The sequence below is a fragment of the Streptomyces sp. NPDC052036 genome (assembly GCF_040680495.1).
Lineage (GTDB): Bacteria > Actinomycetota > Actinomycetes > Streptomycetales > Streptomycetaceae > Streptomyces.
In genome coordinates, this window is sequence record NZ_JBFAWW010000012.1 from 66,386 (window position 1) to 123,418 (window position 57,033).

Here is a 57,033-nt window from a genome sequence, read left to right on the forward strand (position 1 = left end):
CTCCGGCAGCAGTCCCATCAGCTGGGCCGGGTCGGCCGTCGTGCTGATCAGCGCCTCGATGGCGAGCTGGTAGCGCGGCCGGGTCCGGCCGCCGGTCATCGCGTACGGACGTACCAGCGGCTGGTCGCCCTCGTCCCCGTACGGCTCGGCGTACGGATCATGATGGGCGGTGGGCGGGGTCATGAATCCTCCGGGCGGGACAGCAAGTCGGTCAGTCGTGCCGTCTGACGGGGCCGGTGGGGGGATTGTGGCGGCCGGACGGTGATTTGGTGAGGTGAGTGGTGCCGGTTCCTATCAGTGGAGCAGACTGCCCTGGAGCTCGGCGCGAAGGTCGGGCGTGAGGACCGCACCTGCGCGGTCCACCAGGAGCGCCATCTCGTAGCCGACGAGGCCGATGTCGCACTCGGGGTGGGCGAGCACGGCGAGCGACGAGCCGTCCGAGACGGACATGAGGAAGAGGAACCCTCGTTCCATCTCGACGACCGTCTGTGCCACGGTGCCGCCCTCGAAGATCCGGGATGCCCCGGCCGTCAGCGAGGTGAGCCCGGAGGCGACGGCCGCCAGCTGGTCGGCGCGATCGCGCGGGAAGCCTTCCGACAGCGCCAGAAGGAGTCCGTCGGCGGACACGACGACGGTGTGGGACACCCCGGGGGTGTTGTCCACGAAGTTGGTGATCAACCAGTTGAGGTTCTGTGCCGCCTGGCTCATCGGGCTCAACTAACGCTCCTGCTGGTGAGTGGGGCTGGGGAAGCTGCCGGTCTGGCCGGTACCGGCCTGGCGACCCTGAGCGATGCCCCGTCGGAGATTGGTCAGCCGGCCGCGTACGTCGTCAGGCGAACGCGAGACCTGCGGACCGGTTTGGTGCTGTTGCTGCTGAGCGGTACCCGGCACGAGGTTCGCACGCGGGACCCGGCGCGGCAGGCCGGAGGTGGTGATGCCGCCCGCGGCGGGCTGCCGCACGCGCTCGGCCTGACGGACGAGCTCGTCGTTCGGCGAGGTGCGCCAGGACGCGTTGGCGGCGGCCGGACGCTGAGGTGCCGCGGGGGACTGCTGCTGTTGCTGCGGGGCCTGCGGCGCGGAGCCGTTGCTCTGCTGCTGCTGGCCCTGCCCCTGCCCCTGTCCGCGGAACCAGTTGGTCTCCAGTGTGTCGTACAGCGGCGTGCGCCCGTCACCGGGGCCCGGCGCCGGCGGGAGCGCCTCGGGCTCCTGGCGGCGCGGCGGCTGCTGCTGCGGACGGTGCTGGGCCGGCGGCAGGGACGCGCCGTAGCCGTCGCCCGCCGGCTGCGGCCGCTCGAACTGGCCGGAGCTGGAGGAGTCCTGGCGGTTTCCGTAACCCGGGGCGGCGTACTGGCCGGTGCCGGAGGCGTCGTAGCCCTGGGCCGGGTACTGGCCGGTGGCGGCCGGGTCCTGGGCGCGGCCGCCGGGCGCCGGGTACTGGCCCGTGCCCTGGCCACGGCCCTGGGCCGGGAACTGCCCGGTGTCCTGGCCACGGCCGGGCATCGGGAACTGCCCGGTGTCCTGCTGGCCACGGCCCTGAGCCGGGAACTGCCCGGTGTCCTGACCACGGCCCGGCATCGGGTACTGGCCCGTGTCCTGGCCACGGCCCTGGGCCGGGAACTGGCCCGTCGCACCGCCCGGGTTCCCGCCGCCGAAGACGTCCCCGCGGACGAACTGGCCGCCGTTCTGCCCGGCGTTGGCGTCCGGTCGCGGGAACTCGGGAGCGGCCGGGAGTCCCTGGCGGTCGTCGACGCGCGGGATCTCGGCGGTCGCGCCCGGACCCTGCCGGTCGTCGATCCGCGGCATGGGGGACGTCGAGGTCAGGGCGTCCGGCTCCTCGTGGCCGCGCGGGGCGTCCAGCGAGGCACGCGGCACCGGCGGCTGAGCGTTCTCGTCGCTCCAGCTCGGGGTGCGCTGCTGCTGGCTGCCACCGGGCAGCTCGGCGCGGGAACCGCCGCGGCCGGGCAGCTGCGGACGGCGCCGTCCGCCGCGCTCCTTGGGCTGCTTCTGCTGAGACTGCTTCTGCTGCGGCTGCTGAGACTGCTGCGGAGCGCCCGCCGGGGCGCTGTCCCCGAAGCCGGCCGGGCGCGTACCCGGGCCGTCGCCGAGGCCGCCGTCGCCGAAACCACCCTGACGGGAGCCGGAGTCCTGGAAGGAGCCGCCCTGGCCGAAGGCGCCCGAGCCCGCCGAGCCCGGTCGGCCCTGCTGCGGGGAGCCGGGACGGCCGCCGGGGGTGTTGCCGGGGAGCGCGGCCCGCGGGCCCGCTCCGGGACCCACCTGCCCGCGCTGCGGGGCGGCACCCAGTGCGGAACCGCCGGCCGAACCGGTACCGAAGGACGAACCGCTCTGCTGGGCCTGGCGACGGGCCGCGGCCGCGCCCGCGGCGGCCTGCGCGGCGGCCGGACCGCCCGCGGAGGGCGCACCCGGCTTGCCGGGAGCGGGCTTCTTGCCGCCCTGGGCGACGTCGACCGGGAGCATGACCAGCGCGGTCGTACCACCGGAGTCGGAGGGCCGCAGCTGGATGCGGATGCCGTGGCGCTGCGACAGACGACCGACCACGAACAGACCCATGCGCCGGGACACCGACACGTCCACGGTGGGCGGCGAGGCGAGGCGTTCGTTGATCTGGGCGAGGTCCTCGGGGGACAGACCGATACCCGTGTCGTGGATCTCGATCAGGACGCGGCCGTCGGGCAGCGCGTGACCGGTGACCTTCACCTTGGTCTGCGGCGAGGAGAAGGAGGTGGCGTTCTCGAGCAGCTCGGCGAGCAGGTGTACGAGGTCGTTGACGACGCGGCCGGCGACCTCGGTGGTCGGCACCGCGGCCAGCTCGATGCGCTCGTACTGCTCCACCTCGGACGCGGCGGCGCGGAGCACGTCGACGAGCGGGACCGGGCGGGTCCAGCGTCGGCCGGGCTCCTCACCCGCGAGGACGAGGAGGTTCTCACCGTTACGGCGCATACGCGTCGCGAGGTGGTCGAGCTTGAACAGCGAGGACAGCTGGTCCGGGTCGGCCTCGCGGGACTCCAGTTCGGAGATCAGCGACAGCTGGCGCTGGATCAGACCCTGGGAGCGACGCGAGAGGTTGGTGAACATCGCGTTGACGTTGCCCCGGAGGAGGGCCTGCTCGGCGGCGAGGCGGACCGCCTCGCGGTGCACGTCGTCGAAGGCCGCGGCCACCTGGCCGATCTCGTCCCGGGAGTGCACACCGACCGACTCCACGGACGTGTCGACGTCCTGCGGGTCGGACTCGGACAGATGCTTGACCAGCTCGGGCAGACGGTCCTGGGCGACCTTGGTGGCGGTCTCCTGCAGACGGCGCAGCGAGCGGATCATGGAGCGGGCGACGACGAAGGCGCCGACGAGGGAGACACCGAGCACGAGCAGGACCAGCGCACCGGAGATGATCGCCTCGTTCTGGGAGGCGCTCTTCAGCTCGCGGGCCTTCTGCTCCATCTGCTCGAGCAGCGTGCCCTCGATCTTCTTCATCTGCTCGAGCTTGGTCGAGTCGTCGTCGACCCAGTCCTTGTACGAGCGCTTGTCCTGGTTGCGCATACCGGACGAGCTCTTCAGGACACGGCTGGCGTACTGGTCGGCGGCCTCGATCGTCGGGCTGCCCTGGTCGATCGGCTTCGTCAGGTCCTCGGCGCCGTCGCCGTAGATGCTGCGGAAGCTGTCCAGTTCGGAGTCCTGGCTCTCCAGGGCCGACAGGGCGTACTGCCGGTCGTTCTCGGAGAGGTTGCCGAACGTGTCGATGTTCGCGGGCAGGGCGGCAGCGATCACCGCACGCTGCATGGAGGCGTACTCCTTGGCGGTGGAGAAGGCCGCCAGGGCACGGGTGCGCTGGATCATCTCCGGGTTGCTGGTGGCCTCCGCCATGTCCTGGGAGAGGCTGAGCAACTGCGTGATCAGACGGTGGTACGCCTCGACCGTCTGCGTGGAGTTCTTCGGGTCCTTGTAGGCGGTGGCCCGGATCGCGCTGAGGTTGTTCAGCTCGCTCGCGATGCCGACGACGCTGTCGCGGACACCGGAGAGCTGGCCGCTGTCGGAGGCGTCACCGATCTCCTGGGTGCCCTCCAGGAAGGAGGAGCGGGCGTTGTTGGTCTTGTCGCGGACACCCTTGACCGTGTAGTCGGACGCCGTGGCGCCGTGGGCGAGCGGACCGGCGGACTGGTCGCGCTCCTCCTGGAGCGCGGCGGCCAGCTGGGTCGCCTGCCTGGTCATGTCCGTCAGCAGCTTCATGTTGTCGAGCTGCTGGATCTGGTCCATGTTGTCGCTGATGCGCAGGGCACCGAGCGAGGTGGCGGCGACCACGGGGAGCGCGAGCAGCGACACCAGGCGCGTGGAGATGCGCCAGTTGCGCAGTGCTATGCGCGATCCGGGGTCGAGTGATGTCGTTGTCTTCGGCGGGGCCGGCGGCGTGGGTGCCGTGGAGCCCGTGGGTGCGCCAGGTCGCCCTGGCCGCTCGGGACCACTGCCGGCCGCGGCCGGTCCTGGGTTCTGGGCGTGCTGGGGCGAGGAACCGCGGTCGGTCCCGCCGTGCGGCTCCGGCTCGGCCGAAGCGCTGCCATCCCTCTTGAAACGTCCCTGCACTAGCGTCGCAACCTCTGGACCAGGCGTCCCCCCGCGTGAACGGACGGGACGGTGTCGGCGTCTTGGGGGGCGTCCTGAATACGCCCCCCGGGTGGTCGTGAGTGACCGGCGCTGGCTCCCCCTCCCCGTCGCTGCCCGGCGCTGCGTTGCGCCCCCTGCGCGCCGGTGCGATCCCGCGGCGGTCCGTGGAATTCCAGCACAGTGCCGGATCTCCAACAAGGCCAACGGGCGAGGCTGTGACCTCCGTGACACCCTGTGAGGGGTGTGTCACCAGCCGTAGAAAGTGATCTCGCATATAACGGACGTATGCCTACGAGTCATTGAGGTGGGTCAGGTGTCCTAGTCGCGATGATCAGGAGCGGAATGCAGGGTTCAATCAAGCAATGTCTGTTTTGTCGCGACGTGAAGGTGGAGTGAATTGACCCTTTTATCCGCGACCCAGTGAGGAAACTCACACGGCGGTCACGGCCTCTTCACGGCTTCGGTGGGGAATTGCATGTTTAGCCTGACGCTTTACAGGGATGGCGAATCCGACAACTCGCGCCCCGGTGGCGGCCCGTGCCGCCCGCCCGGCGCCCCTCACGACAAGGTCAACGACAACAGTGAAGACCACGATGATGTTCCGCACCATAGCCAACCCGCAGCGCACGACACTGGCGCACCTCGCCGACGCCGACGAGCTGCAGGCCCCGGCGGCTCCGGAGCACTCCGTCGACCTTCCCACCCAGACCGCCAATCCCAAGCGCACCATCCTCATGAAGGTCCCGGTCCAGGCCTCCGCCGCGGAGTAACCGGTCCCGGGCCGCGGAGCGACCGATCGCGGCCTCCGCCACCGCTTAATACGTGCGCCGGGCGCGGCTTGCTCAGCGCCCCCGCGACGCCGGCGCAGGTGACCGCGGGGGAGTGCGGGGAGCGCCCTCGCGAGCGCGCCGCGGCCCCGGGCGACCGCCCTCCGAAGCCGATCGGGCGACCGCTCCCCGAAGCCGTCGGACGACCGCCCTCCACGGCCGATCGCCCGCGCGCCCCGGACCCGCGGCCGAGGAGCGCGCGGGGTCCGTCTCCTCCCACGCCCCGGTGGCATCGGCGGTAAATGCGCGAGGTCCCCGCTTGCTGCCGCGTTAGCCTGGAGCGTCAGACTCCAGCCAGCTCAGTTAAGGGGCGCAAGGATCCCGTGCGCATCGCCAGATTCTCCATCGACGGGAACGTCGCCTTCGGCGTGGTCGAGGGTGACAAGCCGGACGAGCTCGTTCTCGACATCATCAAGGGCATCCCGTTCGCGGAATTCGAGCTCTCCGGCACGAAGGTGCCGCTGAGCAAGGTCAGGCTGCTGCCGCCGGTGCTCCCCAACAAGGTCGTGGCCTTCGGCCGCAACTACGCGGAGCACGCGCGCGAACTCGGCAACGAGGTCCCCGAGGCCCCGTTCGCCTTCTTCAAGCCGTCCACCTCGGTGATCGGCCCCGGCGACGAGATCGCCTACCCGTCCTTCTCCCAGGAGCTGCACCACGAGGCCGAGCTGGCCGTGGTGATCGGCCGCATGTGCCGCGAGGTGCCGCGCGAGCGCGTCAAGGACGTGATCCTCGGCTACACCTGCGCCAACGACGTCACGGCGCGTGACGTCCAGCGGCGCGAGAAGCAGTGGGCCCGGGCCAAGGGCTTCGACACCGCCTGCCCCCTCGGCCCCTGGGTGGAGACCGACCTCGACCCGAGCGACCTCACCCTCCAGCTCACGGTCAACGGCGAACAGCGCCAGCTCGGCCGTACGAGCGAGATGATCCACTCGATCGAGGATCTGATCGTCAACATCACCGAGGCCATGACGCTGCTCCCCGGCGACGTGATCCTCACGGGCACCCCCGCGGGGGTCGGCCCCCTCAACGTCGGCGACGAGGTCGCCGTCACCATCGAAGGCATCGGCACTCTCACCAACAAGGTGATCAAGCGTGGCTAACGCGAACGTCCGCGTACGTTTCTGTCCGTCCCCGACCGGCAACCCCCACGTGGGCCTGGTCCGCACCGCCCTGTTCAACTGGGCGTACGCCCGTCACACCGGCGGCACGTTCGTCTTCCGTATCGAGGACACGGACGCGGCCCGGGACTCGGAGGAGTCCTACCTCCAGCTCCTGGACTCGCTGCGCTGGCTGGGCTTCGACTGGGACGAGGGCCCCGAGGTCGGCGGCCCCCACGCGCCGTACCGCCAGTCCCAGCGGATGGACATCTACCAGGACATCGCCCGCAAGCTCCTGGACGGCGGACACGCCTACCACTGCTACTGCACCACCGAGGAACTGGACGCCCGCCGTGACGCCGCCCGCGCCGCCGGGAAGCCGTCCGGCTACGACGGACACTGCCGCGACCTGACCGCCGAGCAGGTGGCGGCGTACGAGGCCGAGGGCCGTACCGCCATCGTCCGCTTCCGCATGCCCGACGAGACGATCACCTTCACGGACCTGGTCCGCGGGGAGCTGACCTTCACGCCGGAGAACGTGCCGGACTACGGGATCGTACGAGCCAACGGCGCGCCCCTGTACACGCTCGTGAACCCGGTCGACGACGCCCTGATGGAGATCACCCACGTCCTGCGCGGCGAGGACCTGCTCTCCTCCACCCCCCGCCAGATCGCCCTCTACAAGGCGCTGATCGAGCTGGGCGTCGCGAAGTCCGTGCCCGCCTTCGGCCATCTGCCGTATGTGATGGGCGAGGGCAACAAGAAGCTGTCCAAGCGCGACCCGCAGTCGTCGCTGAACCTCTACCGGGAGCGCGGCTTCCTGCCGGAGGGCCTGCTCAACTACCTCTCCCTGCTGGGCTGGTCGCTGGCGCCGGACCGCGACATCTTCTCGGTCGACGAGATGGTCGCCGCCTTCGACATCGCCGACGTGAACCCGAACCCGGCCCGCTTCGACCTGAAGAAGGCCGAGGCGATCAACGCCGACCACATCCGCCTCCTGGAGGTCAAGGACTTCACGGAGCGCTGCCGGCCGTGGCTGAAGGCCCCGTTCGCGTCCTGGGCTCCCGAGGACTTCGACGAGGCACAGTGGCAGGCGATCGCCCCGCACGCCCAGACCCGGGTCAAGGTCCTCTCCGAGATCACGGAGAACGTCGACTTCCTGTTCCTGCCGGAGCCGGTCCTCGACGAGGCCTCCTGGACCAAGGCGATGAAGGAGGGCAGCGACGCGCTGCTGCGCACCGCGCGGGAGAAGCTGGAGACGGCCGACTGGACGTCCCCGGAGTCCCTGAAGCAGGCCGTCCTGGCCGCCGGCGAGGCCCACGGCCTCAAGCTCGGCAAGGCCCAGGCGCCGATCCGTGTCGCCGTCACCGGCCGCACGGTCGGCCTGCCCCTGTTCGAGTCCCTGGAGGTCCTCGGCAAGGAGAAGACGCTCGCGCGCGTCGACGCGGCGCTGGCGAGGCTGACGGCGTAGGCGCTCACGGAACGGGCGCCGGCACCGGCGGACGCCGACCCACAGGGCGGCAGCCATCACGGCTGCCGCCCTGCCGTTTCCCCGTCTTCGCCCTTCCGCCTTCCCCGCAGAGCCGCGTGTGTCAGTCCCGGGTACTACCGTTCGGGCATCGCAGACGCGCGGCCACCGCGGAGCCGAAGCCCCCGGGCCGCCTGCGGATCCACTCCTGCACGGCCCCGATGGAAAGGCGCCCTCATGCCGATGCCCGCCCGTGACTACACGTGGCTCTTCACCCCCGGCAGCACGTTCCGCTACGAGTCCGGAACGGTCGGCACGATCGGTGTGGCCGACGGCGGCGAGCTGTGGCTGCCCACCGGCCGGGTCGTGGCCTGTGACCCGTTCGTCTACCTCGGTCAGGAGGACATGGAGCCTTTCACCGTCTCCGTCCCGCCCGGCCGCTACCGCGTCGACGCCGCCGTGGCGACGCTCACCCAGCCCGACGAGCCGCCGTCCGACAGCCCCCACCTGCGGGTCGCCGCGGCGCGCCTCGTCATCCGCGACGAGCCCACCGCCGCGTGGGAGCCCGCCCTGCTGCCGGGCCAGGACGCCGACGAGCTCGGCGAGGACGAGTTCTACGGCTACGGCGTCGACGCCGGCACCGGCTGCTTCTACGACGCCGCGGCCGACGGCTCCTTCCAGGGAGCGGCGGGCGACGAGGGGCCGCTGTGGGACGCCTTCGAGGACAGCGACTGGGCCCCCGGCCCCCATATCGTCACCGCGCCGGACACCGGTCACGCCGTGGCCGCCTTCGGCTCCGGATGGGGGGACGGCGCCTACCCCACCTGGATCGGCCGTACGGCGGCCGGCGAGGTCACCTGCTTCGTCACCGACTTCTTCGTCGCCCCCGACCCGTCCGAGGCCGAGGAACCGAGCGGGACTGCCGCCGCCACAGGCTGACCGGCTACTGTCGTCAGGGGCCTCTCAGAGCCCTGAGCCGGAGGTGAACCGCGTGCCGATCAAGGCCGTCGTCTGGGACGTCGACGACACCCTCTTCGACTACACCACCGCCGACCGCGCCGGGATGCGCGGGCATCTGGCCGCCGAGGGACTGCTCGCCGGGTTCGGGAGTGTGGAGCAGGCCCTCGACCGGTGGCGGCGGATCACCGACCTGCAGTGGGCCCGGTACGCGGCCGGGGAGGCCTCCTTCGAGGGACAGCGCCGGGACCGCGTGCGGGTCTTCCTCGACCGGCCGCTGACCGACGACGAGGCGGACGCCTGGTTCCGGCGCTATCTGGACCACTACGAGGCCGCCTGGGCGCTCTTCCCGGACGTCCTGCCCGTCCTGGACGTCCTCGCCGCCGGCTATCGGCACGCGGTGCTGTCCAACTCCAGCGTCCACGTCCAGGAGTACAAGCTGCGCACCCTGGGCGTCCGCGACCGCTTCGAGGCCGTGCTGTGCGCCGCCGAGCTGGGCTTCTCCAAGCCGGACACCCGGGCCTTCGGCGCGGCCTGCGGCACGCTCGGGCTCGCCCCGCACCAGGTCGCCTACGTCGGCGACCACCCGGAGATCGACGGCCGTGGCGCGGCCGAGGCCGGGCTGCTGTCCGTGTTGATCGACCGCGCGGGTGTACGTGTCGTCACGAACGCGGAGCCCGCCGCGCGGTGCGAAGGGCCCGCCGGCCTGCACCGGATCGCCTCCCTCGACGAACTCCCCGCGGTCCTCGGCGCGGATACCCGTTTTGGAGCGCCGTCCACCTTCGGGTAATGTTCTTCCTGCGCCGCCGGGGAGCGGGCCGAAAGGCCGGAAACCGGAGGCGCGAGCTAGAACAAGAACCCCTCAGGGGCTTGCGTTCCAGTGGCCTATGGTGTAATTGGCAGCACGACTGATTCTGGTTCAGTTAGTCTTGGTTCGAGTCCAGGTAGGCCAGCTCGCAGAGCTCATCTGCACACGCGGATCTCATCCGCAAGCCCCCGTTGTGTAGCGGCCTAGCACGCTGCCCTCTCAAGGCAGTAGCGCCGGTTCGAATCCGGTCGGGGGTACAGATCCTTCCCGCGAGGGCAGCCGGGTCGCTCCCGCTGCCCTCGATGCAGGATCGCTAGGGCCCCCGTTGTGTAGCGGCCTAGCACGCCGCCCTCTCAAGGCGGTAGCGCCGGTTCGAATCCGGTCGGGGGTACGGTCTGGTCTAAACCACATTGGTCTATGGTGTAATTGGCAGCACGACTGATTCTGGTTCAGTTAGTCTTGGTTCGAGTCCAGGTAGACCAGCTCGGATCTGCGGAAACGTAAGATCCTGGCCCCCGTTGTGTAGCGGCCTAGCACGCCGCCCTCTCAAGGCGGTAGCGCCGGTTCGAATCCGGTCGGGGGTACACAGTCAGCAGGGCCTTCACTTCGGTGGAGGCCCTGCGGCGTTTCCGGGCCCGGCGCGCCCCGGTGTGGTGCGGGGCGCGCCGTCGGCCGAGTCGGCGGACCAACTCCGTGTACGGAACCAGGACTTCGGTGTCCTGGCCGTGGCTGCTGTTGCTTCTGTGGCTGCTGTTCCTCGTGTGGCGAGGTGCCCGGGCCCGGGCGTTCCGCCCGTGTCTCCCGGAAGAGGGCCTGCCGCGGCGTTGAGGCCGGCCCTCCTTCCTGTTCGGTGGGCCGGAGGGTCAGCCGGAGCGGCGCAGCGCCTCGGACAGCCGGGCGGCCGCGTCGATGACCGCCTGGGCGTGCATACGGCCCGGGTGGCGCGTCAGACGCTCGATGGGACCGGAGACGGACACCGCGGCCACCACTCGGTTGGAGGGGCCGCGTACGGGCGCGGAGACGGACGCCACGCCCGGCTCGCGCTCCCCGATGGACTGGGCCCAGCCCCGGCGCCGTACACCCGACAGGGCCGTCGCCGTGAAGCGGGCGCCCTGCAGGCCGCGGTGCAGCCGCTCGGGCTCCTCCCAGGCCATCAGGATCTGCGCCGAGGAGCCGGCCTTCATCGTGAGCGTGGATCCCACCGGCACCGTGTCCCGCAGACCGGACAGTCGCTCCGCGGCGGCGACGCAGATGCGCATGTCCCCCTGGCGCCGATAGAGCTGCGCGCTCTCGCCCGTGACGTCGCGCAGGTGGGTCAGCACCGGACCCGCCGTCGCCAGCAGGCGGTCCTCGCCCGCCGCCGCGGCCAGCTCCGCCAGCCGGGGGCCGAGGATGAAACGGCCCTGCATGTCGCGCGCCACCATGCGGTGGTGCTCCAGTGCCACGGCCAGGCGGTGGGCCGTGGGTCGTGCCAGTCCGGTGGCGCCGACCAGACCCGCGAGGGTGGCCGGACCGGACTCCAGAGCGCTCAGGACGAGGGCCGCCTTGTCCAGAACGCCGACGCCGCTACTGTTGTCCATGCAACGATACTCACGTCTCACTCTGTGAAACGCAAGTTCAATTTTCCGTGGAACCCGCCACCCTGGAAGACAGGGCGGCCCGCGTACCAACGGGCCCGGCGGCACACGCCCGGTAACCAGGGGTACGGGCGCTGCCACCTCAAGATCTCTAGTTGGGTCGGCGCACTCTCTGCCGGCCGGAGGGAAAGCGATGGGTAGGACACTCGCGGAGAAGGTCTGGGACGACCACGTCGTCCGGCGCGCCGAGGGCGAGCCCGACCTCCTCTACATCGATCTGCACCTGCTGCACGAGGTGACCAGCCCGCAGGCCTTCGACGGGCTGCGCAAGACCGGCCGCCAGGTGCGCAGGCTCGACCTCACCATCGCGACCGAGGACCACAACACCCCGACCCTCGACATCGACAAGCCCATCGCGGACCCGGTCTCCCGCGCCCAGCTGGAGACGCTGCGCAAGAACTGCGCCGAGTTCGGCGTCCGGCTGCACCCGCTGGGCGACGTCGAGCAGGGTGTCGTGCACGTCGTCGGCCCCCAGCTCGGCCTGACCCAGCCCGGCACGACCGTCGTCTGCGGCGACTCCCACACCTCCACGCACGGCGCCTTCGGCGCGCTGGCGTTCGGCATCGGCACCTCCCAGGTCGAGCATGTGCTCGCCACCCAGACACTGCCGATGGCCCGCCCGAAGACCATGGCCATCACGGTCGACGGCGAGCTGCCCGAGGGCGTCACCGCCAAGGACCTGATCCTGGCGATCATCGCCAGGATCGGTACCGGCGGCGGCCAGGGCTACATCCTCGAGTACCGCGGCTCGGCCATCGAGAAGCTCTCGATGGAGGCCCGGATGACCATCTGCAACATGTCCATCGAGGCCGGTGCCCGCGCGGGCATGATCGCCCCCGACGAGACCACCTTCGCCTACCTCGAGGGCCGCCCGCACGCCCCCGAGGGCGCCGACTGGGACGCCGCGGTCGAGTACTGGAAGACCCTGCGCACCGACGACGACGCGGAATTCGACGCCGAGGTCCGGATCGACGCCGCCGCGCTCTCGCCGTTCGTCACCTGGGGCACCAACCCGGGCCAGGGCGCTCCGCTTTCGGCCTCCGTCCCCGACCCGGCTTCGTACGAGGACGCCTCGGAGCGCCTGGCCGCCGAAAAGGCCCTGGAGTACATGGGATTGGCGGCCGGACAGCCGTTGCGCTCCATCAACGTGGACACCGTCTTCGTAGGCTCCTGCACCAACGGCCGTATCGAGGACCTGCGCGCCGCGGCCGAGATCCTCAAGGAGCGCAAAGTCGCCGACGGGGTGCGGATGCTGGTCGTCCCGGGCTCCGCGCGCGTGGGCCTGCAGGCCGTCTCCGAGGGCCTGGACGTGATCTTCAAGGAGGCCGGCGCCGAATGGCGGCACGCGGGCTGTTCGATGTGCCTCGGCATGAACCCCGACCAGCTGGCTCCGGGTGAGCGCTCCGCGTCCACCTCCAACCGCAACTTCGAGGGCAGGCAGGGCAAGGGCGGCCGTACGCACCTGGTCTCGCCGCAGGTCGCCGCCGCGACGGCGGTCCTGGGCCACCTGGCGTCCCCCGCCGACCTGTCCGACGCCGACACTCGTACGCCCGCTGGAGTCTGAGAAGTCATGGAAGCATTCACCACGCACACCGGCCGGGCCGTCCCGCTGCGGCGCAGCAACGTCGACACCGACCAGATCATCCCCGCCCACTGGCTCAAGAAGGTGACCCGCGACGGGTTCGAGGACGGGCTGTTCGAGGCCTGGCGCAAGGACCCCGAGTTCGTGCTGAACCGTCCCGAGCGGCAGGGTGCGACCGTCCTGGTCGCCGGGCCCGACTTCGGCACCGGCTCCTCCCGTGAGCACGCCGTCTGGGCGCTGCAGAACTACGGCTTCAAGGCCGTCATCTCCTCCCGCTACGCCGACATCTTCCGCGGTAACTCGCTCAAGAACGGCCTGCTCACGGTCGTGCTGGAGCAGAAGATCGTGGACGCGCTGTGGGAGCTCACGGAGCGGGACCCGCAGGCCGAGGTCACGGTCGACCTCGAGGCCCGCGAGGTGCGCGCCGAGGGCATCACCGCCGCCTTCGAGCTGGACGAGAACTCCCGCTGGCGGCTGCTGAACGGCCTGGACGACATCTCCATCACCCTCCAGAACGAGGCCGACATCGCCGCGTACGAGGCGGGGCGCCCCGCGTTCAAGCCGCGGACGCTCCAGGTCTGATCCCGGGCCCGGCCGCAAGGGCTGGTTTCGGCCACCGCAACACCTGTCTGTACCCCCAATCGTGGACGGTTGGGGGTACAGCCGTTTCCGCCCCCGGACACCCCCGGCGCGCCGCCTTCGCGAATGCCAACACCGCTGGTTACAAAGGTCATTGCGGGGGTACCCGCGGTGGTGACGCACCGCGTGCCCCGGTTCCGGGAAGGCTCCCGGGAGGCGGCAGTTGCCCCCAGCGGGGGCGACAACTCGCCCCAGATGGCACAATCTGTGCATGGACAACGACGGCCAACTCGAGCTCTATACGGCGGTCGCGGCCCAACTCAAGGAAGCGCACTCCAAGGTGCGCGCACTGCAAGTCCCGGAGGGCGTACGGATGGCGCTGACCCGGAAGCTGCTGGTCATTACGGCCGCGGCCAAGCACGATCCCGCCGAAGCCGCCAGGCGTCTCAAGCGGTTCACGGCCGACCTCGACGAGGGGCGAATCCCCGAAGAGGAACTCTGAGGCGGTCGAGTCGGTTGCGGCACAAGGGTGATTAGCCCGTTTCGTGTTTGATTTGCGGTATATATCTGCCTAACGTGCGAAAAAGCTTGAACACTTTCGTTCTGGCGATGTCTCCGAAGGGGAAGACGTGAACAAGGCGCAGCTCGTAGAAGCGATTGCCGACAAGATGGGCGGTCGCCAGCAGGCCGCCGATGCTGTCGACGCGGTCCTGGACGCCATCGTCCGCGCGGTCGTCGGAGGCGACCGGGTTTCGGTCACCGGCTTCGGTTCGTTCGAGAAGGTGGAGCGTCCTGCCCGGTACGCCCGCAACCCCCAGACGGGCGAGCGGGTTCGGGTCAAGAAGACCTCCGTGCCTCGCTTCCGCGCAGGTCAGGGCTTTAAGGACCTGGTCAGCGGCACCAAGAAGCTGCCGCGCGGTGGTGAGGTCGCCGTGAAGAAGGCGCCCAAGGGCAGCCTGACCGGCGGTGCCGCCGCCACGGTCAAGAAGGCCGCGGCCAAGAAGGTCACCGCGAAGAAGGCGGCTCCCGCGAAGAAGGTGACCGCCAAGAAGGCGGCCCCCGCGAAGAAGACCACGGCGGCGGCGAAGAAGACCACCGCGAAGAAGACGACCGCGAAGAAGACCACGGCGGCCGCGAAGAAGACCACGGCCAAGAAGACCACCGCGAAGAAGGCGGCGGCCAAGAAGGCCCCGGCGAAGAAGGCCCCGGCCAAGAAGTCGACGGCCCGCAAGACCACTGCCAAGAAGACCACCGCCCGCAGGTAACGGGGCGCACGGGCACTCACGCGCCGGGCCGGGCTCCCAGGGGGAGCCCGGCCCGCGGTGTGTTCGGGGTGCGGTGTGTTCGGGGTGCGCCGGAACTACCCGGGGCCGCGCTCAGAACGTCCCCAGCGTCACCAGCGTGATCCGCCGGGCCTCGCCCTCGCCCTCCGCCTCGATCCGCACGCGCTGCCCCGGGCGCAGCAGCCTGAGCCCGCCCGCGTCGAACGCGGGCGCGTCGAAGGGGACGGGGGTGCCGTCGTCGAGCAGCACCTGGCCGGTGCGGGTCTCGGGGTCGTAGGTGTACGCGGTGGCCTGCATGACCGCAGCCTATCTACCGTCCCGCGCCCGGGCTCCGGGTCAGTCCGCCGGCAGGTCCGCCGGCTGCTCCGGGATCAGCAGCCGGGCCGCCGCCGCTGCCGTGCGCGGCCCCACGCCCAGCGCCAGCGCCGCGCGCAGATCGTTCCCGGTGTCCACGTCCTGCCGTACGGAGTCGACCTCGTCGAGGGCGATTTCCACGGCGCCCGAGGCGCGGTGCCGCGCCCGTGAATCCGTACCGAAAGCGGGCAGCAATTCCCGGCCGGGACCCGCCGCCAGCAGCGTCGTACCGATTCCGGCGGCGTCGGGCAGAAAAGCGCGCGGGAATTCGGCGGCCGCGTCCAGGACCCGGGCCAATTCCAGCGGACGCAGTGACGGCAGATCGGCGTTCAGCGCTGCCACGGCGGCGCCGGACCTGGCCCCCCGTACGACCGCCGCCCCATGGGCGAGCGCGGCGTTCAGGCCGCCGGCCGGCTCGTCCGCGACGACCCGGGCCCCCAGGGCCGCCAGCTCCCGCGCGGCCAGCGGGTCGTCCGTGACGACCGCCACATCACGCACCGCGGCGCAGGACAGCACCGCGGCCACCGTGTCCTGCGCGAAGGCGAGGGCGAGCCCCGGACGCAGACCGTCGGCCGCGGTGTCCGAGAGTCTGCTCTTGGCCCGCGCCAAGGCTTTCAGAGGTACGACCACAGTCCACTGCACGAGCGCTCCGTCCCTGTCCTGACGCGTCCATTGTCACCCGGACCCTCGGAGTGACCGACGGCCCGCCCGGTGCTCGGCGCGTGGAAAAGGTGTGCGAAGCCCCACGCAAGGGCCGTCGTGGGAGACAGGCGGGCGTACCGTGTTCTCGACAGACGGGCGGCCCGGGGCGACACTTGTGCGGCCCACAGCCCCAGCCCGAGGCCCGGGCCTGACGTCCAGGTCCCAAGGTCCCTAGAGGAAGGTGTCCGCGTGCCCCGCCGCAGAATCGGCTTCTGGTACCGCTTCGCAGCGGTCCTCTGCAAACCGCCGCTGGTGGTTCTGCTCAAGCGGGACTGGCGCGGAATGGAGAACATTCCGGCCGAAGGCGGGTTTATCACGGCGGTGAACCACAATTCACATGTGGACCCGTTCGCCTACGCGCACTACCAGTACAACACCGGGCGCGTTCCTCGTTTCCTCGCCAAGAGCGGTCTTTTCAAGAAGGGATTCATCGGAGCCACGATGCGCGGCACCGGGCAGATCCCCGTCTACCGCGAGACCACGGACGCCCTCAGCGCCTTCCGGGCCGCGATCGACGCCGTGGAGCGCGGTGAGTGCGTCGCCTTCTACCCCGAGGGCACCCTCACCCGGGACCCGGACGGCTGGCCGATGACCGGCAAGACCGGTGCCGCCCGCGTCGCGCTGCAGACCAAGTGCCCGGTCATCCCCGTCGCCCAGTGGGGGGCCAACGAGCTGCTGCCGCCCTACGCGAAGAAGCCGAACCTCTTCCCGCGCAAGACCCACCATGTGCTCGCGGGCCCGCCCGTGGACCTCACGCGCTTCTACGACAAGGAGATGTCCCCCGACCTCCTGAAGGAGGCGACGGAGGTCATCATGGAGGCCATCACCCGCCAGCTGGAGGAGATCCGCGGCGAGAAGGCGCCCGAGAAGCGCTACGACCCGCGCGAGGTGCGCATCCAGCAGCGCCGCCGCAGTGCCGCACAGGAGAAGGCGCGCCAGAAGGAGGGGCAGGGCAAGTGAGCAAGCCGGTCAAGGCGGCCGTGTTCGGGACGGGATCGTGGGGGACGGCCTTCGGCATGGTGCTCGCCGACGCCGGGTGCGAGGTCACCCTGTGGGCACGTCGCACCGAACTCGTCGAGGCCGTCAACTCCACCCGTACGAACCCGGACTACCTGCCGGGCGTCGAACTGCCCGAGAACCTCAGGGCCACCACGGATCCGGCCGAGGCCGCGCACGAGGCCGACTTCACGATACTCGCGATCCCCTCGCAGACCCTGCGCGGGAACCTCGCCGAGTGGACGCCGCTGCTGGCGCCCCACACGATCCTCGTCTCCCTGATGAAGGGCGTCGAACTCGGCTCCGCCATGCGGATGAGCGAGGTCGTCGAGGACGTCGCCAAGGTCGCCCCGGAACGCGTCGCCGTCGTCACCGGCCCCAACCTGGCCCGGGAGATCGCCGCCCGGATGCCGGCCGCCGCCGTGGTCGCCTGCACCGACGAGGGGGTCGCCCAGCGCCTCCAGGCCGTCTGCCACACGCCGTACTTCCGGCCGTACACCAACACCGACGTGGTCGGCTGCGAACTCGGCGGCGCGGTCAAGAACGTCATCGGCCTCGCCGTCGGCATCGCGGACGGCATGGGCCTCGGCGACAACGCCAAGGGGTCGCTCATCACGCGCGGGCTCGCCGAGACCACCCGGCTCGGGCTCGCCATGGGCGCCGACCCGCTGACCTTCTCCGGGCTCGCCGGTCTCGGCGACCTGGTGGCGACCTGCTCCTCGCCGCTGTCGCGCAACCACACCTTCGGCACCAACCTCGGCAAGGGCATGACGCTGGAGGAGACCATCGCGGTCACCCGGCAGACCGCCGAGGGCGTCAAGTCCTGTGAGTCCGTGCTTGATCTGGCCCGCAGGCACGGCGTCGACATGCCCATCACGGAGACGGTCGTCGGCATCGTGCACGAGGGCAAGCCGCCGGTCGTCGCTCTCAAGGAGCTGATGTCGCGCAGCGCGAAGCCCGAACGACGCTGAGCGACCCAGGCCGACGGACGCTGTGTCAGGGCCCTACCTCCGGGTACGCTCATCGCGATATGAGCACCGAGAACCTCCCCCAGAGCCCTGGGCAGCCCCCTCGTAAGCCGCGCATCGCGGTCGTCTGCGGCGGGCGCAGCTCCGAACACGGCATCTCCGTGGTCACGGCCGGTGCCGTGCTGCGTGCCATCGACCGGACCAAGTACGACGTCCTGCCGATCGGCATCACCCGGGACGGCCGTTGGGCGCTCACCGCCGACGAACCCGAGCGGATGGCGATCACCGACCGCCGTACGCCCAGCGTCGAGGAGCTCGCCGAGTCGCACGAGGGGGGCGTCGTCCTGCCGGTCGACCCCACCAACCGCGAAGTCGTCTACAGCGAGCCCGGTTCGGTCCCCAAGGCGCTGGGCGAGGTCGACGTCGTCTTCCCGGTGCTGCACGGCCCCTACGGCGAGGACGGCACCCTTCAGGGCCTGCTGGAGCTGTCCGGCGTGCCCTATGTCGGCTCGGGCGTCCTCGCCTCTGCCGTCGGCCAGGACAAGGAGTACATGAAGCGCGTGTTCACCTCGTTCGGGCTGGAGGTCGGCCCGTATGTGGTGATCCGTCCGCGCGAGTGGGAGCGTGACCAGGCCGTCGCCCGCAAGAAGATCGTGGACTTCGCCGGTGAGCACGGCTGGCCGCTTTTCGTGAAACCCGCGCGCGCGGGTTCCTCGATCGGCATCACCAAGGTCGACGACCTCGCCGGGCTCGACGAGGCGATCGCCGAGGCCCAGCGGCACGACCCCAAGATCCTCGTGGAGGCCGCGGTCCGCGGGCGCGAGATCGAATGCGGCGTCCTGGAGTTCGAGGACGGCCCCCGCGCCTCGGCGCCGGCCGAGATCCCGCCGCCGGACACGCACGCGTACTACGACTTCGAGGCCAAGTACATCGACTCGACCCCCGGCATCGTGCCCGCGCCGCTGACGGACGAGCAGACCGCGGAGGTCCAGCGGCTCGCCGTGCAGGCGTTCGAGGCCGCGTCCTGCGAGGGCCTGGTCCGCGCGGACTTCTTCCTCGCCGAGGACGGGAAGTTCGTGATCAACGAGATCAACACCATGCCCGGCTTCACGCCGATCTCCATGTACCCGCAGATGTGGCAGGCGAGCGGCATCAGCTACCCCGAACTGGTGGACCGTCTCATCCAGGCGGCGCTGAACCGTTCCACCGGCCTGCGCTAGGGCGCCGGCCCCAGGGTCCGCGCCCGCCGGAATCTCTCAGTCGGCGATCCCCTCGGGGATCGCCTTCTTCACAGCGGGCGCCAGGTTGACGAGCGGCGCCACCCCGTCGCCGGTGCGCGCCTTGGGCAGGCTCACCTCGACATATGCCCGGCGCAGCGTGGTGGTGAAACGGAACGAGCCGTCGTTCTGCTTCTGCAGCAGCCAGCCGACACCGTCGACCTCCATGCCGTCGGCCTCCGGGTCGTCCATCTCCGCGGGCCTCACGACACCGCAGCGCAGTATGATCGCCGGGCTTCCCCAGCCCGCCGTCAGTGCGGACCGGGGCTCGGGATCGTTCTGTTCGAGGCCGTCGACCTTCCGCGGCAGCACCTTGTCCAGGTTCCGGCACAGCGTTGCGACCTTCGCGTCCGGGCTGGGAACCGCCGCCGAGGGGCTGCTGTGATCTGAGGAACAGCCCGCCGCGGCGATCAGCAGGGCGAGAGCGGGCAGTCCGAGAAGCCGGCGGCGGAAGAACGTCACCGGCCAAGGGTAGACGGGGGCTACAGGTGCACCACTGGGCAGGTCAGGGTGCGGGTGATGCCTTCCACTTGCTGGACCCTCGCGACCACCATGCGGCCCAGCTCGTCGACGGTGTCGGCCTGGGCGCGCACGATGACGTCATAGGGACCCGTCACGTCCTCGGCCTGGATGACTCCAGGGATCTGCCCGATCGTCTCGGCGACGGTCGACGCCTTGCCGACCTCCGTCTGGATCAGGATGTACGCCTGTACCACGGAACCTCCAGGGCGGCCACGAGGATCATGGGGGGAGAAGGGACGCCACGGTATCGCGTCGCCGCTCGCCGCGGGGAGACCTGCGGAGGCTGTGGCGTGAGTGCCGAGGAACACCCGCCACAAAAGTTGACGGTCGACTCGACCGTACCGGCGACGATGACGGCTCGCGACCGGGGGCGGCAGGCGAGAGAAGGGGATGTACGACGATGAAGGGCACCGTGGGCGAGCTGGGCGAGTTCGGGCTCATCAGAGAGCTCACCGCACGGCTCACCACCACCCCGGCGGTCCGGATCGGCCCCGGCGACGACGCCGCGGTGGTGGCCGCTCCCGACCGCCGGGTGGTGGCGAGCACCGACATCCTCCTGGAGGGCCGGCACTTCCGCCGGGACTGGTCGACGGCGTACGACGTCGGACGCAAGGCGGCCGCGCAGAACCTCGCGGACATCGCCGCGATGGGCGCCGTGCCGACAGCGCTGCTGCTCGGTCTCGTCGTCCCCGCCGAACTGCCCGTCACCTGGCCCACCGAGCTGATGGACGGACTGCGCGACGAGTGCCAGGTCGCGGGCGCGGCCGTGGTGGGCGGCGATGTCGTACGCGGCGACACCATCATGATCTCGATCACCGCGCTCGGTGATCTGCGCAACCACGAGCCGGTCACCCGGGCCGGTGCCCAGCCCGGCGACGTGGTCGCCGTCACCGGCTGGCTCGGCTGGTCAGCGGCCGGGCACGCGGTCCTCTCCCGCGGCTTCCGCTCGCCGCGCGCGTTCGTCGAGGCGCACCGGCGCCCCGAGCCGCCGTACCACGCGGGACCGGCCGCCGCCGGGCTCGGCGCCACCGCGATGTGCGACGTGAGCGACGGTCTCATCGCCGACCTCGGGCATATCGCGGAGGCGAGCAAGGTGCGCATCGACATCCGCTCCGGCGCCATCGACATCCCCTCCCAGATGAACGACATCGGGCAGGCCGTGGGCGTCGACCCCATCCAGTGGGTGCTCACGGGCGGCGAGGACCACGCGATCGTGGCGACCTTCCCGCCGGATGTGAAGCTGCCCGCGCGCTGGAAGGTGATCGGCGAGGTGCTCAACCCCTCCGCGCTGCCCCAGGTGACGGTCGACGGAGCCCCGTGGACCAGCAAGGGCGGCTGGGACCACTTCGGGGACATCGAGGCCTGACCACTTGGCGCGGGTGGCCTCAGGCGGGATACGCCGGGAGGTCGATGTCCGTCGCCGCCTTCTCCGCCAGCCGTTTGAAGACCCCGGCGAGAAGACGCGAGGCCAGCAGCCGGTACATCCGGTCCCGGCTGCGGATCCGCCGCTCGGTCGCGGGGGCGAAGAACGGGCCCGCGTTGCCGGAGATCTTCTGGCAGCCCCTGGCGAAGTCCCGGATCCGCGCCTCGTACGCGGCCAGGGCGGTGCCGTGGTCGCCGTGCGCGAGCGCGAGTTCGCCCGCCAGGACGTACGCGGCGACGACCGCCACCCCCGTGCCCATCCCGCCCATGGTGGCGCCGTACCCGGCGTCCCCGAGGAGCACCACGCGACCCTTGGCCAGACGGTCGACGTGGATCTGGGCGATCGCGTCGAAGTACAGGTCGTCGGCCCCCTCCAGGGCCTTCAGTACCGTGGGCGCCTCCCAGCCCATCCCCGCGAACCGCTCGGCGAGGATCCTCTTCTGCGCGGCGACGTCCCGGCGGTCGTGGGCGAGCCGCTCCGACCGGAAGACCAGCAGGGCGCCCGCGCGGTCCGGGTCGCCGTCGTAGTTGCCGATGACCAGCGCGCGGCCCGGCTCGCTGTACAGGCGTCCGGTGCGGTTCAGACCCAGGTGGTTGGGGATGCCGAAGCCGGCCGCATAGTGGTCGAGGAAGCGCAGGTGGCGGGACTCGTCGCCGAAGACCAGGCGGCGGGTGTGCGAGTGCAGCCCGTCCGCGGCGACGACCAGGTCGAAGCGGCGGAGCGCGCCCCGCTCGAAGGTGACGTCGACGCCGTCGGGGGTGTCGGTGAGCGTCGCGATCGAGTCGCCGAACACATACTCCACCCGGTCCCTGGTGCGCTCGTACATGATCCGTGCGAGGTCGCCGCGGAAGATCTCCACGTCGCCGCTCATCATCTGGGCCGGCAGGTCCACCCGCGGGGAGCCGTCGGCGCCCACCACGGTCTGCCGGCCCATACGGGTCCGGTGGGCGTGGACGGCGTCCCAGATGCCCATCGCGGTCAGCACCCTGCGGTGCACATGGCCGCGGAAGTCGACCGCGAAGCCGCCCCCGCGCAGGGCGGGCGCCTTCTCCACGACGGTGACGCGGGCGCCGTAGCGGGCGAGATTCAGGGCGGCGGCGGGTCCGGCGACACTCGCGCCGGAGACGAGGACGGTGAGGTGGCCGAGGTCGGGTGTGTTCGTCATGGACAAGAGCCTCGGCGGCGGCGCTGACCGTGCTCCTACCGTGCGCCGACCGCCGCTGACCGCAGACGTCGTCCCTGGTCGAAGGCCTCTTCGTACGCTTTGGGGGACAGCCTTGCGCGTGTGGCCCTCTCGGTGCGTACGACATCGGGGTCGCCCGGGAGCGGCGCGCTCCGCAGGGCTGTGGCGGCGCCGAGCAACTCGGCCGCGCGCTCGGGGGACTCGGCGACCGATGCCAACGCCTCGGCGGTCGCGGCCAGTTCCAGCACCCCCGGACTCTCCGCGGCCAGACCGGCGGCCTGCCCGAACCACTCGCGGGCCTCCTCCACCCGCCCCTCGGCGGCCGCGTTGCGGCCGAGACCGATCAGGATCCGGACGCTCTCGCCGGCGCTGAACCAGTTGGCGGCGCACGCCCCCAAGGCCTTTTCGTACTCCACGCGCGCGTGGGCGGTGTTCCCGGTGAGCCGGGCCAGATCGCCGAGGCCCCGGTGGGCGCTCGCTTCCTTGTCCGGGACACCGGCGGCGCGGGCCAGGGCCGCCGACTGCTCGAAGTGCGCGGCCGCCTCCTCGACGTCGCCCCGGTGCAGCAGCGCGATGGCCCGGGAGCGCAGCAGGTCCGCGGTCTCCTCGGGCGCCTGAAGCTCCCGGACGTGCCCGAGGCCCTCCGCGAACAGCTCCAGCGCCCGCCCGTGGTCGCCACGCCCGTCGGCGAAGCCGCCCAGCGGATCGAGGCAGTTGGCCATGCCCCAGCGGTCACCGGTCGTGCGGAACCCGGCCAGGGCTCGGGCGAAGGCGGCCTCGGAGTCGGCGGGGCGGCCCTCGAACTGCGCCTGGTAGGCGAGGCCCAGATGCCTCAGGGCGCGGCCCCATGGGTCGTGGGTGAGCCGGACGGCCGGCAGTTCCGTGTCCGAGGAGTCCAACGGGCCTCGCCACAGCGTCCACAGGACCAGTGCGAACGGCAGCCGCAGCGGCCGGTCCACGGCGCGCATGATCTCCGACGCGCGCGCGATGAGGCCGGGTTCGGCCGGGTCGTCGCCGCGTCCGGTGACCGTGTTCATCGCGCACAGGGCGTACTCCTCGGCGAGCCCCTCGGGCGGCTCGTCGCCCGCCGCTGCCAGCAGCGCACGGGCGACCTGCACCTGTTCGCCGTGCGGACCGCGCAGCCGCCAGAACCAGGACAGGGCGGCCATCAGGCGCAGGCCGTCCCGGGGAGCCGTGGCCACGAGGTGCCGCAGGGCCGCGTCCAGGTTGCCGCGCTCGGCGGTCAGCCGCTCCAGCCAGGTCAGCTGCTCCCCGCCGCGCAGACACGGCTCCGCCCGCTCGGCCAGCCGCAGGAAGTACGCCGCGTGCGCGTCCCGCAGCCCGTCCCGCTCCCCGGCTGCGACAAGATGCTCGGCGGCGAACGCCCTGATGGTCTCCAGCATCCGGTAGCGCCCGTCGGCCACCTCCAGGAGGGACTTCTCGGCCAGCGACGCCAGGAGGTCCTCCGGGTACGGCACCCCGCACACCTCCTCGACCGCGCAAAGCGTGGCACCGGCCGCGAACACGGACAGCCGCCGGGCGAGCTCCCGTTCCTCGTCGTCCAGCAGCTCCCAGCTCCACTCCACGACCGCGCGCAGGGTGCGGTGCCGGGGCGCCTTGGTGCGGTCGCCCCGGGACAGCAGCCGGAACCGGTCGTCCAGGCGGTCGGCCAGTTCCTCGGGGGTCAGCGTGCGCAGCCGGGCCGCGGCCAGCTCGATGGCCAGCGGCAGCCCGTCGAGCGCGGCGCAGACGTCCGCCACGCGCGTGTGCCCGTCGAAGCCGGGGCGTACGGCGCGGGCCCGGTCCAGGAACAGCCGCGACGCGTGCTCCGGGGGCAGCGGCGGCACCGGGCACAGCACCTCACCGGTGATGCCGAGGGCCTCGCGTCCGGTCGCGAGGATCCGTACGCCGGGGCAGGAGGCGAGGACGAGAGCGGCCCATCGTGCCGCGTCCCGGACGAGATGCTCGCAGTTGTCGAGCACCAGCAGCAGCTTCCGGTCCTCCAGGACCGCCAGCAGCCGTTCGGCGGGGTCGGCGGCGGGACCGCGGAACCCCTCGCGGGTCCCGAGCGCGGCCAGCACCGCGTACGGGATGCGGGAGCCGTCGGTCAGGGTCGCGAGTTCGACGAACCGGACCTCGGGACCGGTGGCGTACTCCTTCGCGCCGGGGGGTGCGGGAGTGCCGTCCCGGCCCTCGGCATGGGCGCGTGCCGCCTCGGTCGCCAGGCGGGTCTTGCCCGCGCCGCCCGGACCGGTGAGCGTGACCAGGCGGGTGTCGGACGAGGCGAGAAGGGCGTGGATACGGGCGAGTTCCGGGGCCCGGCCGATGAAACGGGTCAGCTGGGCGGGCAGTCGCGCGCCGTGGGCGGGTCTGTGCCCCGCAGCAGTTCCTGGTGCAGACCGGACAGCTCGGGCGAGGGATCGGTGCCGAGTTCCTCGGCGAGCGTGCGCCGGGCCTCCTCGTAGACCGTGAGCGCCTCGGCGGACCGCCCGCTCGCATGCAGGGCCCGCATCAGCAGTGCGTACAGCCGCTCGCTCAGCGGATGGGCGGCGAGCAGCTCACGCAGCTCGGGGACGAGTCGGGGGCCGGCACCGAGGGCGAGGTCGGCCTCGGCACGGTCCTGCTCGGCGGACCACCGCAGCTCTTCGAGGCGGACCCGTCCGCCGGGCGTGCCGGGCAGATCGGCGAGGGCGGGGCCGCGCCACAGGCCGAGCGCCTCCCGCAGCACCGCGGCGGCCCCGTGGTGGTCGCCGCCCGCCAGGGCCGCGGAGCCCTGGCGGGCGAGCCGCTCGAAGCGGTGGGCGTCCACGGTCTCGGGGGTGACGGCGAGCCGGTATCCGGTGGCGGTCGCCTCGATGCGCGTGTGCGGGGCGAGCCGCCTGCGCAGGCGGGAGATCTGCGATTGGAGGGCGTTGGCCCGGCCCGCGGGCGGTTCGTCGCCGTACAGGCCGTCGGTGAGACGCTCCGTGGACACGGCTCGGCCGGCGTCGAGGAGCAGCAGCGTCAGCAGTGCGCGGGGGCGGGGGCCGCCCGGGTCGAGGGGGGTGCCGTCCTCGGTGCGGACGTCGAGGGAGCCGAGGATGCCGAAGCGCATGCGGGGGATTCTGGCAGGCCGTGGCCGTGCGGGCACAGCAGAAAGCCGGCCCACGTCAGTGGGCCGGCTTCCTCCAGCGAACCAGCGGTGGCCGCGCGCTTAACAGGACGTCAGCGCGAGACCTTGCCGGCCTTGATGCACGAGGTGCAAGCGTTCACGCGCTTCGGCGTCCCGCCCACCACGGTACGCACACGCTGGATGTTCGGGTTCCAGCGGCGGGGCGTACGGCGGTGCGAGTGCGAGATGTTGTTGCCGAAGCCCGGCCCCTTGCCACAGACGTCGCAGTTGGCAGCCACGGGTCACTCCAAAGACTTCAGATGCACTTACGGTTGATCCCGGCATGCCGGGATCGAGATCGTAGGATCTGAGTGGCTCTGCCAGGGGAAAGCCCGACCTGGATCGGGCAACCGGAGCAGCATACAACGGCTGCTCCCGTGCAACGAAACTACCACGGCCTTCCCGCCCTCTGACGCGCCCCCCGCTCGGGCCCCGAGCGGCTGTCGGCTCCGGGATCCGGCCGCGCCGAGGGTTCCCGGTGCCGGCGTGCGCCCGGCCCTCTTCCGGGCCGCACGGGCGCTGGGTCTACGCTGCGTCCCACGTCCAGCAGCTCAAGGAGGCGCAGGTGGCGCAGGTGCCGCAGCCATTGGATGCTCTCGCGGTGCGCACCTGGTGCGGTCTCGCGCTCAAGGCGCTGGGACAGGCGCGCGAGGAGATCGACGCGATCAACGTCTATCCCGTGGCCGACGGGGACACCGGCACCAACCTCTATCTGACCGTGGAGTCGGCCGCCGCGGCCGTCGAGGCGGTCTTCGCCGGGTACGAGGCGGGCGGCACCCAGCGTCCGACGCTCGCCGACGCGGTGCGGGCCATGGCGCACGGCGCGCTCATCGGGGCCCGTGGCAACTCGGGGACGATCCTCGCGCAGCTGCTGCGCGGCATGGCCCAGGTGCTCGCCGCCGACAGTTCGCCGGCTCACACCGACGCCCAGGGGCTGCGGCTCGCGCTCCGGCGGGCGGCCGACTCCGCCCGGGAGGCCGTCGCCCACCCGGTGGAGGGCACCGTGCTGACCGTCGCCTCGGCCGCCGCCGACGCGGCCACCGACGCGGCCACCGGCGCGGCCACCGGCGCGGAGGAGAACTGCGCCGGCGTCGCCCGGGCCGCGTACGAGGGCGCCCGGACCGCCCTCGCGGCGACCCCCGGTCAGCTGGCCGTCCTGGAGCGCGCCGGTGTGGTCGACGCGGGCGGCCGGGGTCTGGTGGCGGTGCTCGCGGCACTGGTGGAGACGTTCACGGGGGAGAGCCCGCGCGTGGCCGAGGGGCCGGGGCGCGGCACCCACACGCGCGGGGACGCCCACTCCGGCATGTCCGTCGACGACGCCCACGCGCGCGTGCACGGTGACGACATCTACGCGCGCGTGCACGACGATTCCCGGCATGTCTCCGAGGAGTGCGCCGGAGCCCCGGCGGACGAGGGCGGACCCGCCTACGAGGTGATCTACCTCCTGGAGGCCGACGACACGGCCGTGGCACGGCTGCGCCACCGCCTCGACGCGCTCGGCGACTCCCTGGTCGTGGTCGGCGGTGACGGGCTGTGGAACGTCCATGTGCACGTCGACGACGCGGGCGCCGCCGTCGAGGCGGGGGTCGAGGCCGGGCGGCCGTACCGGATCCGGATCACGCACTTCGCCGCCGGGGATGTGCACACCACCCGTGCCGGGCGCCCGCCGCGCGAGCCGGTCCAGCGTGCGGTGGTGGCGGTCGTGCCGGGCGAGGGACTGGCCGGGCTGTACCAGGAGGCCGGCGCGACCACCGTGCTCGCTCGCCCCGGGGAACCGCCGGCGAGCGGGGAGCTGGTGCAGGCGGTGCGGCGGGCGCACGCGCGCGAGGTGGTGCTGCTGCCCAACGACGCCGATCTGCGCCACACCGCGGCCGCGGCGGCCGAGCAGGCCCGTACGGAGGGCGTCCGCGTGGCGCTCATTCCGACCCGGTCCGCCGTGCAGGGCATAGCGGCGCTGGCGGTCCACGAGCCGGAACGGCGCTTCGACGAGGACGTCGTGGCGATGACGTCGGCGGCGGGGGCCACCCGGTACGCCGAGGTCACCGTCGCCGAACGGCAGTCCTGGACGATGGCGGGCATCTGCCAGGCCGGAGACGTCCTCGGCCTGATCGACGGCGATGTCGCGGTCATCGGCTCGGACGTCACGGTGACCGCCGAGACGGTCCTTGACCGCATGCTCGCGGCGGGCGGCGAGATGGTCACCCTGGTCCTGGGCGACGAGACCCCCGAGTCGGTCGCGACGCGCCTGGAGTCCCGGGTGCGCGAGACGTACCTGGCGGTCGACACCGTGGTCTACCGGGGCGGCCGCCAGGGGCCGCTGCTGCTCATCGGCGTGGAGTGACACCGCCCGGGGCCGCGCCGGCGCATCCGCCCACGCGGTGTTTCCGATAGCGGCAGGCGGTGCGCGTCTGCGCATCCGCCCACGCGGCGTCCCCGACAGCCGCAAACGGTGCGCGCCGGGTGCCCGTCCGTGACGACGGGCACCCGGCGCGGGCGTCACCGCTCCCGGTGCGCCTCGACGAACTCCAGCAGCCGTTCCGCCTCCGCCCGCCGAGCCCGGACCGTTTCGGCGTCGCCGTCCGCCGCCTCGGATCCCTCGTACGCCGACAGCACCGCACGCGCGCGTGCCGCCGCCGCGTCGGGACGGCGCAGGTCGGCCTCCAGCCGGCCCGCGGCCAGCTCGGCGCCGGTCCGGGCGTCGAGGGCGCCCGGACCGAGGGCCGCGAAGACCGCGACGGCCTCCGCGATGTGCCCGAGCGCCTCCGCGAAGGCCGCCCGCTGCGCCTCCCCGTCCGCATCCTCCCCGTCCGCGTCCTCCCCGGCAGAGCGGGCGATCAGCTCGCCGAACTGGCGGTGGGTGTGGCCGAGTTCGGTGGCCAGCCGGACCCGCGCCTCGTCGTCCTCGGGCGAGCCGGACTCACCCGCCCGGGCCGCCTGCGCCATCAGCTCCCGGGCCGCGTCCAGACCCGCCGGCTCGCGCGCGGCGAGCCAGGCGCGGGCGCGCAGGGCGCGCACCAGGCCATGGGTGTTGCCGAGGTCGCGCCACAGCTCGGCCGCGCGGGCGTAGGCCCGGTCCGCCTCCGCGGGCAGTTCCGCGTGCCCCAGCGCCTCCGCGGCCAGGTGCGCCAGCATGGCGTGGTCGCGCTGCTCCGGCCAGTGCCGGGCTGTCTCCGCGGCCTGCAGCCACCGTTCGGCGGCGGCGCGGTGCTCGCCCAGCTCCGTGTGGCAGTCGCCGAGCCACCACTGCGTCTGCACCAGCGCCCCGTCGCCATGTCTCTCGGCGGTCAGATCGGGCAGTGCCGACTCCAGCACCTCGGCCGCCTCCGCGAACCGGCCCTGCCGCAGCAGCAGACCGCCCAGCTGGTGCCGCGCCCACGCGCCCAGCGTCGGGCCCTCGCCCGCCTCGTCGGCCCAGTGCGCGGCCTGAAGGGCGTGCTCGGCGGCCTCCGCGAACCGCCCCGACGCGTCCAGCGCCTCCGCCAGCCCGAGGTGCAGCTGCGCCTGCCCGAACGGCTCCAGCTGCCCCTGGCCGTGCTCCAGGGCCGCGCGGGCCGCCCGCTCGGCGATCTCCGCGTCGCCGATCTGCCGGGCGAGGTGGGCCAGCCGTACCTCGTGCTCCACCGCGAACCACGGCAGGCCCGCCGCCACGTACTCCTCGGCCGCCCGTGCCAGCAGCTCCGCCGCCCTCTCCGCGTCCCCGGCGCGCCCCGCCAGCTCGGCGAGCATGCCCGTGGCCTCCGCGGCCCGGGACGCGAGACGCACCTCGGCCGTGTGCGGCTCGGCGAACACCAGCAGCTCCCGTACGGCCTCCTCGGCGGCCCCGGCGGAGCCCTCGTCCTCCTCCAGCCGGTGCATCAGGATGCGGGCGCGCCCCACCAGGACGGACGCCGTCTGCCGTACGCCCGTCCCGCCCTCCCGGAAGAGGGCGAGGGCCTCCTCGCTCAGTCCGGTGATCTCCTCCAGAGCCCGGTCGGCCTCGCCCGTCAGGGCGCGCACGAACGCGGCACGCGTGCGTGCCGCCAGCGCCTCACCGGGGTCGCCCGCCGCCGCGTACAGTCCGGCCGCGCGCTCGAAGACCTCGGCGCCCTGAGGGCCCCGGGCGATCGCCTCGTGGTCCACGAGCTCCGCATGGTCCCGGGGGTCCAGCTCATGGCCCTCCGCCGCGTGCGCCACCGCGGCCCACGCCTGAACGGCGTCCGGGTGAAGCGCCTCCGACAGCCGCCGCGCCTCCGCGAGCAGCGCCGGAAGGTCCGGCTGCACGAGCGGCGCGGGGGCCACTGGCGCCGGCCGCGGCGCCGGGCGGGTGGTCCGTACGCCGAGCGGCAGCCGGTCGACCAGGGGAGAGCGGTCCATCCGCTCCCGGGTGCCGTCACCGACGTAGGCCGTGCCGTTGCGCGCGTCGAAGCGGGCGGCGAGCGCCAACGCCTCCTCGCGCGCGTGGGCGGCGAGCTCCCGGGCGGTCCACTCCCGGTCCGCCGGTCCCGGCACCGCCTGCTCGCCGAACCCCAGCGCGACCAGCCGGTCCATCAGCAGCGTCACCACGGCCAGGAAGTCCAGCCTGCTGCGCGGCTCCCCGGAGTCCGTGAAGTACTGCGGGCGCTCGGCCAGGAGTTCCAGGCCGCGGGCCTCGTTGCCGGTCAGGGCGCAGAACTCCACGTGGTCCGCGTACGAGCTGCGCATGCTCTCCATGCCCCGCACGAGCCGGAACCCGCGCAGATGGTGGGCCCGGGCCTCGTCGAGACGGCCCAGACGCAGCAGCGACAGCAGCGAGGAGGCCAGTACGGCGTGCGGCTCGTGCGCGCACACGTACTCGCCCTCCAGCACCGGCGCCCACAGCTGCAGCGCCCGCTCGTCCTCACCCTTGTGCGCCTGCCACCACCCCTGGTCGTGCAGCTCGCACGCGTGGCAGTCGGCCATGGTGTCGCGGTCGGCGGCCAGCCACGCGGTGTACGCCCGTTCGGCGCGCGCCAGGTCCCCGACGTGCGCGGATACGCTGAACTCGGCGCTGCGCACGGCGCGTTCGGAGTGCCCGGCCAGCCGGTAGCGGTGCTCCATCTCGCCGAGCCACTTCTCCATGGCGGCGAGCGGGATGTGCGGCTGGCCCAGCATGCCCGCCGACATCCACTTGAAGACCCAGTGCAGCGAGTGGGTCTCGTACTCGTCGAAGTCCTCGGGGCGCTCGTCCCACATGCGCAGCAGACGCGCGAAGGGGACGAACATCTTGTCCTTCTCGGAGCTGTAGTTGTAGACCTTCAGCTGGTGCCCGAGCGCCTCGATCACGGCCAACGGGATGTTCAGCTTCTCCGCCTCCGCGAGCAGCTGCTCCGCGCGCGCGTTGCGCGCCGGGCCCTCCGGCTGCTCGTAGTTGTCCGCCATCGCCCGGCGCAGCGCGTCGAAGTCCATGACCCGGCTCATCGGGAGCCGTCCTTGGGGGAGTTGGGGTGGGTGGCCCATTCGAGCAGGCCGATGAAGGCGCGGTTGAGCAGGGCGGAGTCCGCCGGCCGCAGCGGGCGCTGGGCCATCAGCAGGGCCTGCCCGTAGAGGGACTCGGTGGCGGTGCCGATCAGCTCCGCGTCGCCCAGGGAGGCGATCCTGCGGATCAGCGGGTTGAGGTGGTTGAGGACCAGACGCGCGCGGGGCGCGCTGCCCCGCAGCGAACCGAGGATCCCCGCCCACAGGTCGTCGGCCTGCTCCTCGGCCTGGGCGCGCGCCTGCTCATGGCGGGCCGCCCGGTCGTCCAGATGCAGGGCGGGCACGGACAGGGGATGGAACGCGCGCAGGACGACATCGCAGCCGAGCGGGTCGAGCGTGGCACGCGCGGCGCTCAGGAAGCCCGCCAGGGCCAGTTCCTCGGCCGGGTCGACCGAGTCCAGATGGGCGGTCACGGTGTCCGCGTCCAGCTCCGCGACCACCGTCCCCGGGCGCGTCGACGGCAGCGCCTCCACCAGCTCGCTGTCGTAGGTGTAGCCGCCGTTGACCACGCCGATGCCCTGCGCGGAGGCGATCGGCGCGACCTGGCGGTACTCCTCCACCGTCCGGGTGAAGTGCACGACGGGGTGCCGCTGCGCGAACTCCTCCAGGGACAGCCGCCCGTCCGTGGTCTCGAAGGGGAGCCACGGCAGCATCGTGCGCAGCAGCTCCTTGTCGTGCCGCGCGAGCGACTTGACGCCCAGGTAGTGCACGGACAGGAAGGCGGCGAGCCGCTCGGGGTCGCCGGCCGCGAGTCCGGTCAGCCAGGACCGGATGCGCTCCCCGAGGGCGTCGCGCACGCCCGCCAGGGTCTCGTCCTCGTACAGCGACTCGCGCGAGGCCGTGGGCCGCAGACTGTCCGTGTCGAGCACACAGCGCACGAAGAACGCCCAGTCGGGCAGCAGCTGTTCGGCGCGCTCCGTCAGCAGCATGCCCTTCAGGTGCACCCGGTGGCTCGCCCGCTGTGCCGGGCTGACCGCGCTCGGCAGCACATAGGCCACGCCCCGGACCCCGGCGAGCGGCACGTCCAGGTCGATCGAGTCCAGCGGGGTGAATCCGAACAGGTCGTGACAGTGGCGGGCCAGGGCCACCCGCCGGCTCGCGGGGGAGGGGTACGCACGGTCCCAGGGCGCCGGGAGGTCCGTGATCGGCTCGTCGCCGACCCGCACGTCGTACGGCAGCAGCGATCCGAAATCCCGTGCCAAGGACCGCACCCGGTCCGCCGAGAGCCAGTCACCGGCGCCGGGACGTGCCACCAGGTGCACCGTGGTGCCGGGTTCGGGCCGGGCGTCCGACGGCAGCGTCCGTACGACGTACGACCCGTCGTCGGCGGCCGTCCACTCCACCGGGAGCGCGTCCGGGGTACGGGCGCTGCGGCTGACGACCCTGATGCGCTCGGCGACGACGAAGCAGGCCAGCAACCCGATGCCGAACTGCCCGAGGAAGCCGGAGCGGGCCTCCTGCAGCCCCTCGGCCCGCTTGGAGCTGCGCCCGATGGTGGCGAGCAGGTTGTGCACATCGGACTCGGTGAGCCCGACGCCGGTGTCCTCGACGCGCAGAGTGGCCCCGTCCGCGTACAGCCGGACCCGGGCCGGCGCGTCCGGTTCGTCGGCGCGGCGGGCGGTGATCGCGTCCACGGCGTTCTGCAGCAGCTCGCGCAGATAGACCTTGGGACTGGAGTAGAGGTGATGGGAGAGCAGGTCCACCAAACCACGCAGGTCGACCTGAAACGTATGAGGTGGCTGGGGTGACTGAGGTGCCTGGGATGCCTGTGAGGTCTGGGAGTCCATCGTCACGGCGCCGTGCGTGGGGGGACGGTCGACGGCGCGGGGTCGGGCGGTCCCGGTGGGGCGGTGACCGCGGGGCGAGCCGGGAAGGATGGGTCATCCTAGGCTTGGAGCCACCCCGCTGACCAGCGGATTCGCAAGACGTATACGGCGTTGTCAGTGGTGTGGTGTGCAATGGATCTCGTGCCCGCACCACAAGAACCGCTGAAGAAGGCGCTCGGACCCGCCACCGCGAAGGTGATGGCCGAGCACCTCGGCCTGCACACCGTCTCGGACCTCCTCCACCACTACCCGCGCAGATACGAGGAGCGCGGCCAGCTCACCCACCTCGCCGACCTGCCGATGGACGAGCATGTGACGGTGGTGGCCCAGGTCGCCGACGCCCGGCTGCACAGCTTCGCCTCGGCCAAGGCGCCCCGCGGCAAAGGCCAGCGCCTGGAGGTCACGATCACCGACGGCAGCGGCCGGCTCCAACTGGTCTTCTTCGGCAACGGCGTGCACAAGCCCCACAAGGAACTCCTGCCGGGCACACGCGCGCTGTTCGCGGGCAAGGTCTCCGTCTTCAACCGCAGGCTCCAACTGGCCCATCCCGCCTACGAGCTGCTGCGCGGCGAGGACGACGTGGCCGAGACGGTCGACAGCTGGGCGGGCGCCCTCATCCCGATCTACCCGGCCACGGCCAAGCTGGAGTCCTGGAAGATCGCCAAGTCGGTGCAGACGGTCCTGCCGAGCGCCCAGGAGGCGGTCGACCCCCTGCCGGACTCCCTGCGCGCGGGCCGGGGCCTGGTCTCCCTCCCCGAGGCACTCCTCAAGGTCCACCGCCCGCACGACAAGGCGGACGTCGCCCAGGCCCGCTCCCGCCTCAAGTGGGACGAGGCCTTCGTCCTCCAGGTCGCCCTGGCCCGCCGCCGCCACGCGGACGGCCAGCTTCCGGCGGTGCCCCGCGTCCCCGCCCCGGACGGCCTGCTCACGGCCTTCGACGAGAAGCTCCCCTTCACCCTCACCGACGGCCAGCAGAAGGTCTCCCAGGAGATCTTCGCCGACCTGGCCACCGAGCACCCGATGCACCGACTGCTCCAGGGCGAGGTCGGCAGCGGCAAGACCCTGGTCGCCCTGCGCGCCATGCTCGCCGTCGTGGACGCGGGCGGTCAGGCCGCCCTGCTGGCGCCCACCGAGGTGCTCGCGCAGCAGCACCACCGCTCGATCGTCGAGATGATGGGGGAGCTGGCCGAGGGAGGGATGCTGGGCGGCGCCGAGCAGGGCACCAAGGTCGTGCTGCTCACCGGCTCCATGGGCGCGGCCGGGCGGCGGCAGGCGCTGCTCGATCTCGTCACCGGGGAGGCCGGGATCGTGATCGGCACGCATGCCCTGATCGAGGACAAGGTGCAGTTCCACGACCTGGGCCTGGTCGTGGTCGACGAGCAGCACCGGTTCGGGGTGGAGCAGCGCGACGCGCTGCGCGGCAAGGGCAGGCAGCCGCCGCATCTGCTGGTCATGACCGCGACGCCGATTCCGCGGACCGTCGCCATGACCGTCTTCGGCGACCTGGAGACCTCCGTCCTCGACCAGCTCCCGGCCGGGCGCTCGCCGATCGCCAGCCATGTGGTGCCGGCCGCCGACAAACCGCACTTCCTCGCGCGCGCCTGGGAGCGGGTGCGCGAGGAGGTCGCCAAGGGCCATCAGGCCTACGTCGTCTGCCCCCGTATCGGCGACGACATCGACGAGCCCGGCGACCCGAAGAAGGCCGCGAGGTCGCCCGAGGACGAGGCGGAGAAGCGGCCCCCGCTCGCCGTGCTCGACGTCGCCGACCACCTGGCCAAGGGCCCCCTGGAGGGTCTTCGGGTCGAGGTGCTGCACGGCCGTATGCACCCAGACGACAAGGACGCGGTGATGCGCCGCTTCGCCGCCGGCGAGGCCGATGTCCTGGTCGCGACGACAGTCATCGAGGTCGGGGTGAACGTCCCGAACGCCACCGCGATGGTGATCATGGACGCCGACCGCTTCGGGGTCTCGCAGCTCCACCAGCTGCGCGGCCGGGTGGGCCGTGGCTCGGCGCCCGGTCTGTGCCTCCTGGTGAGCGAGATGCCCGAGGCGAGCGCGGCACGGCAGCGGCTGAACGCGGTCGCCTCCACCCTGGACGGCTTCGAGCTCTCGCGCATCGACCTGGAACAGCGGCGCGAGGGCGACGTCCTCGGCCAGGCCCAGTCGGGCGCCCGCACCTCGCTGCGCGTGCTTGCGGTCATCGAGGACGAGGAGATCATCGCCGAGGCCCGACAGGAGGCCACCGTGGTGGTCGCCGCAGACCCGGAGCTGGAAGGGCTGCCCGGTCTGCGCACTGCCCTTCAGGCGCTGCTGGACGAGGAGCGGGAGCAGTACCTCGAAAAGGGGTGAGCGGGAGGAGACGGGACGCCGAGACCGGGAGCGGAGGTGACCACGGTGGCCGGAAGGCCGCGGTGAACCGGCGGAGCCCGAGCACCGACGGCCGCCGGGCTGCGAGACTGGAGGAGTACACCCGCCCTGGACACAGGGCTTCCGCCCGCACACCGACAAGGACCGCAGAGATGACCCGCGTGATCGCCGGCCGGGCCGGCGGACGCCGACTGGCCGTCCCGCCGGGCAACGGCACCCGCCCCACCTCCGACCGGGCGCGCGAGGGCCTCTTCTCCACCTGGCAGTCCCTCCTCGGCGGCCCCCTGGAAGGCGAGCGGGTCCTCGACCTGTACGCCGGCTCGGGCGCCGTCGGCCTGGAGGCCCTGTCCCGTGGCGCGGGGCATACCCTCCTGGTCGAGGCCGACGCCCGTGCCGCCCGCATCGTCCGCGAGAACGTCAGGGCGCTCGGCCTGCCCGGCGCCGAGGTCCGGGCGGGCAAAGCGGAACAGATCATCCGCACCCCGGCACCTGAACAGCCGTACGACCTCGCCTTCCTGGACCCGCCGTACGCGGTCTCCGACGACGATCTTCGCGAGATTCTCCTCACACTCCGCGCGGAGGCCTGGCTCGCGGCCGACGCCCTCGTCACCGTGGAGCGCAGCACCAGAGGCGGAGAATTCCGGTGGCCGGACGGCTTCGAGGCGATCAGGGCCCGTCGTTACGGGGAAGGGACGTTTTGGTACGGTCGCGCCGCCTCTACGTGCGAAGACGCACGATGACCGGACCGGAGAGCGAGGGATCACAAGTGCGCCGCGCCGTTTGTCCCGGGTCGTTCGACCCGATCACCAATGGACACCTCGACATCATCGCCCGCGCGTCCAAGCTGTACGACGAGGTGTACGTCGCAGTGATGATCAACCAGTCCAAGAAGGGCCTGTTCGAGATCGACGAGCGGATCGAGCTCATCCGCGAGGTCACCGCCGAGTTCGGCAACGTCGTGGTGGAGTCCTTCCACGGCCTCCTCGTCGACTTCTGCAAGCAGCGCGACATCCCCGCCATCGTCAAGGGTCTGCGAGCCGTCAGCGACTTCGACTACGAGCTGCAGATGGCCCAGATGAACAACGGCCTCACCGGTGTGGAGACCCTCTTCGTCCCCACCAACCCCACCTACAGCTTCCTGTCCTCCTCGCTCGTCAAGGAGGTCGCGGCCTGGGGCGGAGACGTCTCCCACCTCGTGCCGCCGCTCGTCCTGGAGGCCCTGGGCAAGCGCCTCGGCAAGGGCTGAGCGGACCCGGGGCGCAACCCCCGTTTCCTGACAGCCCGTCAGCCGGTGTCGGCCGGAGCGGAAGTGGCCGTACAGTCGACCCGTCCGTCTCCAACACAGCTGTAGAGAGTGGCGAGCACACGGTGGACGTGCAGAAGAAGCTCGACGAGATCGTCTCGATGGTCTCCAGCGCCCGGTCCATGCCCATGTCGGCCTCGTGCGTGGTCAACCGCGCCGAGCTGCTCTCGATGCTCGAAGAGGTGCGCGCGGCCCTGCCCGACTCCCTGGCCCAGGCCCAGGAGCTGATCGGCGACCAGGAGCAGATGGTCGAGCGGGCCCGCCAGGAGGCCGAGCGGATCATCCAGGGCGCGCACGCCGAGCGCGGTTCCCTGATCTCCGACACGGAGGTCGCCCGCCGCTCACAGAACGAGGCCGACCGCATCCTCGCCGAGGCCCGCCAGGAGGCCGAGGAGGTCCGCGCCGAGGCCGACGACTACGTCGACTCCAAGCTCGCCAACTTCGAGGTCGTCCTCACCAAGACCCTCGGTTCGGTCGGCCGCGGCCGGGAGAAGCTCCTCGGCACCGGTCCCGGCCTCGACGAGCAGGGCTTCGAGGACGAGGACGCCCCCGAGCGCAGCCACGACCCCGAGACCCTGCGCCGGGACGCCGACGCGTACGTGGACGTCAAGCTCGGCGCCTTCGAGGCCGTGCTCGCCAAGACCCTGGAGGCCGTCGGCAGGGGCCGGCAGAAGCTGCACGGCCGGATCGCCACCGACGACCTCGGCGCCCTCGCCGACGACCTGACCACCGTCCAGCACTCCAGCGACGCCGACTACCTCGCCGACCTCGCGGCCCTCGCCGACACCCCGGCCCAGGCCCCCGCGGCGCCCGCCCAGGCCCCCGCGATCCCGGCCCAGCAGAACCAGCCCGCCTACGCGCAGCAGCAGGATCCGTACGGATACCAGCAGACCGACCAGTACGGCTACCAGCAGACCTACGCCCAGCAGGACGCCTACGGCTACCAGCAGGCGGACCCGTACGCCGCCTATCCCCAGGCACAGGCGTACGACCAGCAGGCGGCGTACGATCAGGGCCAGGGGCACGGTTACCCGCAGGGCAACGCCCTCGACGAGACCAGCCTCTTCGACACCAGCATGATCAGCGCCGAGCAGCTCCGGGCCTACGAACAGGAGCGCGGCGGTCACTGAACGTGCCGGACGCACGGGTTCCCAGGCGTCCGGGTGCACCGGATTGGGCCGTGAGGGAAAGGTCCAGTATCCTGGCTCTTCGGTCGCGCGTACCCTTCGCGATCCACGCTGCCCGGAACATCACGGAACAGCGTCCCTGAGCTTCGAGACCGAAAGCAGGAATGGCTCTGAACGCCCGCCTCGACCACCGCAACCCCCTCGTGTTCGACACGCACGAGCTGGGGCGGCGTCCTGGTGCGCAGCTGCGCCTGACCCGCACGGTCGACGCCCCCAGGGACTTCGGTATCCAGGGGGTCATCGGAGTGCCGGAAGGCGCCCCGGTGGAGCTCGAACTCCGGCTCGAGTCGGTCATGGAAGGGGTGCTCGTCACAGGCACCGCCCGTGCATCGGCCGAGGGGGAGTGCGTAAGGTGTCTGGAGCCGCTGGAGCTGGAGCTCGAAGCGGACTTCCAGGAGCTGTTCTCGTACCCTGACGCCGACGACCGGGGCCGCGTGATCGCGGAGCCGGGCGACGACGCCGAGGACGACGAGGACAGGTTCTTCCTCGAGGACGGACTGTTCGACCTCGAACCTCTGCTGCGCGATGCGGTGGTGCTCGCACTGCCGATGCAGCCGGTGTGCCAGGAAGACTGTTCGGGTCTGTGCTCCGAGTGCGGAGCGCGGCTCACGGACGACCCGGACCACCATCACGACGCCGTCGACATCCGTTGGGCGGCACTGCAGGGACTCGCCGGTTCACTCGAAGACGGCGAGAAAGACGAGATGAGCGGCGGCGTGCTTCCATCAGCACACGTCGACGAGAAGCAGGAGAAGTAGCCGTGGCTGTTCCGAAGCGGAAGATGTCGCGCAGCAACACGCGCCACCGCCGGTCGCAGTGGAAGGCTGCGGTCCCCACCCTGGTTGCGTGCGAGCGCTGCCACGAGCCGAAGCTGCAGCACATCGCGTGCCCCTCGTGCGGCACCTACAACAAGCGCCAGGTCCTCGAGGTCTGATCGGCTGGTGAGAGGTCTGATGTCTGACGCCCAAAACAGTCCTCGCCGTAGCGGGGGTGGTTCGGCGGACAACACAGCCTCGTCCCACACGCTTCTGGAAGGGCGGCTCGGCTACAAGGTCGAGTCCGCCCTTCTGGTGCGCGCGCTGACCCACCGTTCCTACGCGTACGAGAACGGCGGTCTGCCGACGAACGAGCGCCTGGAGTTCCTCGGGGACTCCGTTCTTGGCCTCGTCGTCACGGACACGCTGTACCGCACCCACCCCGACCTGCCCGAAGGCCAGCTGGCCAAGTTGCGGGCCGCGGTGGTCAACTCGCGTGCGTTGGCGGAGGTGGGCCGCGGGCTCGATCTCGGCTCCTTCATCCGGCTGGGCCGGGGCGAGGAGGGCACGGGCGGCCGGGACAAGGCGTCCATCCTTGCCGACACCCTCGAAGCGGTGATCGGCGCTGTCTACCTCGACCAGGGGCTGGACTCGGCGGCGGAGCTGGTGCACCGCCTGTTCGACCCGCTGATCGAGAAGTCCTCGAATCTCGGTGCCGGCCTGGACTGGAAGACCAGCCTCCAGGAGCTCACCGCGACCGAGGGGCTCGGTGTGCCCGAGTACCTGGTCACGGAGACCGGCCCGGATCACGAGAAGACCTTTACTGCTGCTGCCCGCGTCGGAGGCGTCTCGTACGGCACCGGCACCGGCCGCAGCAAGAAGGAGGCGGAGCAGCAGGCCGCGGAGTCGGCCTGGCGCTCCATCCGCGCTGCCGCGGACGAGCGAGCCAAGGCGGCGGCCGAGGCGGGGTCCCCCGACGGAGCCGACGAATCCGTCACGGCCCCGTCGAGCGACTCGGCCACGGCCTGAATCCTTCACCGGACCCCGCCCCGGCGTCACCGCCGCGGCGGGGTTCGTTTTTTCGGTGCGGTGTCCCGGGGGCCGTCTCCTCGGGCTCTGCCCGGTCCGCTTCCCGGGTCCCGTCTCCTCGGGACCGGTCGCTCAGGCCGGTCGCCCGGGGCGGGCCCGTCGGCCGCTCATGCCGAGGTACGCTGCGGACGTCGCCCCCGTTCCCTCCTCCCAAGGAGCCCCGTGCCCGAGTTGCCCGAGGTCGAGGTCGTGCGACGCGGTCTGGAGCGCTGGGTCGCCCACCGGACCGTCGCCGACGTGGAGGTGCTGCACCCGCGCGCCGTCCGCCGGCACGCGGCGGGCGGCGAGGACTTCGCGCACCGCCTCAAGGGGCAGCTCCTCGGCGCCCCGAGCCGCCGCGGGAAGTACCTTTGGATCCCGGTCGAGACGACGGGTACGGCGATCCTCGCCCACCTCGGCATGAGTGGCCAGCTCCTCGTCCAGCCGCACGGCGCCGGCGACGAGAAGCATCTGCGCATCCGCCTGCGGTTCGACGACGGCCTCGGCACCGAGCTGCGCTTCGTCGACCAGCGCACCTTCGGCGGGCTCTCGCTGCACGACACCACCCCCGACGGGCTGCCCGACGTGATCGGGCACATCGCCCGCGACCCCCTGGACCCGCTCTTCGACGACGCCGCCTTCCACGACGCCCTGCGCCGCAAGCGCACCACCATCAAGCGGGCCCTGCTCGACCAGTCCCTGATCAGCGGCGTCGGCAACATCTACGCCGACGAGGCCCTGTGGCGCTCCGGCGTCCACTACGAGCGCCCCACGGCCCCCTTCACCCGCCCGCGCACGGCCGAACTCCTCGGCCATGTACGGGACGTGATGAACGCCGCGCTCGCCGTCGGCGGCACCAGCTTCGACAGCCTCTACGTCAACGTCAACGGGGAGTCGGGCTACTTCGACCGGTCGCTGGACGCGTACGGTCGCGAGGGCCTGCCCTGCCGGCGCTGTGCGACACCCGTGCGCCGCCGCCCCTGGATGAACCGGTCCAGCTACTTCTGCCCGAAGTGCCAGCGGGCGCCGCGCATCGCGACGCCGCGCGTGATGCCGTAGCAGCACTCCACCCCGTCGGGAAGCGCTCCGCGTCGCAGGAAAGCGCCCCCCCGCGGCGGCTTCAGTCCGTGCGGGCCTCGTCGTAACGACGGCGGGCCTCCAGCACGTCGTCCATCCGGTCCTCCACGAAGTGGATGAGGTTGAGCAGCCGCTCGGCCACCCCGTGACCCAGCGGGGTCAGCTCGTAGTCCACGCGCGGGGGGTTCGTCGGCTGGGCGTCACGGTGCACCAGACCGTCGCGCTCCAGCGCGTGCAGGGTCTGGGACAGCATCTTCTCGCTCACCCCGTCGACCCGGCGGCGCAGCTCGTTGAAGCGGAACGAGCCTTCGTGGAGCGCGCCGAGCGTCAGCGCCCCCCAGCGTCCCGTCACATGCTCCAGCGTGCTCCGCGACGGGCACGCCTTGGAGAACACGTCGAACGGGAGGTTCTCCTGCTGCGTGGTGGTCATGACCGAAGCGTACTCCAGCGCAGCGCTAACTTTCTGGTTGCACTAACTAGAAGTTAGTGCTTTCCTTTGGTTATCGCAGGGCCGAGGGACGGCACTCCGCTGCGTCCTTCGCCCCTCGTCGTCCCCTTGCGGACGCCCTTCCCTTCCCACGAGGAGTACCTACGTGACCACCGCTGTTGTCGCCATCGCCTACCATTCCGGCCACGGCCACACCGCCGTCCTCGCCGAGGCCGTGCGCGAAGGTGCCGCCGAGGCCGGAGCCCAGGTGCACCTGATCAAGGTCGACGAGATCACCGACGAGCAGTGGGCGGCCCTCGACGGATCCGACGCGATCATCTTCGGCTCGCCCACCTACATGGGCACCGCGTCCGCCCCCTTCCACGGCTTCGCCGAGGCCTCCTCCAAGCGCTGGTTCACGCAGGAGTGGAATGACAAGCTGGCCGCCGGCTTCACCAACTCGGGGTCCAAGAGCGGCGACAAGCTGCACACCCTGCAGTTCTTCCAGATCCTGGCGGCGCAGCACGGCATGAACTGGATCAGCCTCGGACTGCACCCGGGCTGGAACAACAGCGCCGGCTCCGAGCACGACCTCAACCGCCTCGGCGTCTTCCTGGGCGCCGCCGCGCAGACGAATGTCGACGAGGGTCCCGAGGGCGTCCACAAGGCCGACGTGGAGACCGCCCGTCACCTCGGCCGCCGCGTCGCGGAGACCGCCCGCCTCTTCGCACTGGGCCGCGCGGCGGCGTAACTCCCGGATGCGGCCGTGCCCCCGCCCGGGAACAACCGGACGGGGGCACGCCCCTGGGTCATCTCCACCCGAGCGGATCAGGCGCACTGGCGACGGAGGGAGACCTCCGTAGGCTCGATCGCGTAGGCAAACGACGAGCCCTGGTTCCAGGGCGTCGCTGTGCGGTGCTTTCGCAAGGAGACACGCCATGACCGCTTCCCCCGGAGGTTCCCGGCGTCCGGAGGCCGACGTCGCCGGATTCGCGGCCTCGCCGCAGCTGACCCGAGCGTTGCAGCAGATTCTGGTGGACCTCGTCGAACTGCATCTCCAGGGGAAGCAGGCCCACTGGAACGTGGTCGGCCACAACTTCCGGGATCTGCACCTGCAACTTGACGAGATCGTCGACGAGGCCCGGGAGTCGGCCGACACCATCGCCGAACGCATGCGCGCTCTCGAGGCCTGGCCGGACGGGCGCACCGACACCGTAACGGCGACCACCACCCTCCCCGCGTTCCCGGAGGGAGGGCAGAGTGTGAGCGCCGTCGTCGATCTTGTCACCGCACGCCTGCGCGTCACCGTCGATACGTTGCGCACCCATCATGACCAGGTCGACAGCGAGGATCCCTCCACGGCCGACCTGCTGCACGCGATCATCGACTCCCTGGAGAAGTACGCCTGGATGGTCAGCGCAGAGAACCGATCCGCCTGACCCTCTTGCCTACGCTGCCCCTGAACGCGAAAACCCGGGCACCGCACGGGTCGAGTGCGGTGCCCGGGTCCTGGTGCCCGGTGACGGCCCAGCGCGACTCCTGGGCTCTGACCTGCGGTTGTCTCAGTAACCGAAGAAGTGAAGGGCCGGGTCCCTGACCTGCGTCCGTCTCATCGATCAACGCTGCGACCTGCGACTTAGCTGTCGGCGTTGTCAGCGTTGGCCGTCGTTGAGTGCCCCCGCACGGCCCAGAGGCGGCCCGAGCGGGGGGCGCGCTGTGCCCCTGGTTACGGGCGGTGCGGTCGTTGAGGGCATCGGTCAGTTAGCTGGTCAGACCGCCTCGCGCGGCCCCACCGCCTGGCAGTCAGGCATGGATGTCAGTCTCCCTCGCCGTGACCTCGCGCAACAGCTCGGCGAGCCTGTGCAGTTGCTCCTGTCGTGCTCGTTCGACGTCGCGCCTCGCCTGTCGTGCGTCAGCGATGTACATCAATGTGCAGCCAACGCCAGCGGCGAGCCACAGCGAAGCGTGGATGAAGGCGTGTTGGTATACGCGGCGGATGCCTATGGCGTAGGCGCCGAGACATATCAAAAGCTCAGACCATCGGTTTATCGCATCGGCGTTCCGCTTGAACCAGCGTTCCTGCGTAGCGTTAGGCCTACTCAACTACCCCACCTTGTTCGTTGGTCCTCTGACGGCCGATAGCGGGGCTCACCAGGGTCGACAATCCGTAGCTGTCCGCCTGTGCGAATGTCCGGGTCGCGTTCGCGATCGGTGGGGCCGCAGTGGCAGAGGATATCCGAGGGCGGCGTAGCGACTTTGGCCGGGAGTTTCAATGACCCAGTTACGGCAGCTATCTACAGCTGCCGTACCAGTCAAGCGCCGCCGCGCTCGGATATCGGAGCACCACGTGGGGGACACGGGCCTCACCTCGCGCCCTCTGCCGCGCTCTACGGCTCACCCCACTCGGGGATGCACATCATGCGGTGAGCCGGCACTACGGGTTCGCTCGGCAATGGATCGATTCCACCGACCCGTACAGCCACGATGTCCGTGGGGATGGGGGACGACCGGTCCGGAAGCCTCGCCAAACGCCACCTGAAGGCCTCTGGGACGTCTTTGGCGGGTAGTTCCACCATGGCGAGGCTGACCCACCGGTCGTAGTTGGTGGGGTACACGCGAATCAAGGCGCCGCATTCCGGGCAAACCGGTGGCTCGATCCATGTCGTGTTGTCGGGGTCGGGGTCCGGTCTGGGCGCGGCTGTAGCCCCATCGGCTTCGGCCATCTCGTTGGCGAGGGTGTTCCAGCACCTCTCGCAGTATCTCGCCATGAGGCCGAATCGTCCGCGCTCACGCACGGTGTGACTGGTCTCCCCGCAGCGGTGGCATACGAACTGGTCACGATCCCGAATCGCCCCCATGCGTTTGAGTGTGAGCGAATCCGACCGGGTCCTAGTAGGTCGCGATTTGGCCTCATTTGGCGATCACGTAACCACCTACCCCAACCCACCATCCTCCCCAGCTCACGCCACTACGGACCCGCAGTCGAGAACGGTGCCCCATCCATCCCGTGCGGGCACCGCGCTTGGAGCCTCGCAAGGTCAAGCCGTGGCCGACCGAGCGAGTCATGGCCGTGCGTTCGGAACTGCCGGATCGCTATAAGGCCCTGGTCAACGTCGCGGCCGGATGCGGTCTGCGTCAAGGCGAGGCCTTTGGCCTGGCTGTGGAAGGAGCGTGACGTTCCTCTGGCTGAGTCGGTCGCCCTCGCGCCGGCCGGTCACCTCAAGCGCTATCCCGCCACGAAGATCACACTGCCTGGGAAGACCCTCGACGGTCCGCCCGTCACCGCATCGCTGATCTTCACTGCGCGCTACGGCACTTCTAGGCCTCGGTGCTGCTGGACGCGGGGGAGAGCATCAAGACTCTCGGTGAGTATCTGGGCCACCATGCCCCCGGCCTCACGCTGCGGACATACACGCACCCGATGCCATCGAGCGGGACGCGGACTCGGGCCGCCGTGGATCGCGTCGTCGCGACGAGGTACCCACGATTGGCGGCCCGGGGGCGGCCCAGGAGGACGCTTAGCTCTCTGACCTGCGGTTGTCTCAGTAACCGAAGTCCTGCGTCCACCAGGGGCCGCCGGTGCCCGGATGGACCCCGACGCCCAACGTCTTGAAGTCGCAGTTCAGTATGTTCGCCCGGTGGCCGGGGCTGTTCATCCAGGCGTCCATGACGTCCTGGGCGGTCGTCTGGCCGCGCGCTATGTTCTCGCCACCCAGGTCCGTTATGCCGAGCACGGCGGCCCGGTCCCACGGGTCCTTGCCGTCCGGGTCCGTGTGGTCGAAGAAGTTCCGCGTGGCCATGTCATCGCTGAAGGCCTGTGCCAGCTTCGCCAGCTCGTTGCTCGCGGTCACCGGGGTGCAGCCCGCCTTGGCCCGCTCCTGGTTGACGAGATCGAGCACCGCGGTCGTGGTCGAGGACGCCGCGGACTGGGGCGGCGGCACGTGGGTCTTGGGCTTCTTCTCGTGCTTCTTCGCGGGCGGAGCGGTCGTCGCCGGCTGCGTCGCGGCCGGAGACGGCGACTGTGGCTGCGAGGGTTCCTGCGTCGGGGCGGTCGAGGCCGCCGGAGCCGAGGGTGTCGCGGCCGGCGAGGTGGCGCTCCCGCGCTCGTGGTCGCGGCTCGTGGACGTTGAGCCGCGGCCGTCGGCCGTCCCGCTCGTGCCGCCCTGCTCATGGGCGTAGCCCGTCGGGCTGGTGCCCGCGGCCTGCACATCGCCGGCGTCGCCGCTCACCGTGAAGCTCTTGCCGCCGGGCAGCACGCCCGTGGCGACCGCCACGGTGCCCAGCGCGACGGCGGCCGAGACACCCAGCAGGCCCGTGCGCACCGGAGTGGGCGCCTTCTTCTTGCGGCGTGAGCGAGTCGCCTGCCGTTCGGCCTCCAGGACCTCGGCGAAGCCGTAGAGGTTCTCGGGTCCGTAACGCTCCGTAGCGGGATTCTGATTCTGCGTCACCCTGGTCGCGCGGCCGGTGGCGGCGCGTCCGGCGGCGGAGCGTCGGTGGCGTCCCATCTGCTGGCCTTCCTGGTCTTGCGGTCAGCGCTACTGAATCGAAACTCCCTCGATCGAGTGAGTTTCACGACAGATTCATATGAGGGGGGACGCTACAGCATGACGCGAGTGGAGGAAGTGCCCGGAGGGACATTGGCCGGTTAGCGTGCAGCCATGAACGACGATGCACGACTCGTCGCGTGGGTGCGCGGACGTGTCCAAGGTGTGGGGTTCCGCTGGTTCACCCGGGCCAAGGCACTGGAGATCGGCGACCTGAAGGGCTTCGCCCTCAACCTTGACGACGGACGGGTCCAGGTGGTCGCCGAGGGGGCGCGGGGCGATTGCGAGGGGTTGTTGGACTGGCTCCGGGGCGACGACACACCCGGGAGGGTGGATGGCGTCACTGAGATTTGGGACACGCCCCGCGGCGGCTACGACGGCTTCTTGATCCGCTGAGAGCGGGGCGCGGAGCCGTCGGACCGAAGCGGAGGGGCATGCCACCGGCACCTGCCCGCAGCAGAAAGGCCCAGGTGGTTGCCAAGAAGGGCGCGCCGTGGCAGGCTCCGCACACAAGGATGATCGCCACACCCTCCGGGTCCCGCAGGAGTCGCAGCGCCGCCCGTCGAAGGCCGCGCGCCCCAGGGATGCCCGCCATTGCGGGGTGTGATCGTGTTGACCGTCAAACTTTTTGGTGAGACGCTGAAAGCCCCGCGCACCTTAGCTGTTTGGCATGTAAGAACGGCGCAAGAACTGAAGATTGCCAAGCACCGCGGGTGCGAATCCCTCACGACCCACACCGCATCGGTCGGTCACTCAGTGTGGAGGACCATCCATCATGGCAAAGGCGCTTCTCGGTTACGTCGGCGGCTCCGACCCGCGACTCCTCGCCGAGATGCGACGGCTCCAGCAGCGCGTCCAGGAGCTCGAGTCCGAGCTCGTACGGATCCAGGCGGAGAACGACGCGCTGACGGCTGCCGCTTCTCACGACAGGATCATGGAGAGCATCGACGCACACCAGGCGGAGCCTGCGCTCACCTGATCACTGCATCGCTCCACAAAGACACCAAGCGGCGGTTGGCTGCCCGTATCAACCGCTCAGTTGTCCGTTGCAAGGGACGCCTCGGCGTCCCTTCTTTCTTGCCTCGCGCACCCTTTCGGCCTCTTTAACGGATGGTGTGCCCTGCACGTTCAACTGTGAAACCGCAGGGGTGCCGGGGTTCATAGTGTGAGATACCGGCGGAAGGTAGAGTCCAGCGGCGTGCACCTCAAGGCCCTGACCCTCCGCGGGTTCAAGTCGTTCGCCTCCGCGACCACGCTCCGCTTCGAGCCGGGGATCACGTGCGTGGTGGGGCCGAACGGCTCGGGCAAGTCCAACGTCGTGGACGCGCTCAGCTGGGTCATGGGCGAGCAGGGCGCCAAGTCGCTGCGCGGCGGCAAGATGGAGGACGTCATCTTCGCCGGCACCACCGGGCGCCCGCCGCTCGGCCGCGCCGAGGTGTCCCTCACCATCGACAACTCCGACGGCGCACTCCCGATCGAGTACTCCGAGGTCACCATCACGCGGATCATGTTCCGCAACGGCGGCAGCGAGTACCAGATCAACGGTGACACGTGCCGCCTCCTCGACATCCAGGAGCTCCTCTCCGACTCCGGCATCGGCCGCGAGATGCATGTGATCGTCGGCCAGGGCCAGCTCGACTCGGTGCTGCACGCCGACCCCATGGGCCGTCGCGCCTTCATCGAGGAGGCCGCGGGAGTCCTCAAACACCGCAAGCGCAAGGAGAAGGCGCTCAGGAAACTGGACGCCATGCAGGCGAACCTCGCCCGCGTCCAGGACCTGACCGACGAGCTGCGCCGCCAACTCAAGCCGCTGGGCCGGCAGGCCGCGGTCGCCCGCCGGGCCGCCGTCATCCAGGCCGACCTGAGGGACGCCCGGCTGCGTCTGCTCGCCGACGATCTCGTACGGCTGCGGCGGGCCCTGAAGACCGAGATCGCGGACGAGGCCGCGCTCAAGGAACGCAAGGACGCCGCCGAGGCCGAACTGAAGAAGGCGCTCCAGCGCGAGGCGCTGCTGGAGGACGAGGTGCGTCGGCTGACGCCTCGTCTGGGGCGCGCCCAGCAGACCTGGTACGAGCTGTCCCAGCTCGCGGAGCGGGTGCGGGGCACGATCTCGCTGGCCGACGCCCGGGTCAAGAGTGCCACCTCCGCGCCCCCGGAGGAGCGGCGCGGACGCGACCCCGAGGACATGGAACGCGAGGCCGCCCGCGTCCGCGAGCAGGAGGCAGAACTGGAGGCCGCCCTGGACGCGGCCGAGCGCGCACTGGAGGACACCGTCGCGCACCGGGCCGAGCTGGAGCGCGAACTGGCCCTGGAGGAACGGCGTCTGAGGGACGCGGCGCGCGCCATCGCCGACCGCCGCGAGAATCTGGCCCGGCTGAACGGGAAGGTGGGCGCTGCCCGTTCCCGCGCGGCCTCCGCCCAGGCCGAGATCGACCGGCTCGCCGCCGCACGCGACGAGGCGCAGGAGCGCGCGGTCGCCGCGCAGGAGGAATACGAGGCCCTCAAGGCCGAGGTGGACGGTCTGGACGCGGGCGACGCGGATCTGACCGGGCAGCACGACACGGCGAAGCGGAGCCTGGCCGAGGCGGAGGCGGCCCTGTCGGCCGCCCGGGAGGCGGCCACCGCGGCCGAACGCACGCGCGCGGCGGTCGCGGCCCGCCATGAGGCGCTCGCCCTGGGACTGCGCCGCAAGGACGGCACGGGCGTCCTGCTCGGGGCCAGGGACCGGCTCTCCGGCCTGCTGGGCCCGGCGGCCGAGCTGCTGACGGTGACCCCAGGGTACGAGGTGGCTCTGGCGGCGGCCTTCGGTGCCGCCGCCGACGCGATCGCGGTGACGGACCCGTCCTCGGCGGCCGAGGCGATCCGCCTGCTGCGCAAGCAGGACGCGGGACGGGCGGCTCTGGTGCTGGCCGGGCCGCCGAGGAAGCCGGAGGACGAGCCGTCCGCCGACGGCCCGGGCCCGGCGGACCCCTCGGGAGCGGGCGCGTCCGGCGATCCGCGGGTGAGCGCCGATCCGGCGGGACGGGGCGGCCCCCGGCAGTCCCCTCCTGACGGGCTCCCCTTCGCCGCCGACCTGGTCCGCGGTCCTGACCCGCTGATGCCCGCCGTACGGCGGCTGCTGCACGGCATCGTCGTGGTCGGCACCCTGGAGGACGCCGAGGAACTCGTCGAGACGCGGCCCGACCTGACGGCCGTCACCGCCGAGGGCGATCTGCTCGGGGCACACTTCGCGCACGGCGGGTCCGCCGGGGCGCCGAGTCTGCTCGAGGTGCAGGCCTCGGTCGACGAGGCCGCGGCCGAGCTGGAGGAACTCGCCGTCCGCTGCGAGGGGTTGGCCGACGCACAGCATCTGGCGGGGGAGCGGCGCAAGGAGTGCGCGGCCCTCGTGGAGGAACTGGGGGAGCGGCGGCGGGCGGCCGAGCGGGAGAAGTCCGCGGTCGCCCAGCAGCTGGGACGGCTCGGCGGGCAGGCCCGTGCCGCCGCCGGGGAGGCCGAGCGCTCCACCGCCGCCGCGGCCCGCGCGCAGGACGCGCTGGAGAACGCCCTGCTGGAAGCCGAGGAACTCGCCGAGCGCCTCGCCGTCGCCGAGGAGATGCCGGTCGAGGAGGAGCCCGACACGTCCGTACGCGACCGGCTCGCCGCCGACGGGGCGAACGCGCGGCAGACGGAGATGGAGGCCAGGCTCCAGGTCCGTACCCACGAGGAGCGGGTCAAGGGGCTGGCCGGACGGGCCGACGCCCTCGACCGCGGCGCCCGCGCCGAACGTGAGGCACGCGCGCGTGCCGAGCAGCGGCGGGCCCGGCTGCGCCACGAGGCGGCCGTCGCCGAGGCCGTCGCCTCCGGCGCCCGGCAGCTCCTCGCCCATGTCGAGGTGTCCCTGAGCCGGGCGGAGGCCGAGCGCACCGCTGCCGAGGCCGCCAAGGCACGCCGTGAGCAGGAGCTGACCGCCGCCCGCACCGAGGGCCGCGACCTCAAGGCCGAGTTGGACAAACTCACCGACTCCGTGCACCGCGGCGAGGTGCTCGGCGCCGAGAAGCGGCTGCGCATCGAGCAGCTGGAGACCAGGGCGCTGGAGGAACTCGGCGTCGAGCCGGCGGGATTGGTCGCCGAGTACGGCCCCGACCAGCCCGTACCGCCCTCGCCGCCCGCCGAGGGCGAGGAACTGCCCGAGGACCCGGCGCACCCGCGCAACCAGCCGCGTCCGTTCGCGCGCGGCGAGCAGGAGAAGCGGCTCAAGGCGGCCGAGCGGGCCTACCAGCAGCTCGGCAAGGTGAACCCGCTCGCGCTGGAGGAGTTCGCGGCGCTGGAGGAGCGGCACAAGTTCCTCAGCGAGCAGTTGGAGGACCTGAAGAAGACGCGGGCCGACTTGCTGCAGGTGGTCAAGGAGGTCGACGAGCGCGTCGAACAGGTCTTCACCGAGGCGTACCGGGACACGGCACGTGAGTTCGAGGGTGTCTTCAGTCGGCTGTTCCCCGGCGGTGACGGGCGGCTCGTGCTGACCGACCCGGACAACATGCTCACCACGGGCGTCGACGTCGAGGCCCGGCCCCCGGGCAAGAAGGTCAAGCGGCTGTCCCTGCTGTCAGGCGGGGAGCGGTCGCTGACCGCCGTCGCGCTGCTCGTGTCCATCTTCAAGGCCCGGCCCAGCCCGTTCTACGTCATGGACGAGGTCGAGGCCGCCCTCGACGACACCAACCTTCAGCGGCTGATCCGCATCATGCAGGAGCTCCAGGAGGCCTCGCAGCTGATCGTGATCACGCACCAGAAGCGGACGATGGAGGTCGCCGACGCGCTGTACGGCGTCTCCATGCAGGGCGACGGTGTGTCGAAGGTCATCTCCCAGCGGCTCCGATAGATGGATGGGGCCTACACCGGCCCTGACCTGCAGCTCCTCGAAGATTCAACTTCTGAACACAAGCTCCCCACACCCTGCGTGCCTTCCGGCCGACATCGGCCTCTTGACTTCGAAACTTGAAGGCATAGTCTCTGCAACGTTGCTTTTACCTTCAGGTGTGAGCGGCGGCTTATCCAATGCTCCCCGGGTACTTGGAAGTCGACGCCATGCCCTGAAAGGGCTCACCCCCACCCCGGCAGCGTTGCCGGTGGCCCGAGGAGTTATTCGTGACCAGCACAGCGCAGGCACCAAAGTCAGGAGCCGGGACGGCTCAGCCCGAACATCTCGGGCATGTCATCTTCATCGCGGCGGCAGCCGCGATGGGCGGCTTCCTGTTCGGCTACGACAGCTCCGTGATCAACGGCGCCGTCGAGGCCATCCGGGGCCGCTACGACATCGGTTCCGCAGCGCTGGCCCAGGTCATCGCCATCGCCCTGATCGGTTGTGCCATCGGTGCCGCCACCGCGGGTCGTATAGCCGACCGCATCGGCCGTATCCGCTGTATGCAGATCGCCGCTGTCCTCTTCACCATCAGCGCCGTCGGCTCCGCACTGCCCTTCGCGCTGTGGGACCTCGCCCTGTGGCGCATCATCGGCGGCTTCGCCATCGGCATGGCCTCCGTGATCGGCCCCGCCTACATCGCCGAGGTCGCCCCGCCCGCCTACCGTGGCAGGCTCGGCTCTTTCCAGCAGGCGGCGATCGTCGTCGGCATCGCCATCTCGCAGCTGGTCAACTGGGGTCTGCTGAACGCCGCCGGCGGCGACCAGCGCGGCAAGCTGATGGGCCTGGAAGCCTGGCAGGTCATGCTCGGCGTCATGGTCGTCCCGGCCGTCCTCTACGGTCTGCTCTCCTTCGCCATCCCCGAGTCCCCGCGCTTCCTGCTCTCCGTCGGCAAGCGTGAGCGGGCCCGGGCGATCCTCGCCGAGGTCGAGGGCGAGCACGCCGGCCTGGACGCCCGCGTCGCCGAGATCGAGCACGCCATGACGAGCGAGCACAAGTCCTCCTTCAAGGACCTGCTCGGCGGCGGCTTCTTCTTCAAGCCGATCGTCTGGGTGGGCATCGGCCTCTCGGTCTTCCAGCAGTTCGTCGGCATCAACGTCGCGTTCTACTACTCCTCGACGCTGTGGCAGTCGGTCGGCGTCGACCCGTCGGACTCCTTCTTCTACTCGTTCACGACGTCGATCATCAACATCGTCGGCACCGTGATCGCGATGATCTTCGTGGACCGCGTCGGCCGCCGGCCGCTCGCCCTCATCGGTTCGGTCGGCATGGCCGTCGGCCTCGCCCTGGAGGCCTGGGCGTTCTCGTCCCACCTGGTCGACGGCAAGCTGCCGAGCACCCAGGGCTGGGTCGCGCTGGTCGCCGCCCACCTGTTCGTCCTCTTCTTCGCCCTGTCCTGGGGTGTGGTCGTCTGGGTCATGCTCGGCGAGATGTTCCCGAACAAGATCCGCGCCGCCGCCCTGGGCGTGGCCGCCGCCGCGCAGTGGATCGCCAACTGGGCGATCACCGCGAGCTTCCCGTCGCTGGCCGACTGGAACCTCTCCGGGACCTATGTGATCTACACGGTCTTCGCCGCGCTCTCCATCCCCTTCGTCCTGAAGTTCGTGAAGGAGACGAAGGGCAAGTCCCTGGAGGAGATGGGCTGACGCCCACACCGAACTCGAGGAGAAAGGCCAAGTCCCCGCTGCCTGTCTCCTCGACACCCTTCCGTCGCCCGGCTCGGCCACTGCCCGAGCCGGGCGACGGTGTGTGTGCCCCCGCCCGCTCGCGCTCCCGGGACCGGCCGCGGTGCCGGACGATCAGTCGTCGAGCCGGGGCAGCACCCGTTCGCAGAACAGCTGCAGACTGCGCCACCCCTCGTCCGGCGGCATCCCGCCCGCCAGCGGGTGCAGCACATAGCTGTCCAGGCCGAGGGACAGGCACGCCTCGGGCGTCAGGATGCGATAGACCCCCTCCGCACGCAGCTCCTCCACCGTCGTGGCCGCCGACCGCACCGCCGAGCGGATGCCGCCGGACTGCCAGGCGGCGTAGGTCCGTGCCTCGTGCAGGAAGTGCCCGCCGTACGCGGCCCACGCCCGGTCCGGGTCCTCCGCGAGGTGCAGCAAGGGGGTCTCGGCGGCGGGCATCATCGTCCAGCCCTCGGTGCCGTACTCGACGAGCCGCTCCTTGTAGTACGCCTCCAGCTCCGGCAGATGCGCGCTCGGGAAGAAGGGCAGGCCCAGGCGTGCGGCCCGGCGGGCCGCCGCTTTCGAGGAGCCGCCGACCAGCAGCAGGGGGTGCGGCTGGGTGTACGGGCGCGGGGTGACGCGCACGGTACGGCCGCGGTGGCGGAACTCCTCACCGGTCCACGCCTTCAGCAGGGTCTGGAGCAGTTCGTCCTGGAACCGTCCGCGCCGCGTCCACTCGACGTCGAAGAGGGCGTACTCCTCGGGCCGGTACCCGATGCCCGCGACGGTGACCAGCCGCCCGCCGCCGAGCAGATCGAGGACGGCGATGTCCTCGGCCAGCCGCAGCGGGTCGTACAGCGGACCGATGACCGCCGAGACCGTGACCATGAGCCGGCGGGTCGCGCCGAGGACCGCGCCGGCGAAGACGAACGGCGACGGCAGCCAGTTGTCCGCCACCCCGTGGTGCTCCTCGGTCTGCACGGTGGTGATCCCGCGGTCGTCGGCGTACGTGGCCATCTCCAGCGCCGCGCGGTAGCGCGCCCTCAGCGAGGCGGGGGTCGCGCCGGGTTCGACGAGGTTGAGACGTACGACCGAGACGGGCATGGGAGGGGCCCCTTCACCTTCGGCGGCGGGTCTGCCACGAGGACCGTAGCTGACGGACCGTCAGACAACCAGGGCTCCACACCCCGGAGCCGCCACCGAACGGCCCGCACGCCCGTCGCGCATACTGGACCCGTTATGGAATTCGTCATCCTTGCCGTAGTCATCGCCGTGGTCGTGCTCGGCGTACTCGGGCTCGTCGTCGGCAGCCGCAGGAAGAAGCCGCTGCCCCCGGCGCCCCCCACGACGCCCGACATCACCGCCCCTCCGGCCGAGCCGCACGTCGGCGACGAGGCCGAGACACCGCGCGACGAGGAGCGCCGGACGATCGAGGAGGTGGACCTCCCGGCGGCCTCCGCTCCCGTCGTCGTGGAGGAGCCGCCGACCGTCGAGGCGCCCCCCATCGAGATCCCGGAGCCCACTGCCGGCCGTCTCGTCCGTCTGCGCGCCCGCCTGTCCCGCTCGCAGAACGCACTGGGCAAGGGGCTGCTCACGCTCCTGTCCCGCGAGCATCTCGACGACGAGACCTGGGAGGAGATCGAGGACACGCTGCTCACCGCCGACGTCGGCGTGCTGCCCACCCAGGAGCTGGTCGAGCGGCTGCGCGAGCGGGTCCGGGTGCTCGGCACCCGTACGCCCGAGGAACTGCGCGGGCTGCTGCGCGAGGAGCTGCTCCAGCTCGTCGGCACCGACATGGACCGCACCGTCCGCACCGAGCCCGAGACCAGCAAGCCCGGCATCGTGATGGTCGTGGGCGTCAACGGCACCGGCAAGACCACCACCACCGGCAAGCTCGCCCGCGTCCTCGTGGCCGACGGCCGTACGGTCGTCCTCGGTGCCGCCGACACCTTCCGTGCCGCCGCGGCCGACCAGCTGCAGACCTGGGGCGAGCGGGTCGGCGCCCACATCGTGCGCGGTCCGGAGGCCGGAGACCCCGCCTCGGTCGCCTTCGACGCGGTCAAGGAGGCCAAGGAGATCGGCGCCGACGTCGTTCTCATCGACACCGCCGGGCGCCTGCACACCAAGACCGGCCTCATGGACGAGCTGGGCAAGGTCAAGCGCGTCGTCGAGAAGCACGCCCCGCTGGACGAGGTGCTGCTGGTCCTCGACGCCACCACCGGACAGAACGGTCTCGTCCAGGCGCGCGTCTTCGCCGAGGTCGTGAACATCACCGGCATCGTGCTCACCAAGCTGGACGGCACGGCCAAGGGCGGCATCGTGGTCGCGGTCCAGCGCGAGCTGGACGTCCCGGTGAAGCTGATCGGTCTCGGCGAGGGCCCCGACGACCTGGCGCCGTTCGAGCCGGAGGCGTTCGTTGACGCCCTCATCGGAGACTGACGACTTAGCGGAGCGTGACCACCCGCCGGTCTCTCCCTATACCGAGCAGCGCCCGCCCCCACGATGTGCCGGGGGCGGGCGCTGTCTTTTCGCGTCCGGGGAGCTGGCTCTTCCGTATGGGCACAGCAATTCCGTACGGGCACAGCAGGAAGGGCCACCGCCGCACGGCGGTGGCCCTTCACGACAGAGGTCGCAGCACTAGGGAGTCTCGCCCGCCGCCCAGGCCCGGGAGCGGTGGGCCACATAGGCCAGCGTGCCGATCAGCAGACGCGCGGCGGGCGGTCTCGTCGCGGAGTCCAGCGCGGGGGCGCGCAGCCAGCGGACCGGACCGCGACCGCCACGGTCCGAGGGCGGGGCCGTGATGTGCGTCCTCGAGCCCAGGGCGTGCAGATCGAGGTCCGCGTCGTCCCACGCCATCCGGTACAGCAGCGAGGGAAGCTCGGCCGCCGAACCGGGGGCGACGAAGAACTGGGCGCGGCCGTCCGGGGTCGCCGTGACCGGGCCGACCGGGATGCCCATGCGCTCCAGCCGGACCAGGGCGCGGCGCCCCGCCGCCTCGGCGACCTCGATCACGTCGAAGGCTCGGCCCACCGGCAGCAGCACCGCCGCGCCGGGCACCTCGGACCAGGTCTCGGTCGCCTCGTCGAGTGTCGCACCGGCCCGCACCATGGGGGCGAAGCTCAGCGGATGCGCGCCGGGGGTGGCGCAGCCGGTGTCACCGCACGAGCAGGCCCCCGCGGCCGCCCGCGCGCCCGGTACCACGTCCCAGCCCCACAGTCCCGTGTACTCGGCCACGGCGAGGCACTCCGAAGAGCGGCCCCGGCGTCGGGCGCCGGGGCGGATCTCGCGGATGCTCCGCGTGCCGCCGATCGTGAAGCCCATGCCCCCTCCAACGGGTTCAGCGCACCGATGGTTACGCCTCGGAATCAGATCGTGACTCTGTGTCCTGTGTCTCCCGTGTGTTCGCCGGGGCGTGCCCGGTGGCGCACCGGGTGGTGAGTCGGGTGGCGTGCGCCGGTGAATACCTCGCTCCATCCACTTCCGGCTGTCATGTGTCAAGTGAATCGCGCCTGGGCGGCGGCGAGTTCATTCAAAGGGGTGGCGAATGGTGGCGCTTATGGATTCGCCATGGTTGCGCGGGTGATCGTAGGACTACTTTGAGTGCACGGTTCCTGGGGACGCATGCACTCGTGGGTATGCCGGAGGCAAGGCGGGTTCCCGGTCATCGACCGAGAACCGCCGGACGCGGGGCCGCGTCCACCGGCATTCTGGTAAGGCTTGGCGCACACAGCGCACAGGTGGATTCAGGGATGGGGGCGTCCAGTGGGCGGCAACGGCGGAAGCGGGACGAACGCTGACAAGCGCCCCAATGAGCTGCTCGGCTCATGGTTCGTGCGCAGTGGCTGGTCGAAGGGCGAGCTGGCACGTCAAGTGAACCGCAGGGCCCGCCAGTTGGGGGCCAACCACATCTCCACGGACACCTCCCGGGTGCGCCGCTGGCTGGACGGGGAGAACCCGCGCGAGCCGATCCCGCGCATCCTCTCGGAGCTGTTCTCCGAGCGCTTCGGTTGTGTGGTGTCCATCGAGGACCTGGGGCTGCGCACCGCCCATCAGTCACCCTCCGTGGCCGGAATCGATCTGCCCTGGACGGGCCCGCAGACGGTGGCGTTGATCAGCGAGTACTCGCGCAGCGACCTGATGCTGGCGCGGCGCGGCTTCCTCGGTGCCTCGCTGGCCCTGTCCGCGGGCCCGTCCCTCATCGAACCCATGCAGCGCTGGCTCGTGCCGAGCCCCGTCACCCCGCGCGAGGAGCCCGAGCCCGTCTCGTCCGGGCGGAGCCGCGGCCGGCTGTCCCGGCCCGAGCTGGACCTCCTCGAGGTGACCACCGTGATGTTCCGCAAGTGGGACGCCCAGTGCGGCGGCGGACTGCGCCGCAAGGCCGTCGTGGGACAGCTTCACGAGGTGACCGACCTCCTCCAGGAATCCCAGTCCGAGGCCACCGCCCGGCGCCTGTTCAAGGTCGCCGCCGAGCTGGCCGAGCTGGCGGGCTGGATGAGCTACGACGTGGGACTCCAGCCCACCGCGCAGAAGTACTTCGTCCTCGCCCTGCACGCGGCCAAGGAAGCCGGCGACAAACCCCTCGGCTCCTACATCCTCTCCAGCATGAGCCGCCAGATGATCCATCTGGGCCGGCCCGACGACGCCCTGGAACTCATCCACCTCGCCCAGTACGGCAGCCGGGACTGCGCGAGCCCGCGCACCCAGGCGATGCTGTATGCGATGGAGGCCCGGGCGTACGCCAACATGGGCCAGCCCGGCAAGTGCCAGCGGGCCGTCCGGATGGCCGAGGCCACCTTCGCGGACGCCGACGAGTTCGACGAGCCCGAGCCCGACTGGATCCGCTTCTTCTCCGAGGCCGAGCTGCACGCCGAGAACTCCCACTCCTTCCGTGACCTCGCCTATGTCGCGGGCCGCAGCCCCAGCTACGCCTCGCTCGCCCAGCCGCTGATGCAGAAGGCCGTCGACGGCTTCGCCGCGGACAGCGAGCACCAGCGGTCGTACGCACTCAATCTGATCGGCAT

The 57,033-nt window shown here is 71.4% G+C and carries 47 protein-coding genes, 5 tRNA genes and 2 pseudogenes (2 of these 54 only partly in view); 36 read left to right on the forward strand and 18 right to left on the reverse strand.

What is annotated here, in order from left to right:
* The 3 genes from AB0L95_RS18580 to AB0L95_RS18590 form a co-directional block, all read right to left on the reverse strand.
* A protein-coding gene (locus AB0L95_RS18580) for a DUF742 domain-containing protein (RefSeq protein WP_055493544.1) crosses the window boundary here: on the reverse strand, positions 1-183 show its beginning. Its footprint begins 216 nt before the window's first position; only the first 183 of its 399 coding nucleotides appear in the window; its start codon is at positions 181-183; the stop codon falls past the left edge of the window.
* Positions 184-294: 111 nt separating this feature from the next.
* A complete protein-coding gene (locus tag AB0L95_RS18585; RefSeq protein ID WP_311695124.1) occupies positions 295-708 on the reverse strand; it encodes a roadblock/LC7 domain-containing protein in 414 nt (137 codons plus the stop codon).
* A gap of 9 nt (positions 709-717) precedes the next feature.
* Positions 718-4,590: a nitrate- and nitrite sensing domain-containing protein gene (locus tag AB0L95_RS18590; RefSeq protein ID WP_365162759.1), complete on the reverse strand. Its 3,873-nt coding sequence runs from the start codon at positions 4,588-4,590 to the stop codon at positions 718-720.
* Between the two features lie 602 nt (positions 4,591-5,192).
* Here AB0L95_RS18590 and AB0L95_RS18595 point away from each other — a divergent pair.
* From AB0L95_RS18595 to AB0L95_RS18640, 10 genes are all read left to right on the forward strand, one after another.
* Positions 5,193-5,381: a hypothetical protein gene (locus AB0L95_RS18595; protein ID WP_365162760.1), complete on the forward strand. Its 189-nt coding sequence runs from the start codon at positions 5,193-5,195 to the stop codon at positions 5,379-5,381.
* Positions 5,382-5,761: 380 nt separating this feature from the next.
* Entirely contained in the window at positions 5,762-6,538 is a 777-nt protein-coding gene (locus AB0L95_RS18600; RefSeq protein ID WP_365162761.1) for a fumarylacetoacetate hydrolase family protein, read from the forward strand.
* Positions 6,531-8,006, forward strand: coding sequence for a glutamate--tRNA ligase (gene gltX, locus AB0L95_RS18605; RefSeq protein ID WP_365162762.1), 1,476 nt, complete (start codon positions 6,531-6,533; stop codon positions 8,004-8,006). The genes AB0L95_RS18600 and gltX overlap by 8 nt, the downstream gene beginning before the upstream one ends.
* 234 nt (positions 8,007-8,240) lie before the next feature.
* Positions 8,241-8,942: a DUF4241 domain-containing protein gene (locus tag AB0L95_RS18610; RefSeq protein ID WP_365162763.1), complete on the forward strand. Its 702-nt coding sequence runs from the start codon at positions 8,241-8,243 to the stop codon at positions 8,940-8,942.
* A 52-nt stretch (positions 8,943-8,994) separates the two neighbouring features.
* Complete coding sequence (locus AB0L95_RS18615) at positions 8,995-9,750, forward strand: HAD family hydrolase (protein WP_365162764.1); 756 nt, start codon at positions 8,995-8,997, stop codon at positions 9,748-9,750.
* A 91-nt stretch (positions 9,751-9,841) separates the two neighbouring features.
* Positions 9,842-9,913 (forward strand) — tRNA-Gln (locus AB0L95_RS18620).
* A gap of 39 nt (positions 9,914-9,952) precedes the next feature.
* Positions 9,953-10,025, forward strand: a tRNA-Glu gene (locus AB0L95_RS18625).
* 61 nt (positions 10,026-10,086) lie between these two features.
* Positions 10,087-10,159, forward strand: a tRNA-Glu gene (locus AB0L95_RS18630).
* A 20-nt stretch (positions 10,160-10,179) separates the two neighbouring features.
* Positions 10,180-10,251, forward strand: a tRNA-Gln gene (locus tag AB0L95_RS18635).
* 28 nt (positions 10,252-10,279) lie between these two features.
* Positions 10,280-10,352: transfer RNA gene (locus tag AB0L95_RS18640), tRNA-Glu, on the forward strand.
* Between the two features lie 279 nt (positions 10,353-10,631).
* Here AB0L95_RS18640 and ndgR read toward each other — a convergent pair.
* Positions 10,632-11,348 (reverse strand): IclR family transcriptional regulator NdgR, encoded by a 717-nt coding sequence (ndgR, locus tag AB0L95_RS18645; protein WP_009320373.1) that lies wholly within the window; start codon positions 11,346-11,348, stop codon positions 10,632-10,634.
* A gap of 190 nt (positions 11,349-11,538) precedes the next feature.
* Here ndgR and leuC point away from each other — a divergent pair, with 190 nt between their 5' ends.
* From leuC to AB0L95_RS18665, 4 genes are all read left to right on the forward strand, one after another.
* Entirely contained in the window at positions 11,539-12,969 is a 1,431-nt protein-coding gene (leuC, locus tag AB0L95_RS18650) for a 3-isopropylmalate dehydratase large subunit (protein ID WP_365162765.1), read from the forward strand.
* Positions 12,970-12,975: 6 nt separating this feature from the next.
* Complete coding sequence (gene leuD / locus AB0L95_RS18655) at positions 12,976-13,569, forward strand: 3-isopropylmalate dehydratase small subunit (RefSeq protein WP_365162766.1); 594 nt, start codon at positions 12,976-12,978, stop codon at positions 13,567-13,569.
* A gap of 268 nt (positions 13,570-13,837) precedes the next feature.
* Positions 13,838-14,068: a hypothetical protein gene (locus AB0L95_RS18660; RefSeq protein ID WP_365162767.1), complete on the forward strand. Its 231-nt coding sequence runs from the start codon at positions 13,838-13,840 to the stop codon at positions 14,066-14,068.
* Between the two features lie 127 nt (positions 14,069-14,195).
* Positions 14,196-14,831, forward strand: coding sequence for an HU family DNA-binding protein (locus AB0L95_RS18665; protein ID WP_365162768.1), 636 nt, complete (start codon positions 14,196-14,198; stop codon positions 14,829-14,831).
* Positions 14,832-14,942: 111 nt separating this feature from the next.
* Here AB0L95_RS18665 and AB0L95_RS18670 read toward each other — a convergent pair whose 3' ends face one another.
* Positions 14,943-15,146: a hypothetical protein gene (locus AB0L95_RS18670; RefSeq protein WP_365162769.1), complete on the reverse strand. Its 204-nt coding sequence runs from the start codon at positions 15,144-15,146 to the stop codon at positions 14,943-14,945.
* Between the two features lie 39 nt (positions 15,147-15,185).
* Positions 15,186-15,845: a 2-phospho-L-lactate guanylyltransferase gene (gene cofC, locus AB0L95_RS18675; RefSeq protein ID WP_365162770.1), complete on the reverse strand. Its 660-nt coding sequence runs from the start codon at positions 15,843-15,845 to the stop codon at positions 15,186-15,188.
* A 249-nt stretch (positions 15,846-16,094) separates the two neighbouring features.
* Between cofC and AB0L95_RS18680 the strand changes: the two genes are divergently transcribed.
* From AB0L95_RS18680 to AB0L95_RS18690, 3 genes are read left to right on the forward strand one after another with little or no spacing between them, the layout of a single operon-like run.
* Positions 16,095-16,865 (forward strand): lysophospholipid acyltransferase family protein, encoded by a 771-nt coding sequence (locus tag AB0L95_RS18680; RefSeq protein ID WP_365162771.1) that lies wholly within the window; start codon positions 16,095-16,097, stop codon positions 16,863-16,865.
* Positions 16,862-17,872: an NAD(P)H-dependent glycerol-3-phosphate dehydrogenase gene (locus tag AB0L95_RS18685; protein WP_365162772.1), complete on the forward strand. Its 1,011-nt coding sequence runs from the start codon at positions 16,862-16,864 to the stop codon at positions 17,870-17,872. Before AB0L95_RS18680 ends, AB0L95_RS18685 begins: the two co-directional genes overlap by 4 nt.
* Positions 17,873-17,931: 59 nt before the next feature.
* Positions 17,932-19,089: a D-alanine--D-alanine ligase family protein gene (locus AB0L95_RS18690; RefSeq protein WP_365162773.1), complete on the forward strand. Its 1,158-nt coding sequence runs from the start codon at positions 17,932-17,934 to the stop codon at positions 19,087-19,089.
* 36 nt (positions 19,090-19,125) lie between these two features.
* Here AB0L95_RS18690 and AB0L95_RS18695 read toward each other — a convergent pair whose 3' ends face one another.
* Both AB0L95_RS18695 and AB0L95_RS18700 read right to left on the reverse strand, forming a co-directional pair.
* Entirely contained in the window at positions 19,126-19,608 is a 483-nt protein-coding gene (locus AB0L95_RS18695; RefSeq protein WP_365162774.1) for a DUF3515 domain-containing protein, read from the reverse strand.
* Between the two features lie 20 nt (positions 19,609-19,628).
* Positions 19,629-19,862 carry an Lrp/AsnC ligand binding domain-containing protein gene (locus AB0L95_RS18700; RefSeq protein ID WP_311694987.1) on the reverse strand — a complete coding sequence of 78 codons (234 nt, stop codon included), beginning with the start codon at positions 19,860-19,862 and terminating at the stop codon, positions 19,629-19,631.
* 206 nt (positions 19,863-20,068) lie between these two features.
* Here AB0L95_RS18700 and AB0L95_RS18705 point away from each other — a divergent pair, with 206 nt between their 5' ends.
* Complete coding sequence (locus AB0L95_RS18705) at positions 20,069-21,034, forward strand: thiamine-phosphate kinase (protein ID WP_311694986.1); 966 nt, start codon at positions 20,069-20,071, stop codon at positions 21,032-21,034.
* A gap of 19 nt (positions 21,035-21,053) precedes the next feature.
* Here the strand turns inward: AB0L95_RS18705 and AB0L95_RS18710 are convergent, their stop codons facing one another.
* The 3 genes and pseudogenes from AB0L95_RS18710 to rpmB all read right to left on the reverse strand — a co-directional run bounded on the left by AB0L95_RS18710 (position 21,054) and on the right by rpmB (position 25,664).
* Complete coding sequence (locus AB0L95_RS18710; RefSeq protein ID WP_365162775.1) at positions 21,054-22,256, reverse strand: FAD-dependent monooxygenase; 1,203 nt, start codon at positions 22,254-22,256, stop codon at positions 21,054-21,056.
* A gap of 35 nt (positions 22,257-22,291) precedes the next feature.
* Positions 22,292-25,368: pseudogene (locus AB0L95_RS18715) on the reverse strand (BTAD domain-containing putative transcriptional regulator).
* A gap of 110 nt (positions 25,369-25,478) precedes the next feature.
* Complete coding sequence (rpmB, locus tag AB0L95_RS18720; RefSeq protein WP_004924906.1) at positions 25,479-25,664, reverse strand: 50S ribosomal protein L28; 186 nt, start codon at positions 25,662-25,664, stop codon at positions 25,479-25,481.
* A 326-nt stretch (positions 25,665-25,990) separates the two neighbouring features.
* Between rpmB and AB0L95_RS18725 the strand changes: the two genes are divergently transcribed.
* Entirely contained in the window at positions 25,991-27,766 is a 1,776-nt protein-coding gene (locus AB0L95_RS18725) for a DAK2 domain-containing protein (protein ID WP_365162776.1), read from the forward strand.
* Positions 27,767-27,921: 155 nt separating this feature from the next.
* On the opposite strand, the gene AB0L95_RS18730 is transcribed toward AB0L95_RS18725, so the two are convergent.
* Positions 27,922-30,840 carry a tetratricopeptide repeat protein gene (locus tag AB0L95_RS18730; RefSeq protein ID WP_365162777.1) on the reverse strand — a complete coding sequence of 973 codons (2,919 nt, stop codon included), beginning with the start codon at positions 30,838-30,840 and terminating at the stop codon, positions 27,922-27,924.
* A complete protein-coding gene (locus tag AB0L95_RS18735) occupies positions 30,837-32,684 on the reverse strand; it encodes an HSP90 family protein (protein WP_365162865.1) in 1,848 nt (615 codons plus the stop codon). The genes AB0L95_RS18730 and AB0L95_RS18735 overlap by 4 nt, the downstream gene beginning before the upstream one ends.
* Before the next feature lie 171 nt (positions 32,685-32,855).
* Between AB0L95_RS18735 and recG the strand changes: the two genes are divergently transcribed.
* The 8 genes from recG (at position 32,856) to mutM (ending at position 40,462) form a co-directional block, all read left to right on the forward strand.
* Positions 32,856-35,072: an ATP-dependent DNA helicase RecG gene (gene recG / locus AB0L95_RS18740; RefSeq protein WP_365162778.1), complete on the forward strand. Its 2,217-nt coding sequence runs from the start codon at positions 32,856-32,858 to the stop codon at positions 35,070-35,072.
* Positions 35,073-35,242: 170 nt separating this feature from the next.
* Positions 35,243-35,830 carry a 16S rRNA (guanine(966)-N(2))-methyltransferase RsmD gene (gene rsmD, locus AB0L95_RS18745; RefSeq protein ID WP_365162779.1) on the forward strand — a complete coding sequence of 196 codons (588 nt, stop codon included), beginning with the start codon at positions 35,243-35,245 and terminating at the stop codon, positions 35,828-35,830.
* A gap of 26 nt (positions 35,831-35,856) precedes the next feature.
* The gene (gene coaD / locus AB0L95_RS18750; RefSeq protein ID WP_365162780.1) at positions 35,857-36,336 is read left to right on the forward strand and encodes a pantetheine-phosphate adenylyltransferase; all 480 of its coding nucleotides are present in this window, start codon (positions 35,857-35,859) and stop codon (positions 36,334-36,336) included.
* 122 nt (positions 36,337-36,458) lie between these two features.
* Positions 36,459-37,523: an ATP synthase F0 subunit B gene (locus tag AB0L95_RS18755; RefSeq protein WP_365162781.1), complete on the forward strand. Its 1,065-nt coding sequence runs from the start codon at positions 36,459-36,461 to the stop codon at positions 37,521-37,523.
* A 161-nt stretch (positions 37,524-37,684) separates the two neighbouring features.
* On the forward strand, positions 37,685-38,338 hold the full coding sequence (locus tag AB0L95_RS18760; RefSeq protein WP_365162782.1) for a YceD family protein: 654 nt from the start codon (positions 37,685-37,687) through the stop codon (positions 38,336-38,338).
* Between the two features lie 2 nt (positions 38,339-38,340).
* Complete coding sequence (gene rpmF, locus AB0L95_RS18765) at positions 38,341-38,514, forward strand: 50S ribosomal protein L32 (RefSeq protein ID WP_007493396.1); 174 nt, start codon at positions 38,341-38,343, stop codon at positions 38,512-38,514.
* Positions 38,515-38,533: 19 nt separating this feature from the next.
* On the forward strand, positions 38,534-39,364 hold the full coding sequence (rnc, locus tag AB0L95_RS18770; protein ID WP_365162783.1) for a ribonuclease III: 831 nt from the start codon (positions 38,534-38,536) through the stop codon (positions 39,362-39,364).
* Between the two features lie 222 nt (positions 39,365-39,586).
* A complete protein-coding gene (mutM, locus tag AB0L95_RS18775) occupies positions 39,587-40,462 on the forward strand; it encodes a bifunctional DNA-formamidopyrimidine glycosylase/DNA-(apurinic or apyrimidinic site) lyase (protein WP_365162784.1) in 876 nt (291 codons plus the stop codon).
* Positions 40,463-40,523: 61 nt separating this feature from the next.
* Here the strand turns inward: mutM and AB0L95_RS18780 are convergent, their stop codons facing one another.
* Positions 40,524-40,910 carry a helix-turn-helix domain-containing protein gene (locus AB0L95_RS18780; RefSeq protein ID WP_365162785.1) on the reverse strand — a complete coding sequence of 129 codons (387 nt, stop codon included), beginning with the start codon at positions 40,908-40,910 and terminating at the stop codon, positions 40,524-40,526.
* 163 nt (positions 40,911-41,073) lie between these two features.
* On the opposite strand from AB0L95_RS18780, the gene AB0L95_RS18785 reads away from it, so the two are divergent.
* On the forward strand, positions 41,074-41,658 hold the full coding sequence (locus tag AB0L95_RS18785) for a flavodoxin family protein (protein ID WP_365162786.1): 585 nt from the start codon (positions 41,074-41,076) through the stop codon (positions 41,656-41,658).
* A gap of 187 nt (positions 41,659-41,845) precedes the next feature.
* Positions 41,846-42,346 (forward strand): DNA starvation/stationary phase protection protein, encoded by a 501-nt coding sequence (locus tag AB0L95_RS18790; protein WP_365162787.1) that lies wholly within the window; start codon positions 41,846-41,848, stop codon positions 42,344-42,346.
* 948 nt (positions 42,347-43,294) lie between these two features.
* Here AB0L95_RS18790 and AB0L95_RS18795 read toward each other — a convergent pair.
* On the reverse strand, positions 43,295-43,765 hold the full coding sequence (locus tag AB0L95_RS18795) for a DUF6083 domain-containing protein (protein WP_365162788.1): 471 nt from the start codon (positions 43,763-43,765) through the stop codon (positions 43,295-43,297).
* Positions 43,766-43,914: 149 nt separating this feature from the next.
* Here AB0L95_RS18795 and AB0L95_RS18800 point away from each other — a divergent pair.
* Positions 43,915-44,373: pseudogene (locus AB0L95_RS18800) on the forward strand (site-specific integrase); the annotation flags it as partial.
* A 76-nt stretch (positions 44,374-44,449) separates the two neighbouring features.
* Here AB0L95_RS18800 and AB0L95_RS18805 read toward each other — a convergent pair.
* Positions 44,450-45,412, reverse strand: coding sequence for a CAP domain-containing protein (locus tag AB0L95_RS18805; protein ID WP_365162789.1), 963 nt, complete (start codon positions 45,410-45,412; stop codon positions 44,450-44,452).
* A 153-nt stretch (positions 45,413-45,565) separates the two neighbouring features.
* Here AB0L95_RS18805 and AB0L95_RS18810 point away from each other — a divergent pair, with 153 nt between their 5' ends.
* From AB0L95_RS18810 to AB0L95_RS18825, 4 genes are all read left to right on the forward strand, one after another.
* Positions 45,566-45,847 (forward strand): acylphosphatase, encoded by a 282-nt coding sequence (locus AB0L95_RS18810; RefSeq protein WP_365162790.1) that lies wholly within the window; start codon positions 45,566-45,568, stop codon positions 45,845-45,847.
* Between the two features lie 379 nt (positions 45,848-46,226).
* Entirely contained in the window at positions 46,227-46,430 is a 204-nt protein-coding gene (locus AB0L95_RS18815; protein WP_043444185.1) for a hypothetical protein, read from the forward strand.
* Positions 46,431-46,649: 219 nt separating this feature from the next.
* Entirely contained in the window at positions 46,650-50,306 is a 3,657-nt protein-coding gene (locus AB0L95_RS18820; protein ID WP_365162791.1) for an AAA family ATPase, read from the forward strand.
* A gap of 266 nt (positions 50,307-50,572) precedes the next feature.
* Positions 50,573-51,991 (forward strand): sugar porter family MFS transporter, encoded by a 1,419-nt coding sequence (locus tag AB0L95_RS18825; RefSeq protein WP_365162792.1) that lies wholly within the window; start codon positions 50,573-50,575, stop codon positions 51,989-51,991.
* 153 nt (positions 51,992-52,144) lie between these two features.
* Here AB0L95_RS18825 and AB0L95_RS18830 read toward each other — a convergent pair whose 3' ends face one another.
* Positions 52,145-53,116: an LLM class flavin-dependent oxidoreductase gene (locus tag AB0L95_RS18830; protein ID WP_365162793.1), complete on the reverse strand. Its 972-nt coding sequence runs from the start codon at positions 53,114-53,116 to the stop codon at positions 52,145-52,147.
* A gap of 135 nt (positions 53,117-53,251) precedes the next feature.
* Here AB0L95_RS18830 and ftsY point away from each other — a divergent pair, with 135 nt between their 5' ends.
* Positions 53,252-54,451 (forward strand): signal recognition particle-docking protein FtsY, encoded by a 1,200-nt coding sequence (ftsY, locus tag AB0L95_RS18835; RefSeq protein WP_365162794.1) that lies wholly within the window; start codon positions 53,252-53,254, stop codon positions 54,449-54,451.
* 198 nt (positions 54,452-54,649) lie between these two features.
* Here ftsY and AB0L95_RS18840 read toward each other — a convergent pair whose 3' ends face one another.
* Positions 54,650-55,333: a bifunctional DNA primase/polymerase gene (locus AB0L95_RS18840; protein ID WP_365162795.1), complete on the reverse strand. Its 684-nt coding sequence runs from the start codon at positions 55,331-55,333 to the stop codon at positions 54,650-54,652.
* 441 nt (positions 55,334-55,774) lie between these two features.
* Between AB0L95_RS18840 and AB0L95_RS18845 the strand changes: the two genes are divergently transcribed.
* On the forward strand, positions 55,775-57,033 hold the 5' portion of the coding sequence (locus tag AB0L95_RS18845; RefSeq protein WP_365162796.1) for a hypothetical protein. 217 nt of this gene lie beyond the right edge of the window; only the first 1,259 of its 1,476 coding nucleotides appear in the window; the start codon lies at positions 55,775-55,777; its stop codon lies beyond the right edge, outside the window.

What these genes read in the sequence shown, in the direction of transcription:
- AB0L95_RS18670 (WP_365162769.1), bottom strand. Translation starts at nt 15,146, where the DNA reads ATGCAGGCCACCGCGTACACCTACGACCCCGAGACCCGCACCGGCCAG.
- rsmD (WP_365162779.1), top strand. Translation starts at nt 35,243, where the DNA reads ATGACCCGCGTGATCGCCGGCCGGGCCGGCGGACGCCGACTGGCCGTC.
- leuC (WP_365162765.1), top strand. Translation starts at nt 11,539, where the DNA reads ATGGGTAGGACACTCGCGGAGAAGGTCTGGGACGACCACGTCGTCCGG.
- AB0L95_RS18790 (WP_365162787.1), top strand. Translation starts at nt 41,846, where the DNA reads ATGACCGCTTCCCCCGGAGGTTCCCGGCGTCCGGAGGCCGACGTCGCC.
- leuD (WP_365162766.1), top strand. Translation starts at nt 12,976, where the DNA reads ATGGAAGCATTCACCACGCACACCGGCCGGGCCGTCCCGCTGCGGCGC.
- AB0L95_RS18840 (WP_365162795.1), bottom strand. Translation starts at nt 55,333, where the DNA reads ATGGGCTTCACGATCGGCGGCACGCGGAGCATCCGCGAGATCCGCCCC.
- AB0L95_RS18730 (WP_365162777.1), bottom strand. Translation starts at nt 30,840, where the DNA reads ATGAGCCGGGTCATGGACTTCGACGCGCTGCGCCGGGCGATGGCGGAC.
- AB0L95_RS18705 (WP_311694986.1), top strand. Translation starts at nt 20,069, where the DNA reads ATGAAGGGCACCGTGGGCGAGCTGGGCGAGTTCGGGCTCATCAGAGAG.
- ftsY (WP_365162794.1), top strand. Translation starts at nt 53,252, where the DNA reads ATGGAATTCGTCATCCTTGCCGTAGTCATCGCCGTGGTCGTGCTCGGC.
- AB0L95_RS18830 (WP_365162793.1), bottom strand. Translation starts at nt 53,116, where the DNA reads ATGCCCGTCTCGGTCGTACGTCTCAACCTCGTCGAACCCGGCGCGACC.
- AB0L95_RS18735 (WP_365162865.1), bottom strand. Translation starts at nt 32,684, where the DNA reads ATGGACTCCCAGACCTCACAGGCATCCCAGGCACCTCAGTCACCCCAG.
- AB0L95_RS18795 (WP_365162788.1), bottom strand. Translation starts at nt 43,765, where the DNA reads ATGGGGGCGATTCGGGATCGTGACCAGTTCGTATGCCACCGCTGCGGG.
- AB0L95_RS18585 (WP_311695124.1), bottom strand. Translation starts at nt 708, where the DNA reads ATGAGCCAGGCGGCACAGAACCTCAACTGGTTGATCACCAACTTCGTG.
- AB0L95_RS18660 (WP_365162767.1), top strand. Translation starts at nt 13,838, where the DNA reads ATGGACAACGACGGCCAACTCGAGCTCTATACGGCGGTCGCGGCCCAA.
- AB0L95_RS18760 (WP_365162782.1), top strand. Translation starts at nt 37,685, where the DNA reads ATGGCTCTGAACGCCCGCCTCGACCACCGCAACCCCCTCGTGTTCGAC.
- AB0L95_RS18710 (WP_365162775.1), bottom strand. Translation starts at nt 22,256, where the DNA reads ATGACGAACACACCCGACCTCGGCCACCTCACCGTCCTCGTCTCCGGC.
- AB0L95_RS18610 (WP_365162763.1), top strand. Translation starts at nt 8,241, where the DNA reads ATGCCGATGCCCGCCCGTGACTACACGTGGCTCTTCACCCCCGGCAGC.
- recG (WP_365162778.1), top strand. Translation starts at nt 32,856, where the DNA reads ATGGATCTCGTGCCCGCACCACAAGAACCGCTGAAGAAGGCGCTCGGA.
- AB0L95_RS18805 (WP_365162789.1), bottom strand. Translation starts at nt 45,412, where the DNA reads ATGGGACGCCACCGACGCTCCGCCGCCGGACGCGCCGCCACCGGCCGC.
- AB0L95_RS18690 (WP_365162773.1), top strand. Translation starts at nt 17,932, where the DNA reads ATGAGCACCGAGAACCTCCCCCAGAGCCCTGGGCAGCCCCCTCGTAAG.
- AB0L95_RS18815 (WP_043444185.1), top strand. Translation starts at nt 46,227, where the DNA reads ATGGCAAAGGCGCTTCTCGGTTACGTCGGCGGCTCCGACCCGCGACTC.
- AB0L95_RS18780 (WP_365162785.1), bottom strand. Translation starts at nt 40,910, where the DNA reads ATGACCACCACGCAGCAGGAGAACCTCCCGTTCGACGTGTTCTCCAAG.
- rnc (WP_365162783.1), top strand. Translation starts at nt 38,534, where the DNA reads ATGTCTGACGCCCAAAACAGTCCTCGCCGTAGCGGGGGTGGTTCGGCG.
- AB0L95_RS18810 (WP_365162790.1), top strand. Translation starts at nt 45,566, where the DNA reads ATGAACGACGATGCACGACTCGTCGCGTGGGTGCGCGGACGTGTCCAA.
- ndgR (WP_009320373.1), bottom strand. Translation starts at nt 11,348, where the DNA reads ATGGACAACAGTAGCGGCGTCGGCGTTCTGGACAAGGCGGCCCTCGTC.